This window comes from Tersicoccus solisilvae (assembly GCF_014643255.1).
GTDB lineage: Bacteria > Actinomycetota > Actinomycetes > Actinomycetales > Micrococcaceae > Tersicoccus > Tersicoccus solisilvae.
On record NZ_BMJI01000009.1, the window covers coordinates 1 to 54,627 of the forward strand.

Here is a 54,627-nt window from a genome sequence, read left to right on the forward strand (position 1 = left end):
CACCACCCCGTGAACGACGAAGCGGGGCCCTCCCCGGCCAGGAAGGGCCCCGCTTCACCCTGCCCCCTTGACAGGAACGACTACATATCAGTCGACGCCCACCTCGACCGGGTTCCCGCCGGCCGCCGGGGCCGTCTCGTCCTGCTGCAGGGCGGCGATGACGCTCTCCACGTGACGGCGGGCTGCCCGGTCGGCGGCGTCGGCGTCGCGCGCGACGACGGCGTCGATGATGGCCAGGTGTTCGGGGAGGGAGACCTGGGGCCGGCCCGGGCGCAGGGAGAGCTGGAACTGGTGCCGCACGATCTGGGAGCGCAGTCGGCTGATCAGGTCGGCGGCGACCGGCTGGGCTCCGATCTCGGAGACGGCCGCGTGCAGCCGCGAGTTCAGCCGCGAGTACGTCAGGACGTCCCCGGAGGCGACGGCGACCCGCATGGCGTCGCCGATCTCCTCCAGCTGCGCGGTCTGGTCCGCGTCGACGCGCATCGCGGCCCGCGCGGCGATCAGGCCCTCGAGCACACCGCGGCACTCGAGGATCGCCACGGCTTCGGCCACGGAGACCCGGCGGACCCGGACGCCGCGGTTGGGGATGCGCTCGACGAGGCCCTCCGCGGCCAGGTCGGCGAAGGCGGAGCGGACGCTGCCACGGGTCACGCCGAACGCCTCGGTGAGTTCGGCCTCGACGAGGCGCTGACCGGGCGACATCTCCCCGTTCAGGATGGCGGCGCGGACGCCGTCGACGACGACCTCCTTCGCCTCCGCGCCGCGTCGCACCTCGGTCTCCTCGGATCGCACGCGATGCCCCTTCCGCCCCAGATCGCCAGACATCATTGTTGACAATAGTATCGGCGGTCGACCGGTGCGGGTCCGGCGTCGCGCGACCGGGCGGGCGGTCAGTCCGTCGCGGCCGCCGGTGGCGTCGTGATCAGTCCGAACACCTCACCCTGGGGGCCGGTGACGACGGATCGGCGGCCGAAGCCACTGTCGCCGGGCTGGACCAGCACCGTGGCGCCGAGCGCGACGGCTCGCTCCGTGGTGGCGTCCACGTCGTCGGCGGCGAACCAGGTGAGCCAGTGGTCCGGGGCGGAGCCCGCACCGGCGGAGGCGGAGATCCCGCCGATCTCCCGCGCGTCCGGAGCCGGGTGGAACGTGCAGTAGACGAAGCCCGCACCGTCGCCGACGTCCCGGTAGTGGTAGCCGAAGACGGCGGCGTAGAAGGCACGGGCGTCGTCGTACGCGCGAGTGTGCAGTTCGTTCCACACGTCGGCGCCGTGCTCGCTGTAGCGCGTGATGCCGCTGCGCCGGCCCGCCTGCCAGACGCCGAACACCGCGCCCGTCGTGTCCGCGGCGACGGCCAGCCGGCCCTGAGTCATCACGTCGAACGGCGGCATCAGCAGCTGGCCGCCCGCCGCGGTGATCCGGCTTGCGGTGGCGTCGACGTCGTCCGCGGCCAGGTAGGTGGTCCAGGTCGCGGGGCCGTCGCGCATGTCGGCCGGTTTGGGGCCGAGCCCGCCGACGATCTCCCCGTCGAGCCGGGCCAGGTGGTAGTGGCCGGCGGCCTCTCCGGCGTCCTCGACCGTCCAGCCGAACAGGCCGCGGTAGTAGTCCGCCGCCGCCGACACGTCCTCCACCTGGGCGTCGATCCAGCAGGGCGTCCCCTCGGGCCACGGCTCGTGACGTACCGGCATGGTGATTCGGCCCTCTCCGTCGGATGGTGACGCAGCCCATACCTCTGGCTCGATCGTTCCAGATCACCCGGTCGGGGGCCAGTGCTCATCGTGCCTACCATGAGGCATGACTGTCCGCCTGCTGACGATCGCGACCCGGCTGCCCGAGACCGCGATCGACCAGGACGACGTGGCGGAGCTCTTCGCGACCCAGCCCGGGATGACCCGGCTGGGCTCCCGGCTGGTCCGGACGGCGTTCGCCGGCGCGGGGGTGCGCACCCGCCGCACCGTGCTCGCCGAGCTCGGCGCGCAGTCGCGGGAGGCGGCGGACGGTGATCCGGTCACCGCTCACTTCCTCGACCCCGCGACCGGTGCGCTCGGGTCGCCCGCCACCGGGGCTCGCAACGCCGTCTACACCGTCGAGGCGTCGCGGCTGTTCGTCGACGCTGCACGTGCGGCGCTCGACGATGTCGCGCCGGCACTCGCTCCGGCGGACGTCACTCACGTCATCACCGTCTCCTGCACCGGCTTCTTCGCCCCCGGCCCGGACGTCCGGGTGGCGAAGGACCTCGGCCTGCGCCCCGACGTCACCCGTCTGCACCTGGGCTTCATGGGCTGCAACGCGGCCTTCCCGGCGCTGCGGACGGCCGCCGCCTCCTGCATCGCCGACCCCGACGCCGTCGTGCTCGTCGTCTGCGTCGAGGTGTGCACCCTGCACCTGCACGTGCGCAACGACCCGAACACCGTGATGGGCAATGCCCTGTTCGCCGACGGGGCCGCGGCGGCGATCGTCACCGCCCGGCAGGTCCGCGGCGGAGCGCCGGGCTTTGACCTGGTCGACTTCGAGACGACGCTGGCGCCGACCGGGGAGGAGGCGCTGGCCTGGAGCATCGGTGACGAGGGCTTCGAGATGATCCTGGGCACCTACGTCCCCAGGATCATCGAGGACCACGTCACGGACGCGCTCGCGCCGTTGCTGGGGCGTGCCGGCGTCGACGCCGACACCGTCCCGCTGTGGGCGGTGCACCCGGGCGGCCGGAGCATCCTCGACAAGGTGGAGAGCCGGCTGGGCCTGACCGGGGAGCAGATGGCGCCGTCCCGCGGGGTGCTCGCCGACGCCGGCAACATGTCCAGCGCCACCATCCTCTTCGTCCTGGACCGGCTCCGCCGCTCCGGTGCCACCGGGACCGTCGCCGCGCTGGCGTTCGGGCCGGGGCTGAGCATCGAGAGCGCGCTGTTGACGCTGACCGCCGCGGACGCGGCGCCACCCGATGCCTGAGCCGCGTCGTCGCCGGCAAGACCCGCTGCTGCGGCGGCGCAGTGGGGGTGAACCGGAGCTGATGGACGACCCGGACTGCGACCCGGTGGCCCTGGCCACGACCTACCGTTTGTTCGGGGTGGTGAACCCGCTGGTCGCCGCCTGGGGGCCGGTGTACCGGCAGCGGCTGCGCCCGGTGCTGCGCACGGCGGCGGCAGCGGGCCGGCCGGCGACCGTCCTCGACGTCGGCGCCGGCGGCGGGGACGTGGCTCGGTCCCTCGCTCGCCGGGCCGCCCGGGACGGGATCGACGTCGCCGTCACCGCCATCGACCCCGATCCGCGGGCCCACGCCTGGGCGTCCGCGCACGACGGCGACGCCGGGTTGACCTACCGGGCCGCCGCGAGCGGGGAGCTGGTGGCGACGGGGGAGCGGTTCGACGTCGTCGTGTCCAACCACGTGCTGCACCACCTGGGCGCCGCCGAGCTGTCCGGTCTGCTCGCCGACACCGCGGCGCTGACCGCCGGGGTGGCCGTGCACAACGACCTGCGCCGCAGCCGTGCGGCGTGGCTGCTCTACTGGATCGGCACGCTGCCGGTCGCGCGGGTCCGCACGTTCCTGCGGTTCGACGGGCTGCTCTCGATCCGGCGCAGCTACCGGCCCGCCGAGCTGGCGGCGATGGTGCCGGCGGGCTGGCGGGTGGAGCGGCAGCGGTTCTTCCGGCTGCTCGCCGTGCACGAGACGCAGCGTTCCGGGACCGACCGCCCCGGCCCGGTCTGACCGGACGGGCCTGCCCTCGGGCGTCAGCGCGTCGGCGCGCCGGCCGACGACGGGGTGGTGACGCGGGCCGCGACCCGGGCGCGGGCGGCCGCCAGCGCGTGCTGCATCCGCCGCCGGCCCTGCCGCGAGGCGTCGAGGGCCTGGCGCGTCTGCCGGTAGAGACCGTAGGTCGCGGACCGGACGGGCAGGTCCCAGGTGCCGGTGTGGTCCACGTCGACGCCCCCGAAGGAGCGTTTGAAGGCGGTGAACCCCGCCCACGGGTGGTGCGGGTCGTCGGTGGGGGCGATGCCGAACAGGTCGGCGGTGTGCTGCCCACGCTCGCGGGCGTCCAGGATCGCCTGCACGATCAACGGCTGGTTCGGCCGCAGCCGTCGGTGCTCGGCGGGCACGGCGGCGTGGGCGAAGGTGCGCACCGTGGGCGAGTCGTAGACGAGCGCCGCGCACACCGGGGTGCCGTGCTGCCGGGTGACGTAGAGCCGGGCCGCGTCGCGGGGCATCAGCGTCTCGGCCACCTGCCGCAGGTACCGCTCGGGGTGGGTGCGGATGCCCTTGCGGTGGGCGGTGGCCTCGAGGAAGCCGAGCAGGATGGCGATGTCGGCGGGATCCTGGCTGGCCTCGACCGTCAGGCCCTTCTTGTGCCCGTTGCGGTGGATGGTGCGGATGCTGCCGGTCATGTCGGCCAGCAGGTCCTCGGCGGGGCGGCGCAGGTCGATCAGCCGGGTGCGTCGGGGCTGGACGTCGCTGGGGCTCTGCCGGCCGCCGGCTTGCGCCAGGCCCGCGCGCAGGGCGGCGACGGACGGGGCGCGGCCGACGTCGAGCCCGTCGCCGGCGGGCATGGGCTCGAGCCGGAGGAACCAGGCGCCGGCACGGCGGGCCTGCGCGGTCAGCGCGGCGATCGCCTCGGGCAACGCGGCAGGGTCCTCGACGACCGGGCCGTACGGGCAGTAGAGGAACGAGCCGATCCGGCGCCGCTGCAGCACGGCGCGGGCGTGCCACCCGGTTCCGTCCAGGTCCAGCACGTCGTGACCGAGGTCCCGCTGCACGGCAAGCCAGGCGGGTTCCTGGAGGATGGTGTCCATCGTCTCGTTTCTCGAAGGGCCTGGCGGGGCCGACTCGCGGACGTGCGTCGTCGCGGCCGTCTCACTCTAGTCGAGCGGCGGCCGCCCGAGAGGTGTTCGGAGCGCCCCGTGTGATCGGATGGGTCGGCGCCGTCGGTCCTCAGGCCGCGGACTCGAGCGTGAGCAGGGCCCGCTTCGCGTCGAGGCCGCCGATGTAACCGCCCAGGCTGCCGTCGGAGCGGAGTACCCGGTGGCAGGGGATGACGAGGGGCAGGGGGTTGGTCGCGCACGCGGTTCCCACCGCCCGCACCGCCGTCGGGTTGCCGACGGCCGTCGCCACCTGGGCGTAGGAGGCGGTGCCGCCGAACCCGATGGCCGGCAGGTACTCCTGCACGGCCCGGCGGAAGCCGGCGGAGAGGCGCAGGTCCAGCGGCAGATCGAACCTCCGGCGCCGCCCGGCGAAGTACTCGTCGATCTCGCGGGCGGCGGCGTCGAGCCGGTGTGGCGAGCGCAGGATCCGCGGCCCGATCCGGTCGGCCAGGCGCTGCAGCACGGCGTCGTGGTCCTCGACCGCGAAGGCCACGCGCACCAGGCCGGCGTCGGTGGTGGCGATCATCAGGGGACCGACGGGGCTGTCGACGGTGCGGTAGGCGACGTCGAGGTCGCCGGTGGCCGCGGCCTCGAGGCGGGCGTGCAGCCCGGCGAGTTCGGCGTCGGTCCCCGTGGTGACCGCCCGCAGGGCGGTGACGACGGGGTCGACGGTGTCGGGGGTGGGACTGGTGGTCATCGGGCTGCCCTTCGGGTGCGAGCGGAAGAGGGGCGGGCGGAGGCGTCGGCCTCGGGGTCGGCGAGCAGCCGGCGCAGCGCCGCGACGCCGTCGGCCGCGGCCCGGCGGGCGCGCGCCTCGGTGCCGCCGACCAGGGCGGCGACGTCGCGGTAGGGCAGCCCGCCCAGGTGATGGTGGACGACGCTGAGCCGCTGCTTCTCGGGCAGGGCCGCCAGGGCCGCCCACAGGTCGGGCCGGGCGGGATCGGGGTTGCCGTGCCGGGAGGGCCGCTCGGGCAACCGGTCCGCCGGCACGGCGTGCCGGCCCCGGGCCCGGATGACGTCGATCGCCTTGCGGTGCGCGATCGTGACCAGCCACGCCTGCACGTTGGCGCCCACCGGCAGTTCCGGCCACGCTCGCAGCGCGGCGAGGAACGTCTCCGCCCACGCGTCGTCGGCGTCGGCGTGCGGGCCCAGCACGGCCCGGCAGACCCGCAGCACGGTGGCGCCGTGCTCGGTCACGACCGTCTCGAAGGGGGCTCGGCCCGTCCCCGGGGAACTGTTCATCACCACGAAGACGCCGCAGCGGCGGGATTCGTGAGGTCCGCGCCGCCGCTCACCGGGACGCCGCTCACCGGGACGCCGCTCACCGGGACGCCGCTCACCGGCACGCCGTCAGGACGCGGCCGCGCCCGGGCGCACGTCGTCGTCCCAGCCCAGCTGCGGCGTCGCGCAGGTCTCGCGGAACACGAACTGGGAGGGTCGCTTGCGCTCGCTGCTGGACCAGTCGATGGCCGGCCGGTGCTTCTTCTCCGGCAGGTAACCGAGCCGGTAGACGGCCATCAACTCGAGGTCGTCCGGCACGGCGAGCATGTCGATGATCCGCTTCCAGTTCTCCGGCGCCTCCATCGGGAAGGAGACGAACTGGATGCCCATGCCGAGCTCCACCGTGGTCAGCCACAGGTTCTCCACGGCCGCGCCCATGCTGAACACGGAGTAGAACCCGGACAGCTCGCCGGGCCGGTACTCGCCGCGTTCGAGCATCACCCCGATCAGCAGGGGGGAGCCGGCCACGAGCTTCCGGTTCTCCTCGCCGAGGGTCTGCGGCACGTGCAGCTTGTTCATCAGGCTCTGCCCCGACGGGGTGAACGCCCGGGAGGTGAACGGGCGCAGCAGGGCCGGCATCTTGTCGAACAACATGCCGCTGCGGGTGGCGTCCATCTCCTTCTGGCTGAACCGGAAGTACTTCTTGTACCGGTCGAAGAAGGTGCCGGCGCTCATCACCGCGGTCATGCTCTCGCCGCTGATCGAGGCGACCGTCTCGATCGTGGCGCGGTCCTCGATCAGCACGAACCGCCAGGGCTGGCTGTTGAACTGCGACGGCGCGGAGGCGGCGGCCCGGATCAGCAGCTGCTGGTGCTCGGGGCTGACCGGGTCCGGCCGGAACGGGCCGTTGGTGGTGCGCCGGTTGAACACGGCGTCGAGGAACTCCACGGATTCACCTCCAGGCCAGCGCGAGGCCGGCCGCGTAGCAGGGGGCCGCGGCGAGGGCGTCACGGCGGTGACGGGGCAGCGGGCGGGCACCGTGCCGTTGCAACAGGACGAGCGGGACGACGGCGGGGGCGAGGGCGATCGCGGCGGGGGAGCGGGCGGCACCGGCGACGACGGCGGCCACCGCGGTGGTGACGCTGGTGACGATGTAGAGGCCGTGGTGCACCCAGCGCACGTTCGAGGTGTCGATCCAGCGGGCGGCGACCGAGGCGCCGAGCGCGCAGTTCGCGGCGTATGCGGCGGCCGCGACGGTCACCAGCGTGCGGGGAAGATCCACGGTTCTCCTCTCGAACGGCGCCTGACCTGCGCCGCCATCCGCACTGGCGGCGGGTCGATCTCATCGTGCCACACCGGTCGCGCCACGCAGCGAGGCCGGTGGCAGGAACGTCGACTGCGGCTCGCGGACCCACCAGTCGCCCGTGGCCCGCCGCTCGGCGCGGGTGGTGAACCGGTAGCGGAAGAGCCGCGCCCGCACGTACCGGGGTGGCTCGTCGGGGAACGGATTGTGTCGCAGCAGCTTCAGGGTGGCGCGGTCCCCGGCGAGCAGGCGGGCGACGAAGCCCGTGAACCACGGCTCGGCGTACCCGGGGGAGAGCGCCGCGAACCACATCAACCAGTCCAGCCGCAGGTGGTAGGGCGCGAACTGCGCCGGTCTGCGGTGCGGGTCACCGGGCTTGCCCTTGAACTCGTACTCCCGCCAGGCGCTGTCCGGCCCCGGGTGCGGGTCGGCGGTGCCCTCGACGACCACCTCCCACCGGATCTTCGTCACCGACCCGAACGCGCCGTAGGTGTTCACCAGGTGCAGCCGGTCGAACGAGGCGTTCATCGCCTGCCGCCGGGAGACGAGGTTCTTCGCCGGGGCCCACGAGAGGACGAGCACGAGGACCGTCACGGCGACCACCAGCACCGCCCACCAGAGCGGCGTCGTCGTCGGCGGCGGACTCCCGAACCCGAGCAGCGCCCGCCAGAACCCGTCGGGCAGCACCGCGAGCCCGAGGACGATGGCCATCCAGTTCAGCCACGAGAAGTTGCCGCTGATCACCAGCCACAGCTGGGTGAGGATCATGACGCCGGCGGCGATCCCGGCGACCGGCTGCGGGAGGAACAGGGCGAACGGCACGACCAGCTGCGTCACGTGGTTCCCGGCCACCTCCACCCGGTGCAGCGGGGCGGGCAGGTGGTGGAAGTACCAACTGAACGGGCCCGGCATCGGCTGCGTCTCGTGGTGGTAGTGCAGGCAGGTCAGGTCCCGCCAGCACGTGTCGCCGCGGATCTTGATCATGCCGGCGCCGAACTCGAGCCGGAACAGCACCCAGCGCAGCGCGATCAGCAGCAGGAACGGTGGGGCGGTGGCGGCGTTGCCGAGGAAGATCGCGAGGAACCCGACCTCCAGCAGCAGCGATTCCCAGCCGAACGCGTACCAGGTCTGGCCGACGTTCGCGATCGACTGGTACAGCGCCCACAGCACGAACCACACCGCCATCGTCGCCGGCAGGGACAGCGCCTCGGTGACCCCGACGAGGGTGAGGGCGGCGAGGACGACGCCGACGACGGCGGTGCCGGCGAAGAAGCGGTCCGAGTAGTGCCAGTGGAAGATGCTGGGCGCCCGCCGGAACGGGACCCGGGCGAGATAGCGGGGGATGGGCAGCATGCCGTCCGTCCCGAGCAGGGCCCGGAACTGGTTCAGGGCGACGGCGAACGCCACGAGGTACACGGCGGCCAGAGCCCGCAGGAACAGCAGCCGCGCGAACCAGTAGTCGTCCGCGGAGAACCACTCCACGGCACCAGCCTACGTCCGGGCCGCGCACGACGCCGTCAGCATCGTGCCGTCCCGATCCTTCCGCACACCGCGACATGTCACGGTCCGCCGGATCGCCGTCCCGGGAACGACAGGGATCGACGTCTGGACGGGCGCCGGGCGTCACGTCGGTGTGGTGGGATGGGGGCATGACCACGGCGATCGTCGTCGGCAGCGGCCCCAACGGGCTGGCCGCCGCGGTCACCCTCGCCCGGGCGGGCGTGCAGGTGACCGTGTTCGAAGCGGCCGACACCATCGGCGGCGGCACCCGCACGAGCGAGCTGACCGTGCCGGGCGTCCTGCACGACCACTGCTCGGCGTACCACCCGATGGGCCTGGCCGCACCGTTCTTCGCCGACGTGGAGCTGGACCGGCACGGTGTCACCTGGCGGTGGGCGCCGGTGGACCTGGCGCACCCGCTCGACGACGGCAGCGCCGCGGTGATGGAGCGGTCGATCGAGGCGACCTGCGCCGGTCTCGGTGTGGACGGACCGGCCTGGCGCCGGCTGTTCGGCCCGGTCTCGGAGCGACTCGACGACGTCCTCGCCGACATCATGCAGCCGATGCTGCGCGTGCCCCGGCACCCGCTGACGCTGGCCCGGTTCGGGGCGCTCGCGGCACAGCCGGCGGCGCTGCTGGCCCGCGCGCTGCGGACACCCCAGGCGCGTGCCCTGTTCCTCGGCGTGGCCGCGCACATGATCCACCCGCTCACGCGGCCGGGCACCGCCGCGGTCGGCGTCACCCTGGTCGCCGCCGGCCACCGGGTCGGCTGGCCGACGCCGGAGGGCGGCTCCGCGGCGGTCGTCACCGCCCTGGCGCGCATCCTGCTCGACCACGGCGGGCGGGTCGAGACCGGCCGGCCGGTCCGCTCCCTGGCCGAGCTGCCGCCGGCGGACGCCGTCCTGCTCGACGTCGCGCCCGACGTGGCCGCGCGGCTGGCGGGCGACGCGCTCCCGCCGCGGGTCCGCCGCGCCTACCAGCGGTTCCGCCGGGCGCCCGCGGCGTTCAAGCTCGACCTTGCCGTCGAGGGCGGTGTGCCCTGGACCAACCCGGACTGCGCGCGGGCCGGCACCGTCCACGTCGGCGGGCAGCCGCGCGAGATCATCGCGGCCGAGCAGGCCGCCTACGCCGGGCGGATGCCGGAGCGGCCGTTCATGCTGGTGGGCCAGCAGTACCTGGCCGACCCCACGCGCTCGGCCGGCGACGTCCATCCGGTCTGGGCCTACGCTCACGTCCCCCACGCCTGGACCGGTGACGCGACCGAGGCGATGCTGGGCCAGCTCGAGCGGTTCGCGCCGGGCACCCGGGATCGCATCGTCGGGATGGCGGTCACGACGCCGGCCGACTGGGAACGGTACAACCCCAACTACGCCGGCGGCGACGTGATCACCGGGGCCAACTCCCTGCTGCAGCTGCTCGCCCGCCCGCGGATCTCGGTCGACCCGTACGCGACCGGGATCGACGGGGTGTGGCTGTGCTCGGCCGCCACCCCGCCCGGCGGGGGCGTGCACGGCATGTGCGGGTACAACGCGGCCACCCGCGCGCTGGCGTCCCTGCGGCGCTGACGCCCGGCGCCGCCTCCCTGCGAGGATGAGCGCATGGCCCTCGAACTCGGACTGAACACCTTCGGCGACGTGCAGCCCGGACCGGACGGCGAGCCGTTGCCGCACGCCGTCGTGCTGCGGAACGTGCTCGCCGAGGCCGAGCTCGCCGACCGGCTCGGCCTCGACTACATCGCCGTCGGGGAACACCACCGCGCGGACTACGCCATCTCCGCCCCGGAGGTGGTGCTCGCCGCGATCGCGGGCCGCACCGAGCGGATCCGGCTCGGCTCCGCCGTCACCGTCCTCTCCAGCGACGACCCGGTGCGCGTGCATCAGCGGTTCGCCACCCTCGACGCCCTCTCGTCCGGCCGCGCCGAGATGGTGCTGGGCCGCGGGTCGTTCATCGAGTCGTTCCCGTTGTTCGGCTTCCAGCTGGAGGACTACGAGGACCTGTTCGAGGAGAAGCTGAACCTGCTGACGCGGATCCGGGCGGGTGGCGCGGTCAGCTGGTCCGGGCGCACTCGCGCGGCGCTGACCGGGCAGCACGTGTACCCGGAACCCGAGCACGGTCCGCTGCCCACCTGGGTCGGCGTCGGCGGCAGCCCGGAGTCCGTGATCCGGGCGGCCCGTTACGGCCTGCGGGTCGAGTTCGCCATCATCGGCGGCCGGCCCGCCGCCTTCGCGCCGCTGCGGGACCTGTACCGCCGCGCGCTCGCCGAGTTCGGGCACCCGGCGGACACCCCGGTCGCCGCGCACTGCCCGGGGTACGTCGCCGCGACCGACGAGCAGGCCCGCGACGAGTTCTGGCCGCACTGGAGCGCGCACCACGCGGTGATCGGGCGAGAGCGGGGGTGGCCCCCGCCGTCGCGGACGGCGTTCGACGCCCAGTGCGACGACGGCGGAGCCCTGTTCGTCGGCAGCCCGGAGACGGTCGCGCGCCGCGTCCGGCAGGCCGCCGCGGACCTCGACCTCACCCGGTTCGACCTGAAGTACAGCATGGGCACCCTGCCGCACGAGAACCTGATGCGCTGCATCGAGCTGTACGGCGCCGAGGTCGCTCCGCGAGTGCGGGCGGGCTGACGGCGTTCCCCCGCCGGTGGCTAGGCTGAAAGCCGATCGTTCACCACCGAGCACACCGGGAGACCACGTGACCTTCGCCTCCGCCTACCACCAGGGGTTCGCCCGGGTGGCCGCCTGCACGCTGCCGGTGACACTCGCCGACCCGGCCGCCAACGCGGCGGCCGTGCTCGCGGAGGCGGAGCGGTTCAGCGCGGACGGCGTCGCGGTGGCGATCTTCCCCGAACTGGGTCTGACCGGCTACTCCATCGACGATCTGTTCCTGCAGTCGACCGTGCTCGCCGACGCCGCGGCGGCGCTGCGCACGATCATCGACCGCAGCGCGGAGCTGCTGCCCGTGCTCGTCGTCGGCCTGCCGGTGCCCTGGCGCAATCGGGTCTACAACGCCGCGGCCGTCGTCCATCGGGGCCGGCTGCTCGGGGTGGCGCCCAAGTCGTACCTGCCGACCTACCGGGAGTTCTACGAGCGCCGGTGGTTCGCGCCGGGCGACGACGTGCGCGGGGAGATCACGATCGCCGGCCACACGGCACCCTTCGGCCCCGACCTGCTGTTCACCGCCGTCGACGTGCCGAACCTGACCCTGCACGTGGAGATCTGCGAGGACATGTGGGTTCCGGTGCCGCCGGCGGCCGAGGCCGCGCTCGCGGGCGCCACCGTCAACGCCAACCTCTCGGGTTCCCCGATCACCGTCGCCCGCGCTGAGGACCGCAAGCTGCTCGCCCGGTCCGCCTCCTTCCGGTACCTGTCCGCGTACCTGTTCGCCGCGGGGGGCGACGGCGAGTCCACCACCGACCTGTCCTGGGACGGCCAGACCTTCGTCTACGAGAACGGCGACCTGCTCGGGGAGACCGAACGGTTCCCCGACGGCCCCCGGGCCACCGTCGTCGACGTCGACCTCGACCGGCTCGTGGCCGAGCGCCACCGGCAGGGCACGTTCGACGACAACCGGCGCACGCTGGTCGAGCGCGGCACCACCCGCCGCGACGACATCGTCGGCACGCACCGCACCGTCGACTTCCGCCTCGACCCGCCGCGCACCGACATCGGCCTGAAGCGGCCGCTGGACCGATTCCCGTTCGTGCCCGACGACGAGACCCGGCTCGCGCAGGACTGCTACGAGGCCTACAGCATCCAGGTGGCCGGCCTGGAGCAGCGGCTCCGGGCCATCGGCCCGACGACGAAGCCGGTGATCGGCGTCTCCGGCGGGCTCGATTCGACCCACGCGCTGCTCGTGTGCGCCCGGGCCATGGACCGGCTGGGCCGCCCGCGCACCGACATCCTCGCGTTCACCATGCCCGGCTTCGGCACCAGCGCGGCCACCCGGTCCAACGCCGAGCTGCTGTCCGAGGCGCTCGGGGTGACGTTCGAGACCATCGACATCCGCCCGACCGCGCGGCAGATGCTGCAGGAGATGGGCCATCCCGCGGGCGAGGGCGAGGAGGTGTACGACGTCACCTTCGAGAACGTGCAGGCCGGCCTGCGCTACGACTACCTGTTCCGGCTGGCCAACCAGCGCGGCGGCATCGTCGTCGGCACCGGCGACCTCTCGGAGCTGGCGCTCGGCTGGTGCACCTACGGCGCCGGGGACCAGATGTCCCACTACGCCGTCAACACCGGGGTGCCCAAGACGCTGATGCAGCACCTGATCCGCTGGGTGGTCTCCTCGGGCCGGGTCGACGAGCACACCGGTGACGTGCTCACGTCCATCCTCGGCACCGAGATCAGCCCCGAGTTGATCCCGACGAAGGACGGGGAGAAGCCGCAGAGCACCGAGGCGTCGATCGGCCCGTACGCCCTGCACGACTTCGCCCTCTACTACCTGATGCGTCGCGGCTACGGGCCGGGCAAGATCGCCTACCTGGCGCACCACGCCTGGGCCGATCCCGACGCCGGGGACTGGCCCCCGAACTACCCCGAGGACGAGCGCCGCGGCTACGACCTGGCCGAGATCCGGCACTGGCTGGAGGTGTTCCTGCGCCGCTTCGCCACCTACCAGTTCAAGCGCTCCGCCCTGCCGAACGGCCCGAAGGTCGTCGCCGGGGGGTCGCTCTCCCCGCGCGGCGACTGGCGGATGCCGTCCGACGTGTCGGCGAAGGCGTGGCTCGCGGCGCTCGACCGCGAGGTGCCCAAGGCCTGACGGCGTCGGCGACGCCGGTCGAACATTGCCGAATGGTCGTTTCCCTGGCCTCCGGATGACACATCCGCGATTCTCGATGCCCCTTCCACGTCGAGTATTCGATTTCTGCGGGCGACGGCGGGGTGATGTCCGGGCCACACCGACGCCGTCAGCTCAGCCCGGTCTCCCGCAGGGTGATGTTGATGCGGCCGCGGTCGAGGCCGCAGTCGGCCGGGGCCGTGCCCGGGAAGACGCGCATGACGCCGTGGTAGGCCAGGCGGGCCGGGCCGCCGAAGACGAAGAGATCGCCCGAGCGCAGCTCCACGTCCTCGTAGGGACGGGTGCGGGTCTGCGTGTTGCCGAACCGGAACCGGCAGGTGTCGCCGAGGGAGAGGGAGACGACGGGCGCGCGCGAGCGTTCGTCCTTGTCCTGGTGCATGCCCATCGTCGCGTCGTCGTCGTAGAAGTTCGCCAGCGCCGTGTCCGGCGTGTAGGTCGTGCCGGCACCGGGCCCGCGGGCGGCATCGAGCGCCGACCGGCCGAGGCGCACCATCCAGTCCGGCACGTCCAGCACCCGGTTGCCGTTCACGTCGACGGCCTCCCGCGTGTACTGGTAGGGCCGCCAGTGCCAGCCCAGGCACACCGTGCGCACGCTCATCGGATGGCCGCGCACCACCGAGGAATGCAGCGGAACCGGCCCGGCCGTCCACTCCCGGAACCGGTCCACGAGCCACCGCTGCTGGTGCGCGGACAGCCAGCCGGGCACGTGCACGGCCCCCGGGGCCAGTTCCCGGGGCTCGCGCGGGACCAGGTCGTCACCGAAGAGTTCACCCACGACCGCCACGCTACCGCCGACGCGCGGCCGGGTGACGTGCGGCAGGATGGGGGCAGGACCGGTGGGAGGGAGCGAGCGATGACGGATCCGCACCGAGACCGTCCCCTGCGCGTGGCCCTGCTCGGCCACGGCGCGATCGGCTCCGTGCTCGCCGAGCGCCTCACCGCCGGCGCGGTCGAGGGCGCGGAACTGGTGGCCGTCATCACCCGGAGCGGCGGCCGCGGGGGCGCGACGGCCGCCGGCGTCCCGGTGGTCGGTCTCGACACGGGCATCGCCGCGGCGGACGTCGTCGTCGAATGCGCGTCCGTCGCGGCCGCTCGCGAGCTCGGGCCCGCCGTGATCGCGGCCGGCCGCACCCTGCTGCTCGCCTCGATCGGTGCGCTGAACGAGCCCGACGCCGCCCGCCGGCTCACCACCGGACCCGGCCGGCTGCTGCTGACCACCGGCGCGATCGGCGGTCTCGACGTCCTCACCGCGCATCGGCAGGCGGGCGGACTGCGTGACGTCGCCATCACCAGCACGAAGCGGGCCACGTCACTGCTGCAGCCGTGGATGGACCCCGCGCAGCGGGACGCGCTGGCGACGGCGGCCGCTCCCGTCGTCGCTTTCGAGGGAACCGCCGCCGACGTCATCGATCTGTTCCCGCGCTCGGCCAACGTCGCCGTCGCCGTCGGCCTGGCCGTGGGCGACCCCGGCGCGGTGACCGTGCGGATGGTGGCCGACCCGGACGCGACCCGCACCACCCACCGGATCAGCGCCGTGAGCGACGCGGGCCGCTTCCACTGCACCGTGGAGAACGACCCGAACCCGGACAACCCCGCCAGCAGCGCGCTCGTCCCGTACGCCATGCTCGCCGCCCTCGCCTCGCTCGCCCGCCCGTCCGGAAGGTTCGCCTGATGCCCGCGACCCCCACGCTCGGCGGAGTCCTCGCCGCCGTCATCACCGCGCAGACCGCCGCCCTGGTCGACCTCGAGCGGGGCGTGCGGGAGGACGCCCCGGACGCCGTGCACCAGTACCGGGTCACGCTGCGCCGCCTCCGGTCGGTGCTGGCGGCGTTCCGCACCGATCTGGAACCGGTGGCCGCGGCGGCGGCACTCGACCTGCCGGCCCTGACGACGCGGCTGCGGGACACGGCGCGCGCCTTCGGCCTCGCCCGGGACGCCGAGGTGAACGGTGAGCTGGTCGCCGAGCGTCTCGCCGGCGACGCGGACGCCGCCGGGCGGGGCGCCGTCGTCGAGGCCGGCCGCATCCTCGCCGAGACCGCCGCCGAGGACTACCAGCAGCATCGTGTCGCGGCGATCGCGCTCCTGGACGGCTACGGTCCCGGTTCCCTGACCGCGGTGCTCACCGCGCTCGCCACCGCCGCCGGGGAGGCCCCTCTTACGCACGCGGCGACCGGCTCGGGCGCGCGGGACGACGTCGACGCCGCGTTCGCCCGCACTATCGACGCGCAGGCCGCCCACGTCCTGCGGCTCGCGCGGAAGGCGAAGCGGGCGACACCGGCCGATGCCGCGACCGCCCTGCACGAGGTGCGGAAGAAGGCCAAGCGCCTGCGCTACACGATCGAGGAGCTCACCGCGCACGAGGTCGCGGTGCCGCCCGGACGGCAGGACGTCGTCGACGCCGCCCACCGCATCCAGAAGCACCTGGGCACCCACCACGACAGCGTGGGCCTGGCCGCCTTCATCCGTGCGGCGGTCGAGGCCCGGCCCGCGACCGGTCGCCGTGCCGTGAGCACCGCGGTCGCCTTCGCGGCCGGAGAACTCGCCGGCGCGGAGCGGGCGGTGCAGCAGACGGCGCTGCGGAAGTACCACCGGGCGCGCCGGGCGCTGCGCGACGCCCTCGCCTGACCGTCCACCCTCACGCACGGGACGCATGGCGCTCACGGTCCCGCCGCACGGGGCGACGCCGGGCGCGTGTCCGGCGCGTGCCCGGTCCCTGCCCAGCGCGGGCGTCTAGGGTGGCCGTATGGCCCAGAGCATCGACACCCTCGTCATCGTCGGCGTCACCGGCGACCTGTCCTCCCGGCTCCTGCTCCCGGCCCTCGGCCAACTGCTCACCCGGGAGAAGAAGCGGAAGCTGCGGTTGATCGGCGTCGGGACCGAGGACTGGGACGACGCGAAGCTCGCGCAGACGCTCAAGGCCTCCTTCGAGACGAGCTCCGCGAAGGGCGCCGCGGTCACGGACCTGATCAAGCACGCCACCTACGTGCGGGCGGACGTCACCGACCGCGACGACGTGCAGCGACTCGTCGACGGACTGACGGGCACCCCGGCGTTCTACTTCGCCCTGCCCCCGGCGATCACCGCGCAGTGCTGCGCCCTGTTCGAGCAGACCGGGCTGCCCGACGGCACGGTCCTCGCCCTGGAGAAGCCGTTCGGCACGGACGAGAAGAGCGCGCGCGCCCTGAACGAGCAACTGGCGCGGCTCGTCCCCGAGGAGCGCGTGTTCCGGGTGGACCACTTCCTCGGCAAGTCGACCGTGCTGAACCTGCTGGGTCTGCGCTTCGCCAACCGGGTGTTCGAACCCCTGTGGAACCGCGAGCACATCGAGAAGATCGACATCGTCTACGACGAGCAGCTCGGCCTCGAGGGCCGCGCCCGGTACTACGACACCGCCGGCGCGATGGTCGACATGATCCAGAGCCACCTGCTGCAGGTGCTCGCCGTCGTCACCATGGAGGCACCCGCGACCCTCGACCATGAGGACGTCCGGGCGGCGACGGCGACGGCGTTGCGCGCCACCCACGTGTTCGGCGGCGACCCGGTCGCCTCCTCCCGCCGGGCCCGCTACACCGCGGGCAAGATCGGCCGCCGTACGCTGCCCGCCTACAAGGACGAGAGCGGCGTGGACCCCGCGCACCACACCGAGACGCTCGCCGAGCTCACCGTCGAGGTGCAGAACTGGCGCTGGTCCGGTGTGCCGCTGACGATGCGGTCGGGCAAGGCGCTCGCGGCCAAGCGGTCCGAGATCGTCATCACCTTCCGCCCGGTGCCCGAGGTGCCCACCGGCTTCGGCGGTGACCGGCCGGCCAACGTGCTCCGCCTGAGCATGGGACCGGACCGGATGGAACTGAACGTGAACATCAACGGCCCGGGTGACCCGCTCGTCCTCGACCAGGCCGTGTTCACGGCGGAGTTCGGCGAGGGAGAACTGCTGGCCTACGGCGAGGTGCTCAGCGGGCTGCTCGACGCCGACCCGATGCTCTCCATCCGCGGTGACGCGGCGGAGGAGTGCTGGCGGATCGTCGACGCGGTGCGCGCCGCGTGGAAGGACGACGCGGTGCCGCTGCAGTCGTACCCGGCCGGCTCGAAGGGCCCGGCCACCTGGACGCCGCTGGGCTGACAGGCCGCCATCCGCCAGCTCGTCAATAGATGCTCTGACCGCGGTGGCGGAACGGCCCTTTCGAACATCTATTGACGACCTGGCGTCAGGGGGTGACGGCGGCCAGGTCCCGATCGAGTTCGGCGCGGGCCAGCCGCTCCGCCTCGGCGTCGGCGAACCGCACCGCGTCGAGAGCGGCCCGCGCGTCGGCCGCCACCTCCCGCACCTGCTCCGCCGAGAGCAGGCCGAGGCCGCGGGCGTGGACGGCGGCGCCGACGAACGTGTCGATGAGCGTGATGCCCAGCGCCGCCAGTCGGTCCCGCTCCGCCTCGGTCGCGGGCACGACGGCGTGGATGTAGACGGCGCGCACCGCGTCCGGCCACTGCGCGACGATCCGCTCGGCGACCTCGACGTCGCCCTGGCCGTTGTCGCCGACGAAGACGATGCCGTAGTCGGGGAACAGCCGGGTGTACTGCTGCACGTTGACGACCTTCTTCGCCGCCATGGACCCGTGCGTGAACAGGTTGAGCAGGCTGCCGGAGAGCACGGTGGCGGAGCCGATGCCGCGCGCCTTGACCAGGCGGTGCGTGCCCGACTCGAACAGTCCGAACGGATCGGACGGCCGGGCCGTCACGAAGGTGACGTCGCCCAGCGGGTTCTCGGTGCTCGCCGGCCCGCGGTCCAGGCCCGTGTAGAACGCGATGGCGCCGGGGTAGATGGTGCCGCGCGGGAAGATCCGGTCCTTCAGGTTCGCGAGCAGGGTGTCGTCCACGTCGGAGAGGATCTTCACTCCACCGTGGGTGCCCGCGTGGGCCGCGATGTGGTCGAGGATCCGGGTCCGGATGCGCGGGTCGTCGATGTCGCTGAACAGCAGCTTGGCGAGGTCCTGGTGGGTGCCGTCCCCGTCGCACAGGTTGCGCAGAATCCGCAGGTCCTCCTCGCCCGTGGTCGAGAGGAACACGCGTTCGACGGCGCGCTCGGCGATCGCGGTGGTGGCGCCGGTCTGCAGCGCGGCGACGACGCGGGCGCGCGCGGGCACGGACAGCTCATCGAGCCGGTCCTCGGTGAGGACGGCGAGGAGCCGGCGCTGGGCGGCCGTGCCCAGCACCGGGTGCCCGACGTCGCCGAGCAGGGCCTCGACGTCGGCCTCGCGCAGGTAGGCGTCCAGTGCGCCCGCCTCCAGGGTGGTGGCCTGCGGCAGGGCCGCCGTCGGGCGGGCCTGGGGGCGAGACCGGCGCAGCAGCGCCCGGATCCGGTTCAACATGAGGGCTCCTTCGATGCGCCGGTGCTCCGGCGGTCGGTGGCGTTCACAGCCACTTGTTGTGTTTGAAGACGAGCCACAGCACCACGCCCATGCCGACCATCAGGGTCAGCGCGAACGGGTACCCCAGCAGCCAGTGCAGTTCGGGCATGTGGTCGAAGTTCATGCCGTAGACGCTCGCGATCAGCGTGGGGGCGAACAGGATGGCCGCCCACGAGGAGATCTTCTTGACCTGTTCGTTCTGCCGGGCGGCCTGTTCGTTCTGCCGGTTGGTGGTCAGCGTGGAGTCCACCTGCAGGATCTCCTGCAGCAGCGTCCGGAAGCCGTCGACCTGGCCGTTCACCCGGGCGACGTGGTCGGCGACGTCACGCACGTTGCGGCGCAGCTCCTTGTGCACGGTGAACAGGTCGAAGCCCGAGCCGATCCGGTCGAGCATGTGCACGAGGGGGTGGACGGCCCGCTGGAACGCGATCACCTCGCGGGAGAGCTCGTAGATGCGCCGGGTGACGGCGGCGTCGCCGGCGAACACCTGGTCCTCGATCTGGTCGATGTCGGTCTGGAGGCCGTCGGCCACGGGGCCGTAGTCGTCGACCACCTGATCGATGATGGCGTACAGGACGGCCATCGGTCCCAGGGCCAGCAGCTCCCCGTCGGCCTCGAGCCGGCTGCGCACCGGCGCCATGGGGGAGGCCTCGGTGTGCCGGACGGTGATGACGAAGTCCTTGCCGGTGAACACGTGCAGCTCCCCGAACTCCACCCGTTCCTCGGCGTCCACGTACCGGGCCGGCCGCAGCACGGTGAACAGCACGTCGTCGTACAGCTCCACCTTCGGGCGCTGGTGGGCGTTGATCGTGTCCTCGACCGCGAGCGGGTGCAGCCCGAACTCGGCGGCGACGGTGCTCATCTCCTCCTCGGTGGGCCGGTACAGGCCGATCCAGCCCATCCCGCCGTAGGCGCGCATGGTCTCGAACGTCTGCTCGAGGTCCAGCGGCTCGGTGGTCCGCGCACCCATCACGTAGACCGCATTGTCGATGATCACCGGTCAATTATGCGGCGCGGATCACGATGGAGAATGGATACCGCGGCCGGGAGACCCGGACGCCCGGGTGAGGGAGGTCCCTGTGGTGCAGAGCAAGGCGCCGACCGTCGAGGCGTACCTGGCGGAACTGGAGCCGGAACGTCGCGGCCTGGTCGCCGCGCTGATCAAGGCGATCGAGGCGCGGATCGACCCCGGTTACGAGTTGACGATGGCGTGGGGGATGCCGACCTGGGTGGTTCCGCTCGACCGCTACCCGACCGGCTATCTCGGCAACCCGGCGCAGGGCGTGCCCTACCTCAGCGTCGCCAGCCAGAAGCAGTACCTCGCCTACTACCATCCGGGATTCGATGCCGATCCCGCCCTGGCCGAGTGGTTCCGCGGCGCCTGGGCGCAGACGGGCCTGCCCCTGTCGCTGGGCAGATCCTGCCTCCGGCTGCGCCCGACCGCGCCGATCCCGTACGCCCTGCTGGGCGAGCTCGCGGGCCGGGTCGGCTTGGAGGAGCACCTGGACCGCTACGAGCAGGCCCGCGCGGGGCGCTGACCGGCCGCGTCTCGTCGACCGCGGTCAGTAGGGTAGGGGCATGACCCAGACCCCCGGCCGGGACCCGGCCGCCTCCGATGCCGCCCCGGCACCTCCGGCGACCGTCGTCGGGATGGACATCGGCGGCTCCAAGACGCGCGGCCTGCTGATCCGGGGCGGCGCCGTCGTCGACGAGCGGCAGGCGGGCAGTGCCAACACCCAGTCGGTCAGCGAGCAGACGGCCGTCGCCAGCCTGCGCGACCTGTTCGCCGCGTTCGGTGACCCGCGGCCCGACCTGGTCATCGCCGGCTCCGGGGGCATCGACACGGCCGAGGACGCCCAGCGGCTGCGCGACCTGATCGCGCCCCACGCCCCGGGCGCCGAGGTGATCGTCGTCCACGACACCCGGCTCACCCTCGCCGCGGGCCGCACCAGCACCGGTGTCGCCGTCATCGCCGGCACCGGGTCCGTGGCCTGGGGGCGCAACGAGGCGGGCCGCACCGCCCGCGCCGGGGGCTGGGGCTACCTGCTCGGCGACGAGGGCAGCGGCTACTGGCTGGCACGCGAGGCCGCCCGCGCCGCGCTGCACCGGTTCAACCTGGACCAGCCGGTCAGCCCGCTCGGCGCGGGGCTGCTCGAGGCGTGCGGCCTCACCGACCCCGAGCAGCTGATCGCGCACTTCCACTTCGGCACCGACCGCCGTTACTGGGCCGCCCGGTCCCCGGTCGTGTACACCGCCGCCGACGAGGGCGACCGGGACGCGCTGCGCATCATCCAGGTCGGCGCCGAGCACCTGGCCGACCTCGCCACCCAGGTCGCCCGCCAGCTGGGCGTCGCCGGGCCGATCGTGCTCGGCAGCGGCATCGGCATGCACCAGCCCCGCACTCAGCGGGCCTTCGCCGCGCTGATGGCCGACCGCGGCTGCCCGGAGGTGCGGGTCCTGGACCAGGAGCCCGTGTACGGGGTGCTGCAGCTGCTCGCCGATCGCGCCGCCGGCATCGTCCTGGAGAGCTACACCGAGTCCTGACCCGCCGACCGGAGCGGGCCCGACGCGCGTCATCGTTGCGCCGCCCGGCCCGCTCGGCGACGATGGCACGAGGATGACACCACGAGCCCACCACGAGAAGGAGCCCACATGAGCCCCGACATCAGGATCGACAGCCTCATCGGCCGTACCGTGCTCGACGACGCCGGCGAGAAGGTCGGCAAGATCGGCCAGGTCTACCTCGACAACGAGAACGGCAAGCCGACCTGGGTCACCGTCAAGACCGGGCTGTTCGGGCGGCAGGCGTTCGTGCCCATCGGCCTGCTCGGCCACACCGACGACGGCGCCACCGTCCCCTTCAGCGCGGACGTGCTCAAGGACAGCCCCGAGATCGACGTGGCGAAGGACCTGGGCCGCAGCCGCGAGGAGGCCCTCTACCGGTACTACGGCGTCACCCGCGAGACGGCCGACCAGCGCGCCGCCGACGCGGGGCACCGGTACGTCCGGCCCGGCGCCGACGACGGCGACACCCTGCGCTGACCGGCACCCCCGCCTGTCAGGGGGAGAGCATCGGCCGGTGCTCGTAGAACGTCTGCAGCACCACGGTCGTGCGGGTGTTGACGGACGCCCGGTGCCGGATCTCGCTGACGAGGGCCTCGAGCTCCCGGGGGGACGCGACCCGCACGAAGAGCATGTACGCGGCGTCCCCGGCGACCGAGTGGCACGCCTCGATCGCGGTCAGCGGTTCGAGCAGCCGGGGCGCGTCGTCGGGCTGCCGTGGGTCGAGCGGCGTGATCTCGATGAAGGCGGAGAGCGGGCGACCCACGGCCTCCGGGTCGAGGATCGCCTGGTAGCCGACGATCACCCCGCTGTTCTCCAGCTTCCTCAGCCGGGCCTGCACCGCCGAGACCGACAGGCCGACCCGCTCCGACAGCTGGGCGAGGGTGGCCCGCGGGTCGTGGGAGACCTCCGCCGCCAGCCGCACGTCGACAGGGTCGTCCATGGCGGCAGGCTACCAGCCCGGGGCGGGCGCGGATTGACAGCCCGACGAATCGTGCCGAAGATATTCCTGTTGAGTAGTCGTTCTACCGGAAACATTCCGTCAGCGATCGCAGGAGGGTTGATCATGTCCACGTCTGTGCAGACGGCGCCGGCCATCATCGGCGAACCCGAGGTCGTCGAGGATGCCCGCAACGTCGAGTCGACCGGGGCATGGCGCCGGTTGAAGGCGGCCGCCACCCGCCTCCAGGGGCGGCAGGTCCGGGACGGGTCGATCCCCGCGCGAGGTGAGCACCCGGCCGCACGCGCGGACGTCGAGCAGCTCGTCGCCGCGATCGAGCAGCTCGCGCCGCTGTTTCCTCACGACGAGGCCTACCTGGCGGCCCTGCCCCTCGACTTCGCGCGCTGGGTCGACGGCGGCTTCGGTGTTCCGGACTTCCTCGATTCCCTGCTCGCGTTCCACCCCGAGCAGCACCGCGTCGACGGCCTGCGGCACCTCGTCGTGTTCCCGATGTCCACGCAGAACGGCTCCGCCGACCGGCACGTCGAGGCCCTGATCGTCGAGACCGTCTGGCCCGAGTTCATCGCGGCCCTGGAGGCCGGCGAGTACGGGAACCGGCTGTTCGTGTCCCTGCGGCTGATCGACTTCACCTCCGGCTACGACACGAACGCGGCCGTGCTGTTTCCCGAGACGGTGGCCGTGCGGGAGGTCCCGCCGTTCACCTGGGGCGCAATCTTCCAGGACCGCGAGGCCGCGCGGTACCGCCGGGTCGTCGCCGCCGCCACCGAGATCACCGGACTGGTGCTGCCCGACGACGCGGCGGCGCTGCTCGCCGACCAGGACCTGGCCGAGAAGACCTTCGTCATGTGGGACCTCATCCACGACCGCACCCACATGCGCGGGGACCTGCCGTTCGACCCCTTCATGATCAAGCAGCGGATGCCGTACTTCCTCTACTCGCTCGAGGAGCTGCGCTGCGACCTGACGGCGTACCGCGAGTCGGTGGCGATCCAGCGCACGCTCGACGCCCGGTCCGCGGCGGGGGAGGAGCTCACGGCGCTCGAGGAGCAGACCCGGCGGCACGCCGGACTCGTCCAGCACGCGGTGCTCCTCGACCGGATCTTCCGCTTCGCCATCACCGGGTCCCGGGTGCGCAACTACGACGGGCTCGGCGGTCAGCTGCTGTTCGCGTGGCTGCACCGCAGGCACGTCCTCCAGTGGCGCGACGTCGAACTGAGCATCGACGAGGACCGGGTCGCCGACGCGGTGGTCGAGCTCGGCGACGCCATCGACGCTCTTTACTGGGAGTCGATCGACCGACCCAAGACGGTGCACTGGCTCAAGGCGTACGAACTCGTCGCATCGGTCGTCACCCCGAATCCCGCGTCCGTGTGGGCGGCCGGGCTTCCCCGCGAGGTGCTGGCGGGACCGCCGCGCGGCTACACGGACCTGGTGATGGACGACGAGTTCCCGCTGTCGATGTTCTTCGAGGCGCTGGAGAGGAAGATGAGGGACGTCATCGCGTCGACGGCCGGTATCCGCGCCACCGACGGCTGACACACCCGCGGACGACCCCACCGACGACCGAGGAGGCGACCGGGCGATGGCGGACCTGACCGGCCGGACCATGCTGATCGTGGGGGCCACGAGTGCCTCCGGGCGGGCGGCCACGGGCGTCCTGGCCGCGGCCGGCGCCCGGGTCGTCGCGACCGGACGCAGCGCGCCGCGCCTGCGTCCGCTCGCCGAGCTGGGCGCCCGCGTGGAGACCCTGGACCCGACCGACGAGGCCGACGTCGGCGAGCTCGCCACCCGGTTGCGCCGGGACGGGGTGAGCGTCGACGGCCTGCTCCCCCTCGTGGGCGGCTGGCGCGGCGGTGGGGGCCTCGCCGGGCAGACGGAGGCCGACTACCGCGCGCTGGAGCCCTCCCTGACCGCGCTGCGCCACGTCAGCCGCGCCTTCGACGGCGACCTGCGGGCCTCGGCCGCGGGCCGGCTCGCCGTCGTCTCCTCGACGGCCGTCGCGTGCCCGCTCGCGGGCGGCGCGAACTACGCCGCGGTCAAGGCCGCGAGCGAGGCCTGGACCCGGGCGGTCGCCCACGGGTACGCGAAGGCCGCCCGCGACGCCGGCGCCCCGCTGCGCGCGGCGGCCGTGATCTTCCGGGTGAGGGCCCTGGACGGCCTGCAGGACCGCCTCGCGGCCTCCGTGGCACGGCTGTGGGACGCCCACCCGGAGGCCCTGAACGGCACCATCATCGAGCTCACCGACGACGACCCTGCAGGAGGAACCCCATGACGTCCGCGACGTCCCAGCCCGGCGATCGACTCGCCTACCGCTCCGTCAACCCCGCCACCGGCGAGGTCCTGGCCGAGTTCCCCACCGCCACCGAGGCGGAGGTCGACCAGGCCGTGGCCGCGGCCGACGCCGCCTTCGCGGTGTGGCGCCGACGCCCCATCGAGGAGCGTGCGGCGGTCGTCGCCCGGGTCGGAGCGCTGTTCGAGGAGCGGATCGACGAGCTCGCCGCGATCATCACCGAGGAGATGGGCAAGCCGATCGCGGAGGCCCGCGACGAGGTCTCCTTCTGCGCGGAGATCTTCGGCTACTTCGCCGACCAGGGTCCGGGGCTGGCCGCCGATCAGCCGATCGCCTCCCCGGGCGGCGGTCGCGCGGTGATCCAGCGGCGTCCCGTGGGCGTGCTGCTGGGCATCATGCCGTGGAACTACCCCTACTACCAGGTGGCCCGCTTCGTCGCGCCCAACCTGGTCACCGGCAACACCATCGTGCTCAAGCACGCCGAGAGCTGCCCGCGCTCCGCCCTGGCGCTGCAGCGGCTGATGGCCGACGCCGGGCTGCCGGACGGCGCCTACGTCAATCTCTTCGCCTCCCACGACCAGGTGGCCGAGATCATCGCCGATCCCCGGGTGCAGGGTGTCTCCCTCACCGGATCGGAGCGGGCCGGGGCGAAGGTGGCGGAGATCGCCGGGCGCAACCTCAAGAAGGTGGTCCTGGAACTCGGTGGGTCGGACCCGTACATCGTGCTCGACTCCGACGACGTGGCCGCCTCCGCGCAGGCCGCCTTCGCCACCCGGATGGGCAACACCGGTCAGGCCTGCAACTCCAACAAGCGGATGATCGTCACCGCGGGCATCTACGACGCGTTCGTGGCCGAGCTGACCCGGCAGGCGCAGGCCCTCACCCCGGGGAACCCGGCCGCCGGGGCGCCGGACACCTACGCCCCGCTCTCCACACGGGCCGCCGCGGAGGGCGTCGCGGCGCAGATCCGCGACGCCGTGGCGGCGGGCGCCACCCTGCACGCGGGGGGCACCCTGGCCGAGGGGCCCGGCGCGTATCTGGCGCCGGCCGTGCTCACCGGGGTGACCCCCGAGATGGCCGCGTACCGGGAGGAGCTGTTCGGGCCCGTCGCCGTCGTGTACCGGGTGGACGACGACGAGCAGGCCCTCGCCCTGGCCAACGACACCCCGTACGGTCTGGGCGGCGCCGTGTTCAGCACCGACCCGGAGCGGGCCCGCAGGGTGGCGGAGGAGCTGGAGGCCGGCATGGCCAACGTCAACGCGGCGGAGGCCGAGGGCGCCGGGATGCCGTTCGGCGGGGTCAAGCGCTCCGGCTTCGGCCGCGAACTCGGGCCGCTGGGCATGGACGAGTTCGTCAACAAGCGCCTGCTCTACGTGAGCGACTGACCGGGTGCACGGCGGTGTCGCCGCATGACGCCGGAGGGCGTCTGACCTGCGGCACTCTCTCGATTTCCGGCACCACCGGCTACGCTTGGTCGAAATTCGCACCACCTCCATCCACCCGAGGGAAGGGCAGCGGCGATGACCACTGCGGTCGGCGAACCCATGATCCGGTTCCGTGCGGTCACCAAGACCTACGGCGGCGGCCAGCGCGCCGTGGACGACCTGACGATGGACATCGATCGGGGCCGGATCACCGTCTTCGTCGGGCCGTCGGGCTGCGGGAAGACCACGTCGCTGCGGATGATCAACCGCATGGTCGAGCAGACCAGCGGCACCATCACCGTCGACGGGCAGGACGTCGCCGCCCAGCCGGCCGCCCAGCTGCGCCGGTCCATGGGCTACGTCATGCAGTCCGCCGGCCTGATGCCGCACCGCACGGTGCTGGACAACATCGCCACGGTGCCGCGCCTGAACGGCGTGGACCGGCGCGCGGCCCGCAGCCGGGCGTCGGAGCTGCTCGAGACCGTCGGGCTGGACCCGGCCCTGGCGAAGCGCTACCCGGCCCAGCTCTCGGGCGGCCAGCAGCAGCGGGTCGGCGTCGCCCGGGCGCTCGCCGCGGACCCGCCCGTCCTGCTCATGGACGAGCCGTTCAGCGCCGTCGACCCCGTGGTGCGCGACGAACTGCAGGCCGAGCTGCTGCGGCTGCAGCGCGAACTCGCCAAGACCATCGTGTTCGTCACCCACGACATCGACGAGGCCACCATCCTCGGGGACAAGGTCGCCGTCTTCGCCGTCGGCGGCAGGCTCGCCCAGTTCGCCACCCCGGAGGAGATCCTGCGGGCCCCGGCCAACGACTTCGTCGCCTCCTTCGTCGGCCGCGACCGCGGCTTCCGGCACCTCTCGTTCACCGAGCCGTCGGGCCTGACCGTCCATCCGGTCGACCCGACCGTGCTCTCGGCGGCGACCGGCGACGTCGCGCCGGGCTGGCGGCTCGTGGTCGACGACGACGGGCGGCCGATCGGGTGGCTGGGACCCGACCAGCGGCCGACCGGCGACCGGTTCACCCGGGCCGACCTGATCCCCGGCGGCTCCCTGTACCGCAAGGGTCACTCGCTGCGGGCCGCGCTGGACGCGTCGCTCAGTTCGCCCTCGGGCATCGGCGTGGCCGTGGACGAATCCGGGGTCGTGCGCGGCATCCTCCGTCCGGCGGAGGTGGTCGAGGTGATCGAACGCGACCGGGCGGGACTGCAGGCGCGCGTCGCCTCCGGGGAGCCGGCGGTGCGGGGATGACGTGGGTCGCGGAGAACGCGTCCTTCATCGCCCAGCTGACCGGGATCCACCTGGTCCAGTCGATCCTGCCGCTGCTGTTCGGGCTGGTCATCGCGATCCCCATCGCCCAGCTCGCGCGGCAGAGCCGGCCGGTCTCGACCGTGATCCTCTCGGCCAGTTCGATCCTCTACACCATCCCGTCCCTGGCGCTGTTCATCATCCTGCCGGTCGTGCTCGGCACCGGGGTGCTGGATCTGACCAACGTCATCGTCGCGCTGACGATCTACGCGGTGGCGCTGCTGGTGCGCTCCTGCGTGGACGCGTTCGGTTCCGTGGACGACACGGTGCGCCAGGCCGCCGTCGCGGTCGGGTACACGCCGGTCCGGCGCTTCTTCACGGTCGATCTCCCCCTGTCCGTCCCCGTGCTGATCGCGGGGCTGCGCGTGGTCTCCGTCAGCAACATCTCCCTGGTCAGCGTCGGCGCGGTGATCGGCATCCCGAGCCTGGGCGTGCTGTTCACCGACGGGCTGCAGCGCAACTTCATGACACCGCTGATCGTCGGCATCGTCATCACCCTGCTGCTGGCGCTGGTGATGGACGCCCTGCTGGTGCTGATCGAACGGCTGCTCACCCCGTGGACCCGGGCGCGGAAGGCGGTGCGCGCATGACCACCTACACGTCCGACAGCATCGTCGGCCAGACGTGGGAGTTCCTCACCGACCCGACGAACTGGACGGGCCTGACCACCGCGATCCCGCACCGGATCGTCGAGCACCTCGGCTACTCGGCGCTGACCCTCGTCATCGCCGCCGTCATCGCCGTGCCGCTGGGCCTGTACGTCGGGCACACCGGGCGCGGCCGGCAGGTCGTCGTCGGCGTCGCGGGCGCCCTGCGCGCCCTGCCCACCCTGGGCCTGTTGATCCTGTTCGTGCTGCTGCTCAGCGGCGACCTGCTGCCCCCCATCCTGGCGCTGGTCATCCTCACGATCCCGCCGCTGCTGGCCGGCACGTACAGCGGGATCGCCGCGGTCGGCGCCGAGTCGAAGGACGCCGCGCGCGCGATGGGGATGACCGAGCTGCAGGTGCTGTTCACCGTGGAGGTGCCCAACGCCCTGCCGGTGATCATCGGCGGATTCCGGGCGGCGATCCTGCAGATCATCGCCACGGTCGCGGTGCTGGCGTACGTCAACCTCGGTGGTCTCGGCCGCTTCCTCATCGACGGGCTCGCCGTCCAGGACTACCCGCGGATGCTCGGCGGGTCCGTGCTGATCGCCGTGCTCGCCATCGTCGTCGACCTGATCCTGGCCCTGCTGGCCCGGGTCGTCGTCTCGCCCGGCCTGCGGGCGACGCCGGCCGGCCGCCGGCGGCGGTCCGCGCGGCAGCCGGCCACCGCGTGACCGTGCGACACTTCACCCAGACGCGGCGCAGGCCGTCGCCGCCGTTCCATTCGACCCCCAGCGCCGATCGGCGCGGACACCACGAGGAGAAACCATGAAAGCGCTGTTCACCAGGGGCCGGGCCGCCCGGGCCGCGGCGGTCGCCGGTGCCCTGTCCCTGACGCTGTCCGTCGCCGCCTGCGGTGCCGGATCCGGCTCCAACCCGCTGCAGAACGGGGGGAGCTCCGCCTCCGCGGCACCCGCCGACACCGTCGTGGTCGGGTCGGCCAACTTCCCCGAGAGCCAGGTCATCGCGGAGATCTACGCCGGTGCGATCAACGCGTCCGGCGGCAAGGCGTCGACCAAGCCCAACATCGGCTCACGCGAGGTCTACATCAAGGCCCTGACCGAGGGCTCGATCGACGTCGTGCCGGACTACTCGGGCAACCTGCTGCAGTACTTCGACAAGTCCTCGACGGCGGTCAGCGCGAGCGACATCACCGCCGCGCTGCCGGGCAAGCTGCCGGGCGGCCTCAAGGTGCTCGAGTCCTCCAAGGCCGAGGACAAGGACGCCATGGTCGTCACCAAGCCGACCGCCGAGAAGTACAGCCTCAAGAGCATCGAGGACATGGCCAAGGTCTGCGACCAGCTGACGGTCGCCGGCCCGCCGGAGTTCGCGGAGCGGGCCTACGGGGTGCCCGGCCTGAAGTCGAAGTACGACTGCACCCCGAAGTCCTTCGAACCGTTCAATGGCGGCGCGGTCATCCTCAAGGCGCTCCTCGACGACCGGGTGCAGGTCGCCGACATCTTCACCACGGACCCCGCGATCAAGGACAACGACCTCGTGGTGCTGGACGACCCGAAGAACAACTTCATCGCCCAGCAGGTGCTGCCCGTGATCAAGGACGGCAAGCTGTCCAGTCAGGCCAGCGAGGCGCTGAACAAGGTGTCGGCGCAGCTCACCACCGACGACCTGATCAACCTCAACCGGACGGTCTCCGGGGAGTCGAAGACCAGCCCGAAGGACGCCGCCGCCCAGTGGCTCAAGCAGAAGGGCATCGCCCAGTAGGCAACGCCCACCGGGTCGATCCACCGTTCGAGGACGCCCGGGCCGGCCGCGGGGCGAGTAGCCACCGACCGCGGATTGGCCCGGGCGTCCTCGCGTCCGCGACCGGCCGGGGCGGCCCCGGGCGGGGGGACGCGTGGCAGGCTGAACAGATGCGCACCTTCACCCAGTCCACGAAACTCGCCGACGTGCGGTACGACGTCCGGGGACCGATCCTGACCGAGGCCCAGCGACTGGAGGCGGAAGGGCACCGGATCCTCAAGCTGAACATCGGCAACCCGGCGCCGTTCGGGTTCGAGGCGCCCGACGCGATCCTCGTCGACATGATCCGCAACCTGCCCACCGCGCAGGGCTACAGCGACTCCCGTGGCATCTTCTCCGCCCGCACCGCCGTCTCGCAGTACTACCAGTCGCACGGGATCATGGACATCGGCGTCGACGACGTGTTCATCGGCAACGGCGTCTCCGAGATGATCTCCCTCGTGCTGCAGGCCATGGTGGACAACGGCGACGAGATCCTCGTCCCGGCTCCCGACTACCCGCTGTGGACCGGCGCGGTGTCGCTGACCGGCGGCCGGCCCGTGCACTACGTGTGCGACGAGGAGAACGACTGGAATCCCGACCTGGACCACATCCGGTCCCTGATCACGGATCGCACCACGGCGCTGGTGCTGATCAACCCCAACAACCCCACCGGCGCGGTCTACTCGCGGGAGATCGTCGAGGGCATCGTGCAGATCGCGCGGGAGCACGACCTGATCCTGCTCTCCGACGAGATCTACGAGAAGATCCTGTTCGACGGGGCCGTCCACCACCACACCGCGACCTTCGCGGGCGACGACGTGCTGACCTTCACGTTCTCCGGCCTGTCCAAGGCGTACCGGGTGTGCGGGTTCCGCAGCGGCTGGGTGGCCGTGTCCGGGCCGAAGCGGCGGGCCGAGAACCTGATCGAGGGGCTGACCCTGCTGGCCAACATGCGCATGTGCGCCAACGTCCCGGCCCAGCACGCGATCCAGACCGCGCTCGGCGGCTACCAGTCCATCACCGACCTGATCCTGCCCGGGGGGCGGCTGAAGGAGCAGCGGGACCTGGCGTACCGGATGCTCAACGACATGCCCGGCGTCAGCTGCCGGCAGGCCAGGGGCGCGCTCTACCTGTTCCCGCGCCTCGACCCCGAGGTGTACCGGATCGACGACGACGAGAGGTTCGTGATCGAACTGCTGCGGGAGAAGAAGATCCTCGTCACGCACGGCACGGGCTTCAACTGGATCGCCCCGGACCACTTCCGGCTCGTCACCCTGCCGGGGGTCGACCTGCTCGAGGAGGCCCTGACCCGCATCGGCGACTTCCTGGAGGACTGGCGGGAGCGCTGAGGCGCTGAGCGCCACGTCGGTCGTCCTCGCACCCGCCCCGTCCCGACGTCCTCGTCACCGCGAGATGTCGATCCGTGCCGTCCTCGACCGCAGGTGGCGACGCAGATCGACATCTCGGCGCCCCACCTCCGCGTGGGGGCCGCACCCATCGTCGGACGGTCTCCGGAGAGGGCCTGACTAGGCTGGTCGCCATCCGGCGCGACGACGAAGGAGCACCATGGCGAAGAAGAAGAGCGAACCGAAGGCCAAGAAGCCGACGACGGACGCGAAGCGGGCCGACGCGAAGGGCTCGGCGACGGAGCCGCTGCTCGGCAGCGACGCGTCCGACCTGCTCCGGGTGAAGCTCGGGTTCGACCTGGCCGCGGTGGACCCCCGGTCGACGCCGGGATTCGCCGGCGGCAAGACGGAGGGGCAGGAGCAGCTCGACGCCGGCACGGAGGAACTGGCCGACCTGCAGGAGCGGCTGTTCGCGGCCTCGAAGGGCGGTGCCCCCGAGTCGGTGCTGCTCGTGCTGCAGGCGATGGACACGGCAGGCAAGGGCGGGATCGTCCGCCACGTCGTCGGCGCCGTCGACCCGCAGGGCGTGGCGCTGACGGCGTTCAAGGCCCCCACGGCGGAGGAACTGCGGCACAGCTTCCTGTGGCGGGTGCGGCGCAAGCTGCCCACGCCCGGCCTGATCGGCGTCTTCGACCGGTCCCACTACGAGGACGTGCTGGTGCACCGGGTGCGCAGGCTGACCCCGCTGGAGACCATCGAGAAGCGGTACGAGCAGATCAACGCGTTCGAGCGGCAGACCGCTGCCGCCGGCACCCGCATCGTCAAGGTGATGCTGCACATCAGCCCCGAGGAGCAGAAGGCGCGGCTCGCCGAACGGCTGGAGCGGCCGGACAAGCACTGGAAGTACCGGCCCGGCGACCTGGACGACCGCGCCCTGTGGCCCGACTTCCAGCAGGCGTACCAGATCGCCCTCGACCGGACGTCCACGGAGCTGGCGCCCTGGCACGTCGTGCCCGCGGACCGCAAGTGGTACGCACGGCTCGCGGTGCAGCACCTGCTGCTGCAGACGCTACGCGGCATCGACCCGCAGTGGCCCGCCGCCGACTTCGACGTCGAGAAGGAGAAGAAGCGCCTCGCGGGCCTGTGAGAACCGCCGGTCAGTGCCGGTCGCGGTCCGTGGTGGCGTCGTCCTCCCGGGGGCGGGCCGCCTCGAGGCGCTGCTGCGCGCCGTGCAGCCATTCCTCGCAGCGGTTGGCGAGGGCCTCGCCGCGCTCCCACAGGGCGAGGGACTCCTCCAGGCTCGCGCCACCGGCCTCGAGCCGGTTCACGACGGAGACCAGCTCCTCCCGGGCCTGTTCGTAACTGAGGTGACCGACATCGCTGCGGTGGTCGGCGTCCGGCCGATCGGCACCGCTTGCCTGCTCGGCATCGCTCGTCGTGGTCGGGGTGGCGTCACTCATCGGATTCTCCTGGGGTGCGGGGAACGTCGTCGGGTTCCTTGATCGCGAACACGCGGGCGCCGATCTCCCCGGCGGCGACGCGGATGCGGACCCGGTCGTCGGGCCGGGTCTGGGTCGAGGCGCGGACCACCGAACCGTCGGCCAGCTGGACGACGGCGTACCCGCGGTCCAGCGTGTTCTGCGGGGAGAGGGAACGCATCTGGGCGCGCAGGTGCGCGATCCGGTCGGTCGCCCGGCCCACGGCGGTCTCCGCGGATCGCCGGGCGCGGTGACGCATCCGTTCGACGTCCTCCGCGCGCGCCGTCAGCATCACCTCGGGCCGGAGCATCACCGGCCGGCTCCGCAGCGCCGCGAGCCGGTCGGTCTCCCGGTGCAGCAGCGCGCGCACGGACCGGTCGAGCACCTGCCGGGCCTGCCGGATGCGTTGCAGCTCCTCGGCGACGTCGGGCACGATCCGCTTGGCGGCGTCCGTCGGGGTGGAGGCCCGCAGATCCGCCACGTCGTCGAGGATCGGCCGGTCCGCCTCGTGCCCGATGGCGCTCACCACCGGGGTCCGGGCAGCGGAGACCGCGCGGACCAGGTCCTCGTTGCTGAACGGCAGCAGGTCCTCCAGTGAGCCGCCACCGCGGGCGATCACGATGACGTCGACCTCGGGATGCTCGTCGAGCTCCCGGAGCGCGGCGCCGATCTGCGCCACCGCCGTGACCCCCTGCACGGCGACCTCGCGGATCTCGAACTGCACCGCGGGCCAGCGCAGCGCCGCGTTGCGCAGTACGTCCTTCTCGGCGTCGGAGTTCCGGCCGGTGATCAGGCCGATGCGGTGGGGGAGCCGGGGCAGCGGCCGTTTCCGTTCGGGGGCGAACAGCCCCTCCGCGGCCAGCGCGTGGCGGAGCCGCTCGATCCGGGCGAGCAGGTCGCCGAGGCCCACGGGCCGGATGTCCCGGGTCTGCATGGACAGCCGGCCCGTCTTCATCCAGAAGTCCGCCTTGAGCTGGGCCACCACGCGGGCGCCGCGTTCCAGCGGCACGGGCATCTGGTCCAGCACCCGGCCGAGCACCGCCACGGAGAAGGACACCTCGGCGTCCGTGTCCCGCAACGTCAGGTAGGTGACGTTGGCGCGCCGGTTCAGCTCGATGACCTGGCCCTCGACCCACGCGAACGGCGCCCGGTCGATGTAGGTCTTCAGCTTCTGGGAGAGCACCCGCAGTGGCCACGGCGACTCGGCCGTCGTCTCCGCGGCGGTGGCCGGCAGGGTCCCGGGGCCGCCGGGCCGGTCGGAGGGCGGCTCCACGGAGGGGGCGTTCCCGCTCGGGTCCGCCGGCTCGATGCCGGTCACGGTGACGCCGTCTACCACCGCCACCGCGCCCGGACCACCGGTCCGTGGCGGCCCGGCGGCCGCCTCGGGTTCGCTCCAGCGGGATTGACTCATGTTCTACACTTACCACCCACCGTCGACAGAACCGCGGCCGGGTGCACGCCTGCGCCGAACCTGTGGACAACGCCCGGGCGTTCGAGCCCCGTCCGATCGAGTCGTCAGTGAGGTGGTCCGCCCGTGCGCACGGTGCTCTCGGCCCTGCTCGGCCTCGCCGCGGTGCTGCTGCTCCTGGGCGGCGTCACCGCCACCGCCGTCCAGCGCACCGTCGTCGACCCGGACGGATTCGTCGCCCTCACCGCACCTCTCGCCTCGGACGACGGCATGCGCGACCGGCTGGCCGGCACGGTGGCCACGGAGGCGACCAACCGGTTCGACCTGCAGGGCCCGGCGGCGGACGCCGTGGGCGAGGCGATCGACAAGGTCTCCACCGCGCTGACCGAGGACCCGGCCTTCCCGGGCGCCTGGGAGACGTCGATGCGCCGCAGCCACGACCGGACGATGGCCACCCTGACCGACGCGGCGCGCACCGACGTACTCCAGGTCGACATCCAGCCGCTCGTCTCTCTGCTCGTCGACAAGGCCGCCGGATCCCTCGGCATCACGGCGATGGCGTCACCCGTCGGGGACGACCCGATCGTGCTCGACGTCGGTCAGTCGGCCCAGGCGCGCGCCGCGGCCATCGTGGTGCAGGCCGCGGGGTACGCGCCGGCCGCCCTCGCGGGGGCCGCCGTCGCCGCCGTCCTCGCCCTGCTCCTCGCCCGCCGCCGCACCACGACGCTGGCCTGGCTGGGGATCGGGGTGCTGGCCGGGACCGGCCTGCTCGCGCTCGCCGGTGTCCTGCTGCGGGCCGCGGTCGCCGGTGGCCAGCGGGCGCCCGGCCTGACCGAGTACCTGCGCTATCGCGTGGTCGACGCCGCCTCCGCCGCCGGGGTTCCCTGGGTGGTGGGGCTGGCCATCTGGGGTGCCGTGCTGCTGGCGGCGGGAGCGGTCGGCCGCCTCGTCGTCGGCCGGCCCGGGGCCGGTTCAGCCCAGCGCTGACGCGCGGCCCGCGGGCCCGGGTGCCGCCGAACCCGCCCGTACGATGGACCCATGACCACCGTTTCCGTTCCCACCCCGGTCGTGCCCCGCCGCCGTCGAACGCCCGAGCAGATCGCGGCGGTCCCGGTGGACGGCGACCGGAGGGTGCTGCTGGCGGCACCCCGCGGCTACTGCGCGGGGGTGGACCGGGCCGTCGTCGCCGTCGAGAAGGCGCTCGAGCACTACGGGGCGCCGGTGTACGTGCGCAAGGAGATCGTGCACAACAAGCACGTCGTCAGCACGCTGCAGGACAAGGGCGCCGTGTTCGTCGAGGAGACGGACCAGGTGCCCGAGGGGGCGCTCGTCGTCTTCTCCGCGCACGGCGTGTCCCCGGCCGTGAAGCAGTCCGCCGAGGATCGCGCGCTGCGCACGATCGACGCCACCTGCCCGCTGGTCACCAAGGTCCACCGCGAGGCCGTCCGCTTCGCCCGCGCCCAGAACCACATCCTGCTGATCGGGCACGAGGGGCACGAGGAGGTCGAGGGCACGTACGGGGAGGCGCCCGAGAGCACCACCGTGGTGAACAACCCGGAGGAGGCCCGCACCGTCCAGGTCGAGGACCCGGACCGGCTGATCTGGCTCTCCCAGACCACCCTCTCGGTGGACGAGACGATGGAGATCGTCGCCATCCTGCGCGAACGGTTCCCGAACCTGCAGGACCCGCCCAGCGACGACATCTGCTACGCCACCTCCAACCGGCAGGCGGCGATCAAGAAGATCGCACCCGACGCCGACCTCGTCATCGTCGTCGGGTCCGCCAACTCGTCCAACTCGGTGCGCCTCGTCGAGGTCGCCCTGGAGTACGGGGCGCGGGCCGCGTACCGGGTGGACTTCGCCGAGCAGATCGACGAGTCCTGGTTCGAGGGTGTCGCCACCGTCGGTGTCACCTCCGGGGCCTCCGTGCCCGAGGTGCTCGTCCAGCGGGTGCTCAGCCTGCTCGCCGAGTACGGGTACGGCGACGTCGAGGAGGTCGTCACCGCGGAGGAGGACATCCTGTTCTCCCTCCCCAAGGAACTGCGCACCACGCTCAAGGCCGCCGGCGATTCCTCCCGCGGCCTCGGCGGCCACGGCGGCCGGCCCGCGTCGTAGCCCGCTGCTGTCGTCCGCGTCAGTCGGTGACGACGGAACTCATCCGCCCGTGGGCACCGGCCTGACCCTGTCTGATTCCGGCCGGCTGCCTCAGGAGACGGCCGGCTCGACGCCGTCCAGGGTCCGTCGGCACACCTCGGCCCACGGGGTCGGCGCCAGACCGAGCCGGTGCTCCGCGGCGCTGCTGTCCACCACGTACGGCCGCGACTGGATGTAGCTCATGGTCGCCATCTCCCGCAGGTCCGCGTCGACCAGACCGGCTGCTCGCAGGGCGACGCGCGGGATCGCGTGCATCGCCACCATGGGGCGTCCGGCGGCGGCCAGCAGGTCCGCCAGCGCCTGCCGGTGCGTGCGCGGGGCGTTGGTCGGGGCGATCCAGACCCGGCCCCATGCGTCGGGCCGCTGAGCGACGGCCACCAGCGTGCGGGCCACGTCCAGCACGTCCGTCCACGAGTGGGGAGCATCCGGGTCGCCGACCACCCAGGCGCGCTTCCCGCTCAGCGCCGCGGGCAGGTCTCGGGTCAGGTGCCCGTTGGCACCCACGCCGGTCCCGGCATAGTCCGAAGCCCGCACCTCCACCACGGTCACGCGCCCGGCCTCGTGCGCCTGCCTCGCCTCGGCCCACATCCGGGCGCGGATGCGACCGTTCTTCTCCGTTGCCGCGTCCGGGAGATCCTCGGTCATCGGCACGTCGACCGGCCCGTAGGCGTACAGGCTCGACGCGGTGACCAGGGTGGCGCCGGTGCGTTCGGCGGCCGTGAGCAGGCCGCGGGACAGAGCGGGCCACACCCGGTCCCAGGTTCCGTAGTGCGGGGGATTGGCGCAGTTGTAGAGGGCCACGGCACCGCCGGCGATCTCCGTCAGGTGGTCGGCGTCCGCGGCGTCGGCGGCCACCCGCCGGGTGCCCGGCACCGTCGCTCCCCGTTCACTGCGGGTCACCACGACCACGTCCTCGCCCCGGTCGGCGAGCAGGCCGCCGGTGTGCCGGCCCACCGGGCCGGCTCCCACGATCACGTGCTGTCCCATGACGGTCTCCCTTGAGCGGATCAACGATCTGAAATAAGAGCGGTGCTCTCGAAACCACAGTAGGCCCGTCGGTGACGCGAAACAAGAGCAGTGCTCTGTTTCGTTGCCTGCGCTCTCGCAGCGTGGGAGAGTGGCGGCATGGCCGACGTCTCCGTTCACCGCACCGCTCGCGACATCGCCCGGGAGGAGATCACCCGGGCGATCGTCGCGGAGGGCCGTCGTCAGCTGACTGAGGTGGGACCGTCGGAGCTGTCGCTGCGTGCCGTGGCACGCGAACTGGGAATGGTGTCCTCGGCCGTCTACCGGTACGTGCGCAGCCGGGACGACCTGCTGACCGCGCTGATCATCGAGATCTACACCGAACTGGGCGAGGCGCTGGCGGAGGCCGACCGTTCGGTCACGGACTGGACTCGGTTCTCGGCGCGCTGGATGGCCATCGCCGAGCGGTTGCACCGCTGGGCGGTGGAGCACCCCTTCGACTACGCGCTGGTGTACGGCTCCCCGGTCCACGGGTACCGGGCGCCGCGGGACACGGTCGCTCCGGCGGGCCGGGTGACCGGGGTGCTGCTCGGCCTGCTCGCCGAGGTCCAGGCGGCCGGGCGGTCGCCGGAGCCGCGGGTGGTACCTCGCCCGGTGCACCGGGCGATCGCGGGCTTGCGGGACGTGACGGACCACAGCATCGACGACGACCTGTTGCTGCGGGGGGTGCAGGCCTGGGCGGGCCTGCTCGGCGCCATCAACCTTCAGCTCTTCGGACACCTGCACCGCGGCGTCGACGACTACGACGCCTGGTTCCGGGACACCGCGGCCCGGCTCTGCCCGGTCTGACCGGGACGGACCGGGATCGGGCGCGGGGCGTCCACGACCGCCGGTCACCCGGCCGTGCCGGACGTGAGAACGCCCCGGACCGTCGTGACGATCCGGGGCGTTCGATGATGTCGGCCCGCTCCCGTGGCGGCGACGGCCGTCACGGGCGGGTCATCCTCAGGAGGTCACCGCTCGGTGCCGGCCACCCCGTCGGTGTCGGTCTCGATCACTTCCTTGCGGACCTGCTCGGTGACCGTGGTGTCGTCCTGGACGACCTGCTTGCCCAGGCGGACTCGCTCGACGGCCTCCACGTCCTTCTCCACCACGGGCCGCTCGGCGTGCAGGACGACCTCGTGCTCCTCCTCGGACAGCTCCGGGCCGTCCTGCGCGGCCGCCCGGTTGGCGTCGGTGATCGGTTCGCGCTCGATGGTGACCTCCTCGTGGGAGACGGGCACCTGGACGGTCTGCTGCTCCGTGACGATGTACTTGCGCAGTCGGGCGCGGCCGGTCTCCACCGACTCCTTGCCCACCCGCAGGCGCTCCTCGGAGCGGGTCATCGCCTCGTCCGTGGTCGGCCCGGAGGTGTCGTGCCCGACCGTACCGGCAGCGTCCCCGTCCCCGGCGACACCGCCGGCGAGGTGGCGGTCGTCGTCCCGGTCGTGATCCCGACCGGCCGCGTCGCCCCGGTCCACGGAGCCGTCCTCGACACCGTAGTAACGGAACAACTCGGTCTCCTCCTCCGGGGAGAGGTGACCCTGCTCGGCATCCACGCGGGGTGCGCCGGTGACGACGTCCTTCTCCCACGGCACGCGCAGGACCCGGTCGTCCAGGTCGGCGTTGCGGATCGGCACGAAGGTCTCCTTGGTGCCGAACAGACCGGTGCGGACGGTGACCCACTCGGGGGCGCCGCTCTGATCGTCGAGGTACACCTGCTCGACGCTGCCCAGGCGGCTGTCGTCCGCGGTGCGGACGTCCGCCCCGAACAGGGAGGCGACGGCAGTCTTGTCGATGGCCATGGAATTGCTCTCCTTCGTCTTGGTCGTTCTGGTTCTCACTGCCCGGACCGCGGGCACACGCCCCCTCGGTCCGGGGTCCTGGGGTGCCGGCCGGACGCCGACCCGGTCAGCGGGTCCGCTGGCCGTCGCGGGTGGCGCCGTCCCGGCCGGTGCCGGACTGCTGGACGCGCTGGGCGGCAGACTTCGCCTGCCGCTCGACGCTGGGCGCTGCCTCGGCATGGGCGCGCACGCGCGGGGCCTCGGCCTCCACGGTGGTCAGGTAGGACTCCCAGCGGGCCTGCATGGGCTTGATCAGTCCGCCGCCGACGCCCACGACGATCACGCCGCCGAGCGTGGCCAACACGGCGATCAGCACGGGCGTGGTCACCGTGGTGGCGATCCCCACCTGGTTCAAGGCCGCGATGATGCCGAATCCGAGGATGAAGACGGCGGCGATGTTCGCCAGCACCTTGCCGTAGGAGAGACCGCCCAGGGTGTTCTGGACCAGGCTCTTGACGGCGGCGGCGATGGCCGCGGTGACGATGACGATGACGATGGCCACGAAGGCGGCCGGCAGGAAGGCGATGATCGCCGTCAGGATGTCACTGATCGGGTTCGGCCCGAACGCGCTGAACGCCAGCTGCAGGGTGAACAGCATGACGGCGTAGTAGACGATCTTGGCCAGGATGTCGCTGACGTCGTACTTCGATCGCGCCAGCGCACGCCCGATGCCGCCGCGCTCGACGGCGCGATCCAGTCCGACGCGCTGGAGGACCTTGCCGACGGCGCGCGAGAGGACCTTCGCGACGATCCAGCCGATGACGAGGATGACGAGGAACAGCAGCAGGGCGGGCACGAACGTGGCGATGGCGGTCCACGCGGCGCTCAACCCGTTGGTCAGTGATTCGGTCATGAGGGCACCTTCGCGTTGGTCTCGACCGGCTGGGGCCGGCTGTCAGGGAAGCGCACGGCCGTGACGGCATGGTTTACACCGTAAGACCGGGCGCTGTGCCGACGAGCTTACAAGGTAAGCCGGGCAATGCAAAGCACACGGGGTAGTCGGTGGGTAGTGCATCGTCCGAGGTCGCGGGCTATCGTCGAACGCAGGCAGTCGAACGCAGGCAGTCGAACGCAGGCACCGGACGTGATCGGACGGAGAGGCGGCATCGTGGCGCGACGAGGCGAACCCACCGCGACCGGCAAGGACGGCGGCCGCAAGCCGCTCAGTCGGCAGTTGATCGTGGGTGAGGCCATCGACTTCATCGACGAGTCCAGCGTCAATCACCTGACCATGCGTTCGCTCGGGGCCCGGCTCGGAGTGGAGGCGATGTCGCTGTACCGCTACGTCAACGGCCGGGAGGACCTGCTCGAGGCCATCGTCGCCTCCCTGGTGGACCAGCTGGAGGCGACGCCCCCGGCCGGACACGAGTTGACCACGGACTGGCACGGCTACCTGCAGTGGATGGCCCACTCCGTGCGGGACATCGCCCTCGAGCACCCCGCCATCTTCCCGCTGGTCGCGACCCGACATCCCGCGGCGGCCTGGCTGCGGCCGCCGCTGCGCAGCCTGCGTGTCGTCGAGGAGTTCCTGGCCGCGCTGGTCGAGCGCGGGTTCACGGAGGAGCGTGCGGTCGAGGTGTACCGGGTGTTCACCAGTTTCCTGCTGGGGCAGATCCTGCTCGAGGTCGCCCAGCGGGGCGAGTCGACGGCGCCGGTGGAGGAGCCGCTCGACGAGGGCGACGCCGACATCCCGAACCGGGACGAGGAGCTGGACCTCTCCCAGTTCCCGCTGGTGGCGAAGCTGCGGCCACTCCTGTCCGAGGACCACGCGGACGAGGAGTTCGAACGCTCCCTCGAGGCGCTGCTGGACCGGTTGGACCTGACGGTCACCCAGTGACGCCGGTGCCCCGGCGTCGTCAGGCGCTGCGGCCGAGCTCCTGCCTCTCCCCGCCGTCGGTCATCGGCTGGTCGGCGGAGTCACGGAGGAACTCCACGGCGGTGAGCGTGCGCGGCGTCGTCTCGAGGCCTTCGGGACTCAACTGGCCGGACCGGACGACGGTGGGGTCGAGGTCGGCGATGCGCCGCGCGGTGACGAACACCCGGCTCTCCAGTGACCCGATCATCGTGTTGTAGCTCTCGACCGTCCGGCGCAGCGACGAACCCATGGCCGCGAGGCTCCTGCCGGTCGACCCGAGCCGGTCGTAGAGCTGCTGGGAGAGGGCGAACAACTCCCGCGCATTCGCCGTGAGCGAGTCCTGCCGCCACGAGAAGGACACCGCCTTGAGGGCGGCCAGCAGGGACACGGGGGAGACGAGCGCCACCTGACGGGACGCCGCGTGATCGAGCAGCCCCGCGTCGGCGGTCAGCGCGGCGGCCAGGGCCGACTCGGCCGGCAGGAAGCACAGCACCAGTTCGGGGCTCTCGGCGCGGCCCTCCCAGTACTTCTTGCCGGCCAGGGCGTCGACGTGGGCCCGCACCGCCTTGGCGTGCTTCGCCAGCCAGGCGGCCCGCTCGGCGTCGTCGTCGGCCTCCTGTGCCTCGAGGTAGGAGGACAGGGGTGCCTTGGCGTCGAGGACGAGTTCCTTGCCACCGGGCAGGGCGACGACCATGTCCGGGCGCTGGATCACCCGCACGCCGTCGGCGTCGACCTTCTCCGCGTGCACCTGCTCGGCGAAATCGACGTGGGCCAGCATGCCGGCGGCCTCGACCACCCGGCGCAGCTGCGCCTCGCCCCAGGTGCCGCGCGCGGACGTGGAGCGCAGTGCACCGGCGAGCGACTGCGTCGCCAGCTGTAGCTCGCCGCTCGTGGTGCGGGCGTCCCGCAGCGCCTCGTGGATGCCGCCGTACTGCTCGGCGCGCTGCCGTTCCATCACGCGGACGTGCTCCTCGACCGCGGTGAGCTTGGCCTGCACCGGGGCGAGCGCCTGCAGCACGTCCAACTGCTCACGGCTGCGCTCGTCGGCGGCGACGGCGCGTTGTTCGAGTTGGTGGCAGGCCTCCCGGGCGCGCGCGAGGTCCGCGGTCAGCTGCGCGACGCGGGGGCCGCCGTCGTCGGCCAGGAACCATCGACGGGCGGCGCCGATGCCGGCCGCCAGGCCGACGAGCAGCGCGAGCAGGGCCAGGAGAAGAGCGGCGAGAACGTCCATGTCTCCACGGTCTCACCGCGCTCCGACAGAACTCGTCAGGCTGGTCGGGGCATCGTCACGTATCGGCGCTCCGCGGCCCGGCCCGGCCCGAGCACGCCGGCCGAACACCCTGGCCCGAACAACACCGTGGCTGCTCGGGCTCCAGCACCCCAGCCCGGCCACCCGGTGCCTCGTTCGGGCCGGCGTGCGCCGTCGTCGTCCGCCGACCGAGGCGCTCACGGTCCGCCCGTAGAATGGACTCCCGTGGCTCTCACTATCGGTATCGTCGGTCTGCCCAATGTCGGCAAGTCCACCCTCTTCAATGCCCTGACGCGCAACCAGGTGCTCGCGGCGAACTACCCGTTCGCGACCATCGAGCCGAACATCGGGGTGGTGAACCTGCCGGACCCGCGGCTGGACAAGCTGGCCGAGATCTTCGGTTCCGCCCGCATCCTGCCCGCGACCGTCTCCTTCGTGGACATCGCCGGCATCGTCAAGGGTGCCAGCGAGGGAGAGGGCCTCGGCAACCAGTTCCTCGCCAACATCCGCGAGGCGCAGGCGATCGCGCAGGTGGTGCGCGTGTTCGACGATCCCGACGTCGTCCACGTCGACGGTCGGATCGACGCCGCCTCCGACATGGAGACCATCAACACCGAGCTGATCCTCGCCGACCTGCAGACCATCGAGAAGGCGCTGCCCCGGGTCGAGAAGGAAGTGAAGATCAAGAAGCGGGACGCCGCCGAACTCGCCGAGCTCCAGAAGGCGCAGGCCGTGCTCGAGCGCGGGGACACGATCTTCTCCTCGATCGACTCCGACAAGCTCGAGATGGGGCACCTGCGGGAGCTGAGCCTGCTCACCGCCAAGCCGTTCATCTACGTGTTCAACGCCGACGCCGACGTGCTCGCCGACGAGGCCAAGCGGAAGCAGCTGGCCGACCTCGTGGCCCCGGCCGACACGGTATTCCTCGACGCGAAGCTCGAGTCCGAGCTGGTGGAGCTCTCCGAGGAGGAGGCCCGCGAGATGCTCGAGATGGAGGGCCAGACCGAGTCGGGCCTCGACCAGCTCGCCCGCGTCGGCTTCCACACCCTCGGGCTGCAGACCTACCTGACGGCGGGGCCGAAGGAGGCGCGCGCCTGGACCATCAATCGCGGCGACACCGCGCCCCAGGCTGCCGGGGTCATCCACACCGACTTCCAGCGCGGCTTCATCAAGGCCGAGATCGTCTCCTTCGAGGACCTGGTGGATGCCGGGTCGATGGCGGAGGCGAAGTCCCGCGGCAAGGTCCGCATGGAGGGCAAGGACTACGTCATGCACGACGGCGACGTAGTGGAGTTCCGCTTCAACGTGTAGCCGGCCTGTCGAGCAGGGCGAAAATAGCGACTGGCGCTCGACGGTGTCCTCCGCAGCATGCAATGCAACATTCTTGGACAGGGACTCTGTAGAGTGAGAGAATCCGACGTCGCAACGCTGGGAGTGAGATGTACATCTCTCGTATTCGCCTCAAGAATTGGCGAAATTTTCGCCATCTAGATTTTGCCCTCGACGAGCAGATGTACATCATCGGACCGAATGCTTCTGGTAAGTCCAACCTGCTCGACGCGTTAATCTTTCTTCGCGATATTGCGCGGCCCTCGGGTGGTGGACTTCAAGCGGCCGTTACGGCGCGTGGGGGATTGCAGAAAATTCGATGTCTCCATGCACGGAATGACCCCGAAGTACGAATAGAAGTTTTCGTTTCAGAAGTTCCGGGAAGCGCCTCTCCGGTGTGGCGATATGCGCTTGGTCTAAATCAAGAAAGACGCGGCCGCAGGCGATCGGTCGTTTCTCACGAGGAGGTCGAGCACGAAGGCGCCCGTATCGTCTCTCGACCTTCGAAAGCTGATGCGGGCGATTCGGAGTTGCTAACGCAGACCGCCCTTGAGCAAATCGCTGAAAACTCCAAGTTTCGAGAATTGGCCCGCTTCTTGTCGGAGATTGCGTTCGTGCACCTTGTCCCGCAATTGCTGAAGTACCCGGACCTCACTGGGGGAATCGCGGTACAAGATGATCCGTACGGTCAAGGGTTTCTGGAACGTATCGCGCGGGCGGCCCCTAGGGTGCGAGACGCCCGTCTGCGACGCATTCAGCAGGCATTAGAGACAGCAGTACCTCAATTCAAGGAGATCCGCTTCGTTCGCGACGACGTTTCTGGCAAGCCGCACCTGGAAGCACGGTACGCGCATCATCGGCCTAATGCCGGGTGGCAACGGGAAGACTCATTCTCCGACGGTACGCTGCGTCTAATCGCGCTTCTTTGGATGCTCCAAGAAGGATCATCGGTCTTGCAACTCGAAGAGCCGGAACTTTCACTAAATGACGCTGTAGTTCGCGAGATTCCCGCACTCTTCAAGGCTGTTCGTGCAGCTGCAAAGCGTAGTCGTCAGGTAATTGCGACAACCCATAGTGATGCCCTTCTAAGTAATCCCGGTATCTCGAGTAACCAAGTTCTAATACTCGAAGTTGGGGCCGAGGGCACAACAGGTCGTCTTGCGAACGAGGGCGAGCAGATGCTGCTGGATGCCGGGCTTTCCCCGGCGGAAGTGCTCCTTCCGAAGACGCGAGCCGCCGGTTTGACCGAATTTTCCCAATGGCAGTGATTAAGTAGGATGCGAAGCGTAACGATCGCGATTGAGGATCAACTTTCAGAGGTGTTGCTCAGCCGAGTCATTGCTGAGTTTTCCCCGCAGCTCGTTGTTGGTCTTTCAATCGGGCGTAAGGGCAACGGTCACCTTCGAAACCGCCTACCGAATCTAGTGTCCGCTGCGCAGGCCGGCATGCCGGTAATTATGTTGACCGACTCTGACGGACCTGAGGCGCCCGACGTTGTCCGTTCGCAATGGATGAAGGGTCTAACTTACGAAAGTTCTCGATTTCACCTTGCGGTCGCGGTGCAGGAAGTCGAGGCCTGGCTTCTAGCTGACGAACTGGCGGTAGCTCACATGTTGGGCAAGAAATGTCGGGCAATTCCTGTCCCCACCGACACGATCGAAAGTCCAAAGGAATGGCTGCTGACTCAGGCATTGAAATCAGCTCGACGAATAAAGGAGCAGCTGGTCCGCGAGGAACATGGTCGTCTAAAGATAGGTGAAGGCTACAATGCGTTGGCAGCGCGGGCAGTGTCAGAAGTCTGGTCCCCCGCGCGTGCGAGAGCGAATTCCTTCAGTCTGGATCAGTTCATGAGAGAAATGCTCACTTGGTGAACACCCCGGTTACTTCCCGTGGGCCTCGACCGAGACCGGCTGCCACTCGTTCCACGTCGCCAGGCGCGATTCGTAGTCCTTCGTCGCGATGCCCAGCGGCGCCGTGCCGAAGAAGACCCGCAGCGGCGGGTTCTCCGCGTCGACGACCTTGAGGATCGCGGCCCGGGTGGCCTCGGGGTCGCCCGGGTTGTTCGCCGACGGACGCTTCGCCGCGGCCTCACGCACCGAGGCGTACTCCTCCATCTCCTCGCTGTGCGTGGCGGACGGGCCGGACCAGTCGGTGGAGAACCCGCCGGGCTCGATCAGCGTCACCTTGATGTTGAAGCCGGCCACCTCCTGGGAGAGCGACTGGGAGAAGCCCTCCAGGGCCCACTTCGACGCGTGGTAGGCGCCGACGGTCGGGAAAGCGCTGATCCCGCCGATGCTCGACACCTGGATGATGTGCCCCGACCCCTGCTCGCGCATGATCGGAAGGGCCGCCTGGGTGACCCACAGGGCACCGAACAGGTTGGTCTCCAGCTGCGCCCGGACCTCCGCCTCGGACAACTCCTCGATCATGCCGAAGTGCCCGTAACCGGCGTTGTTGACGACGACGTCGAGTCGGCCGAAGTGCTCCGCGGCCTGCTGGACGGCCGCGAAATCGGCGTCACGGTCGGTGACGTCGAGCTGGATCGGCAGGAACGTGTCGGGATACGTGTCGGCGAGGTCGCGGATCGTGTCGAGCCTGCGCGCGGTGCCGGCGACGTGGTCCCCGCGCCCCAGGGCCGCCTCGGCCCACTCCCGCCCGAAGCCCTTGGATGCCCCCGTGATGAACCAGGTCCTGGTCATGGTGCTGTCCTCTCGATCGTGTACACGCTGTCTCTCTGGCGCAAACGCGCGACCACGGCGAAGACTTCCCCGTGACCCGATCTTGTCCGTGACAGGATTGGGCCGTGGCCTCGATCCAGACGCTCAGCGACGCGGACCGGCGCACCATCGCCCGCTGGGCGGCGGCCTGCGCCGAGCGGGTGCTCCCGCTGGTCGACGTCGAGCCCGCCGCCCTGGATCAGGTGCACGACGCTGTCACGCGCACCCGGGCCTACAGTGCGGGGGAGAGCACGGCCGCCGAGGAGATCGCCCAGCGGATGATCGCGGTCAAGGCCGCGAGCAGGGCGAGCACGCCCGCCGGTGCGGCCGCCGCCCGCTCGGCCGCGCAGGCCTCGGGCGTCGCCCACCTCGCCGCGCACGCGCTCGGTGCCGCCGCCTACGCCGTCAAGGCCGTCTCCCTCGCCCACCCGGGGTCCCCGGAGGCGGAACAGGCGGAGATCCGCTGGCAGCTCGAGCACCTCACGGCCGACGAGCGCGCCGTACTCCGACGCCTCCCGGCCCTGGGCGCCGACTCGTCCGGCCCACTCGGACCGGGGCTGCTCGCCCGCGGCATCCTGGGGGACGTCATCCGCCGGATCCAGGCGGAGGTCGGCAGCGGCGACGCGGTGGTCGAATGAGACGGGAGTCGACCGAGAGGATCGGCCTGCGTGCTCTCCGCCTCGAGGACGCATCAGTGATGGCCGAGGTGCTGGCGGACCCGTCCCTCTACGCATTCACCGGCGGCGAGCCGCCGACGGTCGAGCAGTTGCACGATCGGTATGCCGCACAGCTGCGCGGAGGACCCGTCGGTGGCGGCGAACGGTGGGTGAACCTGATCGTGCTGCTCGGCGCGCAGCCGGTCGGATACGTGCAGGCCACCGTCCCGGACGACGGCGGGCCGGCGACGATCGCCTGGGTGATCGGCCGCCCGTGGCAGGAGCGCGGACTCGCCTCTCGGGCGGCGTCCCTGCTCCTGGCCGAGCTGGCGGATCTCGGGGTGACCCGGGTGATCGCCCACATCGACCCGGCGCACGAGGCGTCCCGTCGCGTCGCCGCGCGGCTCGGGCTGGAACCGACGTCCGTGGCCGTCGACGGGGAGACCCGGTGGGTGGGCAGCACCGGCGCTCCCTGAGCGGCCACTGCTGGGCAGAGACGCGTGAGACGACGCAGGTCACTCCGCGCGCGGCCGCCGGCGGGCTTGCTTGACCTCGGCCCGCTGCCGTTTCGCCTCGAGCCTACGCCGTCGGGAGCCGCGGGTCGGCCTGGTCGGCCGGCGGGGGATCGGCGGTGCCGCCGCCTCCCGCAGGAGCGCCGCGAGACGCTCGCGGGCCGCGGTGCGGTTGCGGAATTGGGAGCGTTGCTCGGAGGACTCGACGGTGAGGACGGAGCCGGCGAGCCGGTTCGCCAGCGCCCGGAGCAGACGTGCACGCAGCACGTCGTCCAGCGCCGTGGTGGCGGCCAGATCCAGGCTCAGCTGCACCCGCGAGTCGGCCGTGTTCACGCCCTGCCCACCCGGGCCGGACGCATGGGAGAAGCGCTCGACCAGGTCCGAGCCGGGCACCACGAGCCCGTGCGGCACGCCGGGCCCGGGCGGCACCTGCAGATCGTCCATCGTCCCAGTGTGACCGCTCCTGAGCGCGGACGAGGCAGCAGGGACCGATCGTCCAACAGAACAAGTACTTGCCGAAGTGGAAACTACTTGTCACACTGAGTGCATGAAACGTCGAGACCTCGAGGAGAGCACCATGACCACCACGGCGACCAACGACAGGCTTCGCTACACCCGGATCGGTCTCGCCGTGGCCGCCGTGGTGATCTCGGTGGTCGGCATCACCCTGATCGTCGCCGGCATCGTCACCGGTCAACCCGGCCTCAGCGTGGTGGCGTCCTCCAGCATGGCGGCCGGGGGAGCCTCCCTCGCCGCTGGCTACAGCACGTACCGGACGTCCCGCCGGCGAGCGATCCGATGACGGACGAGACGACGGGTCCGGTGCGGCGCGCCGGGGACCCGGCGCAGGAGGCGAGCATGCGGGATGAGGCGGCGATCGCCGCGGTGACGGCCCGCCGGGCGACGATGCTGACCCGCGCTCGTCGTCACCTGGGCTGGTTCTCGACGATTCTGGCCCTGCTGATCGGTGCCGCCCATACCGTGCCCGTGGTGTTCCCGCCGCAGGTGTCCCTGCCCGCGTTCCTGGTGGCCATGGGCCGCTGGGTGGTGGCGGTGCTGCTGCTGACCTACGCGTACCTGCGCACGCGTTCCGCCACCCCGCGCGGTGGCGGGCGACGCTACACGGTCGGCCTTCTCGTCACGATGGCGCTCTACCTCGCTGGCCTGGCCCTGACGCCGTGGGAGACGTGGCCCGTCGCCATCCTGATCGGGCTGCTGATTGCCGCGCCCCTCACGATTGCCGGCTGGTGGCGACGCTCGTGAGCACCCATTCCCGCCATCGCCTCAACGACCACTTCACGAACCCCATCCGGCTCGCCCTGATGGCCACCCTCGCCGGTGTCGACGAGGTCGACTTCAAGACGCTCAAGGAGACCGTCGACCTCACCGACTCCGCTCTGTCCAAGCACGCCGGGGCCCTCGAGCAGGCCGGATACGTCGCCATGCGCAAGGGCTTCATCGGCAAGCGGCCTCGCACCTGGCTGTCCCTCACTCCCGACGGGCAGAAGGCGCTCACCGAGCACGTGGCAGCGCTGCGGGAGATGACGACGGGGCTCTGACCAGCAGCGGTCTGGAACCGCGGCCGCGGTGGCCGGCGCATCCTCACCGCCGGATCGCGTCCTCCTCGCGCTGGTGCGGGGTCCGCTCGTCCCGCTCGGGGGCCACGGCGTCCTCGCGGCGCGGGTCGTCCGTCATGCTGGACAGCTCGTTGGACGGCGTCGCCTCGTCCCGCCACCGCAGCAGCGCGCCGACCCCTTCGGGAACGGAGGCCACCCCGTCCTCCAGGGCCGAGACGCCGGCGTCGGTGGCGATGGCCTGCCGGATCAGCTCCTCGATGTTCTCCGGCTCCTGCCCGACCACGAACAGCAGTTCGTCCACCTGCCCGCGGCCGAGTGCCTCCGTGACCTCGGCGACGCCGGCGAGCGAGTCGGTGCCGCGGCGCTGGTTCTCGTGGAAGGTGTCGGCCAGGTCACGCTGGCGCTTCTCGATGAACTCGGCGGTGACGCGCTCCAGCTCCTCCCGGAAGGAGGCGCGATCCATGCTCACGCCGCGGGTGCCGCCGGAGACCACCCGCAGCCGGGCGCGTGCCTCCGCGCCGAGCGCGTCCTTCAGCAGGGCCGTCGCCCGCACGTCCCCGGTGAGCAGCACCATGTCCGGCTTGTGCTTCATCACGATGGTGTCGACCTTCTTCGCGACCGCCTCGGCGTTGCGCTCCCACGAGTCCTCGACGCGGGCGTCGAAGTTCCGGGCCCGCCACCCGTGCTGTGCGCCGCCGCCGACACTGGCCTTGTGCAGCTCGTCGTGCCCGCCGTCGACGCTCGACTCGCCCTCGATGTCGTTCCGGGACCGGGCGATCACGGGGTTCTCCGGCGCCCGGAGGTGCAGGTCGGCTCCGGCCCGGTCCACCTCGATGAGCAGCTGGCTGACCGCGTAGGGGGTGAGCTGGACCAGCGGCAGCAGCACGGGTGCGTCGCCGAACGCGGACCCGTCCTTGCGGGGTGGGACCGGCAGCACCCGGTCGAGCAGGATCGCGCGCGGCGAGGCGATGATCGCCCGGCCGTGCCGTCCGCCGATGGACGACGGCGCGAGCACGGTGTCGCCGATCTCCTCGAGCAGGTCGTCCGCGACGCCGGCCGAGGAGAGGCGCGAGCGGCACTGGTTCCAGCGGGTGGCCAGCTCGGTGGCGGCGCTGGGATCGGTTCGGGTGGTGTCGAGGTGGACCGAGATGAACGGTCCAGCGTCCTCGAGGGCGGGCTTCAACCACGGCAGTTTCACGGTGACCTCCTGGTTGCTCGTCCTGCGGCGACGGAGCCCATGCCCGGCAGCGTCGCCGCTGGGGGTTGTCTCACCCTTCCACTCGGCAGGGACGGGTTCAAGGGCGGGATCGGGCGCACCGTCTGAGACCCTGAGACCACGAACGCGAGGGGAGAGGCGACCATGACCACCGAAGCTCCGACCGGCCACGGCCTGACGTCCGCGTCCTGGGAGACCGAGGACATCGACGTCGACGCGTATCTGCGCCGGCTCGGCGTCGAGCGGGACGCCCCCACGCTCGAGCTGCTGGCGCGGATCCACGCCGCCCACGTGCGGGTGTTCCCGTTCAGCAACGTCGACGTCCTGCTCCGGCAGCATCCCGGGGTGGCGCCCGCCGCGATCATGGACAAGCTCGTGCGCCGCGGGCGTGGCGGGTACTGCTTCGAGCACGCCCAGCTGATGGCGGCGGCGCTGCAGGGCCTCGGCTACCCGGTCACCCGCCGGCTCGGCCGGGTGCACGCGCCGGAGAACGGCCGTACCCATCTCACGCTGCACGTGGACGTCGACGGGACGACGTACCTGGCCGATCCGGGATTCGGACTGAGCATCACGGGGCCGCTCGAGGTGGCCGACGGGGCGGAGCGGCGCGAGTGGACCGGCGTCTTCGACCTGCGCCGACACCTGATCGACGGGGTGGAACACTGGGAGCTGCGGCGCAACGGCGAGCTCCAGCACCTCACCGACGTGCTGCGGGTGGTGCCCAAGGACGTCCGGTCCGCGCACCTGACCACCTCCACCGACCCCGACGGGAGCACGTTCCTGCGCCGGCTCGTCGTCAGCCGGTTCACCGGCGAGGGTCACGTGACCGTGATCGACGGGGCGAGGACCCTCCGCCGGCCCGGCCGGGACACCGTCCGCGAGGAGCTCTCGCCGCGGGAGACGATCCAGGCCGTGCGGGACCTCGACGTGGAGCTGTCCGGTGAGGACGCCGCACGCCTGGAGGTGATCCTGGCCCACTGGCAGGTGGCGGACCTGCGCACGGAGCGGCGCACCTCCGCCCACCTCATCGCCACGAACTGAGCTCCTGCCCGACCGGGGTTCGATCCGCGACGGGCCCGGTCGAGAGGGGTACCGGCAGGGCATCCCGCGCCGGGCGATGAACCGTACCGTCGATGGCATGAGCGCCAAGGACGAGATCCGCGAGTTCCTCACCACACGCCGCGCCCGGATCACCCCCGACCGGGCCGGGCTGCCCGTCTACGGGGTCAACTGGCGCGTCGCCGGGCTGCGCCGCGAGGAGGTCGCGCTGCTCGCCGGCATCAGCGTCGAGTACTACACGCGGCTCGCACGCGGGGGCGCCGGCAGCGTCTCGGACGGCGTCCTGGACGGCATCGCCACGCCCTGCAGCTCGACGAGGCCGAGCGAGACCACCTGTGCCACCTGGTCCGCACCGCGAGCTCGTCGCCGAGCCGGCGGGCGCTGCGGCGCAACCCCGCGAAGAAGCGCGTGCGTCCGGCCCTGCAGCGGATCCTCGACCAGCTCCCGATGCCGGCCTACCTGCGCAACGGCACCTTCGACGTGCTCGCCGCCAACGCTCGGCCGCGCCCTCTACCAGCCCCTCTACGACCAGGCCGACCGGGGGGAGTGCCCCAACAGCGCCCGGTTCCTGTTCCTCGACCCGGCGTCGGCGGACTTGAAGTACCCCGGCCACGTGCCGTGCGTCCGGTTGATCCAGGCGGTGCGCAGGCCGGCCGCGTGCGCCCCGTGCACGTCCCACGGGTGCACGGCGACCAGCAGCATGCGGTCGGGCGGGGTACCGCAGGCCTGCACGGCATGAGCGTACGACGACGGGTGCGGCTTCCACGCCGGGGCGTCCTCGGAGTCGGCCACGCCGTGACCGGCCAGCAGGTCCGCCGCGCTGGTGCGGGCGATCTCGGCGAACCCGGCGTTGTCACCGGCGAGGCCCGCGGCGAAGCCATCGCGGAGGATGCCGGCGAACCACGTGGCCGCCAGGCCCTCGTCGGCCCCGGCGGCGGCGAACGACCGCCCGAGCGGACCCATGTCCGACAGGGTCTCGTTGACGTCGAAGACGATGACGTCGATCGCGGCGGACCGCACGGCGCCGGCGCTCTCGCTCACGCTGTCGGTTCCGCGCTGGGCAGGGCCGCGAGGTGCTCCGGCCGGACTGCGACCACGCCGGTCTGCTCCGGGTGCTTGCTCAGCCACGTCTTGACGTAGGGGCAGACCGGGACGATGCCGATGGCGGAGCGAGCGGTGTCCGCCAGCGCCTGCCGCACGAGCGTGGACGCCAGTCCCTGGCCGGCGCGGTCCTCGTCGACGGTCGTGTGGAAGAAGATCCGCTCGGGCCCGGCGGGGCCGTCGAAGGCGGCCCAGTACGCCCGGCCGACGACGGCGCCGTCGTCGAGCAGTTCGTAGCGGCCGCGGCCGGTGTTGTTGCGGACCGTGATGTCGGCGTCCACGGGGGCCTCCTGAGGGGTCGGTGCGAGTCGGTCGGTCGGCATCGGGGCGGGATCTCAGCCGCGCGGGCGCAGCCGGACGGTGGGCAGCGCGGGCGCCGGCAGGGGGGCCGGGTGCCCGGCCGGGTACGGGCCGAACCGCTCCGCCGGCCCGTCGCCGGTGTCCGGCGACGGCGCCGGGTCGGGCGGCTCGGCGCCGATCTCTGCCTGCCAGGCACTCCGGTAGGCGACGACCTCCTCGTGGGTGCGCCCGACGAAGTTCCACCACATCACGATCTGCTCGCCGAGCGGCACACCGCCGATCAGCAGGGCCCGCACGAGCCCGTCCGGGCCGCCGTCGCCGGCGGCCAGGCGCAGCGTGCTGCGGCCCGGGGGCAGATACGCCAGGTGGTCGCCCGGCAGGGCGGTCCCGTCGACGTCCAGGTCGCCGGCGTCCAGCAGCACCCCGTGTTCGAACGCCGCCTCGACCTCCAGGTCGAGCCGCGTGCCCGGCCGCAGGAGGATCTCGGCGGCGAGCAGCGGGGGCGTGTGCGTCTGCACGGGCGAGACGGCGCCGGCGAGGGAGCCGAGGTAGACCCGCAGTTCGGCGCCGTGCTGCGGGTGCACGGGCGCGGGCGCGTGGTGTGCGAACGACGGCGGCCGGTGGCGGGTCGCGTCCGGCAGGGCGTACCAGAGCTGCACCCCGTGCAAGGTCGTGGTGTCGGGCGTGGAGAACTCCTGGTGGGAGATCCCGCGGCCGGCGATCATCAGGTTCACCTCGCCCGGACTGACCCGTGCGGCGTTGCCCGCCGAGTCGAGGTGGTCGATGCCGCCGGTGAACAGCAGGCTCACCGTGGCCAGGCCGGTGTGGGGGTGCCGGGCCACGCGCATGCCGCCGGACGCGGACACCGGGTCGGGGCCGTAGTGGTCGGCGAAGCACCAGGACCCGATCAGCGACCGGCGGCGCTGCGGCAGAGTGCGCCGCACGGTCATCGCCCGCGGCCCGCCGAGCGGCACGTCCCGGGGCTCGAGCACCTGCGCGCCGGGCGCGGTCTCCGGGCTGGTGCAGAGGATCTCCTGCGGGTCGATCTCGAGATTCGTCATCGCGCTCGTCTCCTCACGTCAGCGTCCTGCGCATGATCAGCCGGGGCAGCCCGTTGGCCTGCGCGTCCGTGGTGCCGACGACGTCGAACCCGGCTCGGTCGAACATGGAGCGGGTGCCGACGAAGAGCCGGGCGGTGTCCATCCGGGACCCGTTCTTCCCGCCCGGCGGCTCCACCGGGTAGGCCTCGACGGCGGGCGCCCCCTCGGACCGCGCCCACGCGACGGCGCCGTCGATGAGATGTCCGGTGACGCCCTGACGCCGATGCCCGGCCCGGACCACCAGGCAGACGATGCTCCACACCGGCACCGCGTCCACGGGGCGGATCAGTCGGGCTTCCGCGAGTCGGGGGATGTCGGCGCGCGGGCCGAGGTGGCACCAGCCCACCGGGTCGCCGTCCCGATAGGTCACGACGCCGGGCGGATGCCGGGCGCAGAGGGCGCGCATGGCCCGTTCGCGGTCGCCGCCGCCCAGGTCCCGCACGTCGGCCGCCCGCAGCCGCGGGGCGACGCACCAGCACGCCCGCGCGCGCCGGCGCGGGTTGACGATGTCGGCGAAGTCGTCGAACCGGTCCGGGGTGACGGGGTGGGTGGTCCAGGTCATCGGGCGCCTCCGGGTCGTCGGTCCTGCGGGGTCGTGGTGACGCAACGGCGGTGGGTCCGACTGTAGCGCGGCGCCGCCCCGGAGCGCGGGAAACCTGCGGTCAGCCCGACATCGGAATAGGCCGGCAGCCGCCGGCCGTTGCCCGAGGTATGCGAGCCA

At 72.1% G+C, this 54,627-nt stretch carries 59 protein-coding genes (1 of these 59 only partly in view); 34 read left to right on the top strand and 25 right to left on the bottom strand.

What is annotated here, in order from left to right; genetic code table 11:
- Positions 1–87: 87 nt before the first annotated feature.
- Together IEX22_RS08715 and IEX22_RS08720 are read right to left on the bottom strand one after the other, a co-directional pair.
- On the bottom strand, positions 88–792 hold the full coding sequence (locus tag IEX22_RS08715; RefSeq protein WP_229659895.1) for a GntR family transcriptional regulator: 705 nt from the start codon (positions 790–792) through the stop codon (positions 88–90).
- A 98-nt stretch (positions 793–890) separates the two neighbouring features.
- Positions 891–1,685, bottom strand: a complete 795-nt coding sequence (locus tag IEX22_RS08720; protein ID WP_188667958.1) for a VOC family protein — start codon at positions 1,683–1,685, stop codon at positions 891–893.
- A 106-nt stretch (positions 1,686–1,791) separates the two neighbouring features.
- Between IEX22_RS08720 and IEX22_RS08725 the strand changes: the two genes are divergently transcribed.
- Positions 1,792–2,943 carry a type III polyketide synthase gene (locus IEX22_RS08725; protein WP_188667959.1) on the top strand — a complete coding sequence of 384 codons (1,152 nt, stop codon included), beginning with the start codon at positions 1,792–1,794 and terminating at the stop codon, positions 2,941–2,943.
- A complete protein-coding gene (locus IEX22_RS08730; RefSeq protein ID WP_188667960.1) occupies positions 2,936–3,700 on the top strand; it encodes a methyltransferase domain-containing protein in 765 nt (254 codons plus the stop codon). Before IEX22_RS08725 ends, IEX22_RS08730 begins: the two co-directional genes overlap by 8 nt.
- 23 nt (positions 3,701–3,723) lie before the next feature.
- On the opposite strand, the gene IEX22_RS08735 is transcribed toward IEX22_RS08730, so the two are convergent.
- From IEX22_RS08735 to IEX22_RS08760, 6 genes are all read right to left on the bottom strand, one after another.
- Positions 3,724–4,779 carry a lipid II:glycine glycyltransferase FemX gene (locus IEX22_RS08735; RefSeq protein WP_188667961.1) on the bottom strand — a complete coding sequence of 352 codons (1,056 nt, stop codon included), beginning with the start codon at positions 4,777–4,779 and terminating at the stop codon, positions 3,724–3,726.
- A 139-nt stretch (positions 4,780–4,918) separates the two neighbouring features.
- Positions 4,919–5,545: a methylated-DNA--[protein]-cysteine S-methyltransferase gene (locus IEX22_RS08740; protein WP_188667962.1), complete on the bottom strand. Its 627-nt coding sequence runs from the start codon at positions 5,543–5,545 to the stop codon at positions 4,919–4,921.
- Positions 5,542–6,090 carry an RNA polymerase sigma factor gene (locus IEX22_RS08745; RefSeq protein WP_188667963.1) on the bottom strand — a complete coding sequence of 183 codons (549 nt, stop codon included), beginning with the start codon at positions 6,088–6,090 and terminating at the stop codon, positions 5,542–5,544. The genes IEX22_RS08740 and IEX22_RS08745 overlap by 4 nt, the downstream gene beginning before the upstream one ends.
- A 108-nt stretch (positions 6,091–6,198) precedes the next feature.
- On the bottom strand, positions 6,199–7,017 hold the full coding sequence (locus tag IEX22_RS08750; RefSeq protein WP_188667964.1) for a nitroreductase family protein: 819 nt from the start codon (positions 7,015–7,017) through the stop codon (positions 6,199–6,201).
- A 4-nt stretch (positions 7,018–7,021) separates the two neighbouring features.
- The gene (locus IEX22_RS08755) at positions 7,022–7,351 is read right to left on the bottom strand and encodes a hypothetical protein (protein ID WP_188667965.1); all 330 of its coding nucleotides are present in this window, start codon (positions 7,349–7,351) and stop codon (positions 7,022–7,024) included.
- A gap of 60 nt (positions 7,352–7,411) precedes the next feature.
- Positions 7,412–8,854, bottom strand: coding sequence for a lipase maturation factor family protein (locus IEX22_RS08760; RefSeq protein ID WP_188667966.1), 1,443 nt, complete (start codon positions 8,852–8,854; stop codon positions 7,412–7,414).
- A 167-nt stretch (positions 8,855–9,021) separates the two neighbouring features.
- Here IEX22_RS08760 and IEX22_RS08765 point away from each other — a divergent pair, with 167 nt between their 5' ends.
- From IEX22_RS08765 to IEX22_RS08775, 3 genes are all read left to right on the top strand, one after another.
- A complete protein-coding gene (locus IEX22_RS08765; RefSeq protein WP_188667967.1) occupies positions 9,022–10,437 on the top strand; it encodes a phytoene desaturase family protein in 1,416 nt (471 codons plus the stop codon).
- 33 nt (positions 10,438–10,470) lie between these two features.
- Positions 10,471–11,496 (top strand): LLM class flavin-dependent oxidoreductase, encoded by a 1,026-nt coding sequence (locus IEX22_RS08770; RefSeq protein ID WP_188667968.1) that lies wholly within the window; start codon positions 10,471–10,473, stop codon positions 11,494–11,496.
- Positions 11,497–11,563: 67 nt separating this feature from the next.
- The gene (locus IEX22_RS08775) at positions 11,564–13,630 is read left to right on the top strand and encodes an NAD(+) synthase (protein ID WP_188667969.1); all 2,067 of its coding nucleotides are present in this window, start codon (positions 11,564–11,566) and stop codon (positions 13,628–13,630) included.
- A gap of 148 nt (positions 13,631–13,778) precedes the next feature.
- Here IEX22_RS08775 and IEX22_RS08780 read toward each other — a convergent pair whose 3' ends face one another.
- Positions 13,779–14,444: an alpha-ketoglutarate-dependent dioxygenase AlkB family protein gene (locus IEX22_RS08780; protein WP_188667970.1), complete on the bottom strand. Its 666-nt coding sequence runs from the start codon at positions 14,442–14,444 to the stop codon at positions 13,779–13,781.
- 78 nt (positions 14,445–14,522) lie between these two features.
- Here IEX22_RS08780 and IEX22_RS08785 point away from each other — a divergent pair, with 78 nt between their 5' ends.
- The 3 genes from IEX22_RS08785 to IEX22_RS08795 all read left to right on the top strand — a co-directional run bounded on the left by IEX22_RS08785 (position 14,523) and on the right by IEX22_RS08795 (position 17,789).
- Complete coding sequence (locus tag IEX22_RS08785; RefSeq protein WP_188667971.1) at positions 14,523–15,341, top strand: aspartate dehydrogenase domain-containing protein; 819 nt, start codon at positions 14,523–14,525, stop codon at positions 15,339–15,341.
- Positions 15,341–16,294 (top strand): CHAD domain-containing protein, encoded by a 954-nt coding sequence (locus tag IEX22_RS08790; protein ID WP_188667972.1) that lies wholly within the window; start codon positions 15,341–15,343, stop codon positions 16,292–16,294. The genes IEX22_RS08785 and IEX22_RS08790 overlap by 1 nt, the downstream gene beginning before the upstream one ends.
- Positions 16,295–16,412: 118 nt before the next feature.
- Positions 16,413–17,789, top strand: coding sequence for a glucose-6-phosphate dehydrogenase (locus IEX22_RS08795; RefSeq protein ID WP_188667973.1), 1,377 nt, complete (start codon positions 16,413–16,415; stop codon positions 17,787–17,789).
- An 85-nt stretch (positions 17,790–17,874) separates the two neighbouring features.
- On the opposite strand, the gene IEX22_RS08800 is transcribed toward IEX22_RS08795, so the two are convergent.
- Positions 17,875–19,032: a phosphatase domain-containing protein gene (locus tag IEX22_RS08800; RefSeq protein ID WP_188667974.1), complete on the bottom strand. Its 1,158-nt coding sequence runs from the start codon at positions 19,030–19,032 to the stop codon at positions 17,875–17,877.
- A 43-nt stretch (positions 19,033–19,075) separates the two neighbouring features.
- Entirely contained in the window at positions 19,076–20,041 is a 966-nt protein-coding gene (locus IEX22_RS08805; RefSeq protein WP_188668042.1) for a magnesium and cobalt transport protein CorA, read from the bottom strand.
- A gap of 109 nt (positions 20,042–20,150) precedes the next feature.
- Between IEX22_RS08805 and IEX22_RS08810 the strand changes: the two genes are divergently transcribed.
- The 3 genes from IEX22_RS08810 to IEX22_RS08820 all read left to right on the top strand — a co-directional run bounded on the left by IEX22_RS08810 (position 20,151) and on the right by IEX22_RS08820 (position 22,113).
- Entirely contained in the window at positions 20,151–20,609 is a 459-nt protein-coding gene (locus IEX22_RS08810; protein ID WP_188667975.1) for a DUF1801 domain-containing protein, read from the top strand.
- 40 nt (positions 20,610–20,649) lie between these two features.
- A complete protein-coding gene (locus IEX22_RS08815; protein WP_188667976.1) occupies positions 20,650–21,615 on the top strand; it encodes an N-acetylglucosamine kinase in 966 nt (321 codons plus the stop codon).
- Between the two features lie 108 nt (positions 21,616–21,723).
- On the top strand, positions 21,724–22,113 hold the full coding sequence (locus tag IEX22_RS08820) for a PRC-barrel domain-containing protein (protein ID WP_188667977.1): 390 nt from the start codon (positions 21,724–21,726) through the stop codon (positions 22,111–22,113).
- Positions 22,114–22,129: 16 nt separating this feature from the next.
- Here the strand turns inward: IEX22_RS08820 and IEX22_RS08825 are convergent, their stop codons facing one another.
- The gene (locus IEX22_RS08825) at positions 22,130–22,576 is read right to left on the bottom strand and encodes an Lrp/AsnC family transcriptional regulator (RefSeq protein ID WP_188667978.1); all 447 of its coding nucleotides are present in this window, start codon (positions 22,574–22,576) and stop codon (positions 22,130–22,132) included.
- Positions 22,577–22,699: 123 nt separating this feature from the next.
- Between IEX22_RS08825 and IEX22_RS08830 the strand changes: the two genes are divergently transcribed.
- The 9 genes from IEX22_RS08830 to IEX22_RS08870 all read left to right on the top strand — a co-directional run bounded on the left by IEX22_RS08830 (position 22,700) and on the right by IEX22_RS08870 (position 32,493).
- Complete coding sequence (locus IEX22_RS08830; RefSeq protein WP_188667979.1) at positions 22,700–24,130, top strand: DUF6421 family protein; 1,431 nt, start codon at positions 22,700–22,702, stop codon at positions 24,128–24,130.
- 46 nt (positions 24,131–24,176) lie between these two features.
- Positions 24,177–24,866 (top strand): SDR family NAD(P)-dependent oxidoreductase, encoded by a 690-nt coding sequence (locus IEX22_RS08835; protein ID WP_188667980.1) that lies wholly within the window; start codon positions 24,177–24,179, stop codon positions 24,864–24,866.
- Entirely contained in the window at positions 24,863–26,269 is a 1,407-nt protein-coding gene (locus tag IEX22_RS08840; protein WP_188667981.1) for an NAD-dependent succinate-semialdehyde dehydrogenase, read from the top strand. Before IEX22_RS08835 ends, IEX22_RS08840 begins: the two co-directional genes overlap by 4 nt.
- A 135-nt stretch (positions 26,270–26,404) precedes the next feature.
- A complete protein-coding gene (locus tag IEX22_RS08845; RefSeq protein ID WP_438816613.1) occupies positions 26,405–27,556 on the top strand; it encodes an ABC transporter ATP-binding protein in 1,152 nt (383 codons plus the stop codon).
- Complete coding sequence (locus IEX22_RS08850) at positions 27,553–28,203, top strand: ABC transporter permease (protein WP_188667982.1); 651 nt, start codon at positions 27,553–27,555, stop codon at positions 28,201–28,203. Before IEX22_RS08845 ends, IEX22_RS08850 begins: the two co-directional genes overlap by 4 nt.
- Positions 28,200–28,931, top strand: a complete 732-nt coding sequence (locus IEX22_RS08855) for an ABC transporter permease (RefSeq protein WP_188667983.1) — start codon at positions 28,200–28,202, stop codon at positions 28,929–28,931. The genes IEX22_RS08850 and IEX22_RS08855 overlap by 4 nt, the downstream gene beginning before the upstream one ends.
- A 94-nt stretch (positions 28,932–29,025) precedes the next feature.
- Positions 29,026–29,979, top strand: coding sequence for an ABC transporter substrate-binding protein (locus tag IEX22_RS08860; RefSeq protein WP_188667984.1), 954 nt, complete (start codon positions 29,026–29,028; stop codon positions 29,977–29,979).
- 149 nt (positions 29,980–30,128) lie between these two features.
- Positions 30,129–31,349 carry a pyridoxal phosphate-dependent aminotransferase gene (locus tag IEX22_RS08865; RefSeq protein WP_188667985.1) on the top strand — a complete coding sequence of 407 codons (1,221 nt, stop codon included), beginning with the start codon at positions 30,129–30,131 and terminating at the stop codon, positions 31,347–31,349.
- Between the two features lie 217 nt (positions 31,350–31,566).
- A complete protein-coding gene (locus tag IEX22_RS08870) occupies positions 31,567–32,493 on the top strand; it encodes a PPK2 family polyphosphate kinase (protein ID WP_188667986.1) in 927 nt (308 codons plus the stop codon).
- Between the two features lie 10 nt (positions 32,494–32,503).
- Here the strand turns inward: IEX22_RS08870 and IEX22_RS08875 are convergent, their stop codons facing one another.
- Both IEX22_RS08875 and xseA read right to left on the bottom strand, forming a co-directional pair.
- The gene (locus IEX22_RS08875; protein ID WP_188667987.1) at positions 32,504–32,806 is read right to left on the bottom strand and encodes an exodeoxyribonuclease VII small subunit; all 303 of its coding nucleotides are present in this window, start codon (positions 32,804–32,806) and stop codon (positions 32,504–32,506) included.
- A complete protein-coding gene (gene xseA, locus IEX22_RS08880) occupies positions 32,799–34,097 on the bottom strand; it encodes an exodeoxyribonuclease VII large subunit (protein ID WP_438816614.1) in 1,299 nt (432 codons plus the stop codon). The genes IEX22_RS08875 and xseA overlap by 8 nt, the downstream gene beginning before the upstream one ends.
- Before the next feature lie 261 nt (positions 34,098–34,358).
- On the opposite strand from xseA, the gene IEX22_RS08885 reads away from it, so the two are divergent.
- Positions 34,359–35,219, top strand: coding sequence for a hypothetical protein (locus tag IEX22_RS08885; RefSeq protein WP_188667989.1), 861 nt, complete (start codon positions 34,359–34,361; stop codon positions 35,217–35,219).
- Positions 35,220–35,270: 51 nt separating this feature from the next.
- Positions 35,271–36,347 (top strand): 4-hydroxy-3-methylbut-2-enyl diphosphate reductase, encoded by a 1,077-nt coding sequence (locus IEX22_RS08890; protein ID WP_188667990.1) that lies wholly within the window; start codon positions 35,271–35,273, stop codon positions 36,345–36,347.
- 90 nt (positions 36,348–36,437) lie between these two features.
- Here IEX22_RS08890 and IEX22_RS08895 read toward each other — a convergent pair whose 3' ends face one another.
- Positions 36,438–37,373 (bottom strand): NAD-dependent epimerase/dehydratase family protein, encoded by a 936-nt coding sequence (locus tag IEX22_RS08895; protein WP_188667991.1) that lies wholly within the window; start codon positions 37,371–37,373, stop codon positions 36,438–36,440.
- Between the two features lie 138 nt (positions 37,374–37,511).
- Between IEX22_RS08895 and IEX22_RS08900 the strand changes: the two genes are divergently transcribed.
- Positions 37,512–38,201, top strand: coding sequence for a TetR/AcrR family transcriptional regulator (locus IEX22_RS08900; protein WP_188667992.1), 690 nt, complete (start codon positions 37,512–37,514; stop codon positions 38,199–38,201).
- Between the two features lie 164 nt (positions 38,202–38,365).
- Here the strand turns inward: IEX22_RS08900 and IEX22_RS08905 are convergent, their stop codons facing one another.
- Complete coding sequence (locus IEX22_RS08905) at positions 38,366–39,196, bottom strand: DUF2382 domain-containing protein (protein WP_188667993.1); 831 nt, start codon at positions 39,194–39,196, stop codon at positions 38,366–38,368.
- A gap of 106 nt (positions 39,197–39,302) precedes the next feature.
- Complete coding sequence (locus IEX22_RS08910; protein ID WP_188667994.1) at positions 39,303–40,088, bottom strand: mechanosensitive ion channel family protein; 786 nt, start codon at positions 40,086–40,088, stop codon at positions 39,303–39,305.
- A gap of 231 nt (positions 40,089–40,319) precedes the next feature.
- Here IEX22_RS08910 and IEX22_RS08915 point away from each other — a divergent pair, with 231 nt between their 5' ends.
- On the top strand, positions 40,320–41,072 hold the full coding sequence (locus IEX22_RS08915; protein WP_229659896.1) for a TetR/AcrR family transcriptional regulator: 753 nt from the start codon (positions 40,320–40,322) through the stop codon (positions 41,070–41,072).
- A gap of 19 nt (positions 41,073–41,091) precedes the next feature.
- On the opposite strand, the gene IEX22_RS08920 is transcribed toward IEX22_RS08915, so the two are convergent.
- On the bottom strand, positions 41,092–42,321 hold the full coding sequence (locus tag IEX22_RS08920) for a DNA recombination protein RmuC (protein WP_188667996.1): 1,230 nt from the start codon (positions 42,319–42,321) through the stop codon (positions 41,092–41,094).
- 243 nt (positions 42,322–42,564) lie between these two features.
- On the opposite strand from IEX22_RS08920, the gene ychF reads away from it, so the two are divergent.
- The 3 genes from ychF (at position 42,565) to IEX22_RS08935 (ending at position 45,539) form a co-directional block, all read left to right on the top strand.
- Positions 42,565–43,650: a redox-regulated ATPase YchF gene (gene ychF, locus IEX22_RS08925; RefSeq protein WP_188667997.1), complete on the top strand. Its 1,086-nt coding sequence runs from the start codon at positions 42,565–42,567 to the stop codon at positions 43,648–43,650.
- A 128-nt stretch (positions 43,651–43,778) separates the two neighbouring features.
- Positions 43,779–44,936: an AAA family ATPase gene (locus tag IEX22_RS08930; protein ID WP_188667998.1), complete on the top strand. Its 1,158-nt coding sequence runs from the start codon at positions 43,779–43,781 to the stop codon at positions 44,934–44,936.
- Positions 44,937–44,945: 9 nt separating this feature from the next.
- Positions 44,946–45,539 (top strand): DUF4276 family protein, encoded by a 594-nt coding sequence (locus IEX22_RS08935; protein WP_188667999.1) that lies wholly within the window; start codon positions 44,946–44,948, stop codon positions 45,537–45,539.
- 9 nt (positions 45,540–45,548) lie between these two features.
- On the opposite strand, the gene IEX22_RS08940 is transcribed toward IEX22_RS08935, so the two are convergent.
- On the bottom strand, positions 45,549–46,367 hold the full coding sequence (locus IEX22_RS08940; protein ID WP_188668000.1) for an SDR family oxidoreductase: 819 nt from the start codon (positions 46,365–46,367) through the stop codon (positions 45,549–45,551).
- A 104-nt stretch (positions 46,368–46,471) separates the two neighbouring features.
- Between IEX22_RS08940 and IEX22_RS08945 the strand changes: the two genes are divergently transcribed.
- Both IEX22_RS08945 and IEX22_RS08950 read left to right on the top strand, forming a co-directional pair.
- On the top strand, positions 46,472–47,023 hold the full coding sequence (locus tag IEX22_RS08945) for a putative immunity protein (protein ID WP_188668001.1): 552 nt from the start codon (positions 46,472–46,474) through the stop codon (positions 47,021–47,023).
- Complete coding sequence (locus IEX22_RS08950) at positions 47,020–47,517, top strand: GNAT family N-acetyltransferase (protein WP_188668002.1); 498 nt, start codon at positions 47,020–47,022, stop codon at positions 47,515–47,517. Before IEX22_RS08945 ends, IEX22_RS08950 begins: the two co-directional genes overlap by 4 nt.
- Before the next feature lie 39 nt (positions 47,518–47,556).
- Here IEX22_RS08950 and arfB read toward each other — a convergent pair whose 3' ends face one another.
- Positions 47,557–47,997: an alternative ribosome rescue aminoacyl-tRNA hydrolase ArfB gene (arfB, locus tag IEX22_RS08955; RefSeq protein WP_188668003.1), complete on the bottom strand. Its 441-nt coding sequence runs from the start codon at positions 47,995–47,997 to the stop codon at positions 47,557–47,559.
- 103 nt (positions 47,998–48,100) lie between these two features.
- Here arfB and IEX22_RS08960 point away from each other — a divergent pair, with 103 nt between their 5' ends.
- From IEX22_RS08960 to IEX22_RS08970, 3 genes are read left to right on the top strand one after another with little or no spacing between them, the layout of a single operon-like run.
- Positions 48,101–48,355 (top strand): hypothetical protein, encoded by a 255-nt coding sequence (locus tag IEX22_RS08960; RefSeq protein ID WP_188668004.1) that lies wholly within the window; start codon positions 48,101–48,103, stop codon positions 48,353–48,355.
- Positions 48,352–48,816 (top strand): hypothetical protein, encoded by a 465-nt coding sequence (locus tag IEX22_RS08965; protein ID WP_188668005.1) that lies wholly within the window; start codon positions 48,352–48,354, stop codon positions 48,814–48,816. The genes IEX22_RS08960 and IEX22_RS08965 overlap by 4 nt, the downstream gene beginning before the upstream one ends.
- Positions 48,813–49,112 carry a winged helix-turn-helix domain-containing protein gene (locus IEX22_RS08970; RefSeq protein WP_188668006.1) on the top strand — a complete coding sequence of 100 codons (300 nt, stop codon included), beginning with the start codon at positions 48,813–48,815 and terminating at the stop codon, positions 49,110–49,112. The genes IEX22_RS08965 and IEX22_RS08970 overlap by 4 nt, the downstream gene beginning before the upstream one ends.
- Positions 49,113–49,155: 43 nt before the next feature.
- On the opposite strand, the gene IEX22_RS08975 is transcribed toward IEX22_RS08970, so the two are convergent.
- A complete protein-coding gene (locus tag IEX22_RS08975; protein WP_188668007.1) occupies positions 49,156–50,328 on the bottom strand; it encodes a baeRF2 domain-containing protein in 1,173 nt (390 codons plus the stop codon).
- Positions 50,329–50,490: 162 nt separating this feature from the next.
- Here IEX22_RS08975 and IEX22_RS08980 point away from each other — a divergent pair, with 162 nt between their 5' ends.
- Positions 50,491–51,387: an arylamine N-acetyltransferase family protein gene (locus IEX22_RS08980; RefSeq protein ID WP_188668008.1), complete on the top strand. Its 897-nt coding sequence runs from the start codon at positions 50,491–50,493 to the stop codon at positions 51,385–51,387.
- A 540-nt stretch (positions 51,388–51,927) separates the two neighbouring features.
- On the opposite strand, the gene IEX22_RS08990 is transcribed toward IEX22_RS08980, so the two are convergent.
- Genes IEX22_RS08990 through IEX22_RS09005 form a run of 4 tightly spaced genes read right to left on the bottom strand, consistent with a single transcriptional unit; the run spans position 51,928 to position 54,468 of the window.
- Entirely contained in the window at positions 51,928–52,446 is a 519-nt protein-coding gene (locus IEX22_RS08990) for an HAD family hydrolase (RefSeq protein WP_188668049.1), read from the bottom strand.
- Positions 52,443–52,787, bottom strand: coding sequence for a GNAT family N-acetyltransferase (locus IEX22_RS08995; RefSeq protein WP_229659898.1), 345 nt, complete (start codon positions 52,785–52,787; stop codon positions 52,443–52,445). Before IEX22_RS08995 ends, IEX22_RS08990 begins: the two co-directional genes overlap by 4 nt.
- A gap of 54 nt (positions 52,788–52,841) precedes the next feature.
- On the bottom strand, positions 52,842–53,867 hold the full coding sequence (locus IEX22_RS09000) for a pirin family protein (protein WP_188668010.1): 1,026 nt from the start codon (positions 53,865–53,867) through the stop codon (positions 52,842–52,844).
- Between the two features lie 13 nt (positions 53,868–53,880).
- The gene (locus IEX22_RS09005; protein WP_188668011.1) at positions 53,881–54,468 is read right to left on the bottom strand and encodes a GNAT family N-acetyltransferase; all 588 of its coding nucleotides are present in this window, start codon (positions 54,466–54,468) and stop codon (positions 53,881–53,883) included.
- A gap of 149 nt (positions 54,469–54,617) precedes the next feature.
- Between IEX22_RS09005 and IEX22_RS09010 the strand changes: the two genes are divergently transcribed.
- Positions 54,618–54,627: the beginning of an NADP-dependent oxidoreductase gene (locus IEX22_RS09010; protein ID WP_188668012.1), read on the top strand. The gene runs 914 nt beyond the window's last position; the window shows 10 of its 924 coding nt (coding positions 1–10); it begins with the start codon at positions 54,618–54,620; its stop codon lies off the right edge, out of view.

What these genes read in the sequence shown, in the direction of transcription:
- IEX22_RS08720 (WP_188667958.1), bottom strand. Translation starts at nt 1,685, where the DNA reads ATGCCGGTACGTCACGAGCCGTGGCCCGAGGGGACGCCCTGCTGGATC.
- IEX22_RS08725 (WP_188667959.1), top strand. Translation starts at nt 1,792, where the DNA reads ATGACTGTCCGCCTGCTGACGATCGCGACCCGGCTGCCCGAGACCGCG.
- IEX22_RS08730 (WP_188667960.1), top strand. Translation starts at nt 2,936, where the DNA reads ATGCCTGAGCCGCGTCGTCGCCGGCAAGACCCGCTGCTGCGGCGGCGC.
- IEX22_RS08735 (WP_188667961.1), bottom strand. Translation starts at nt 4,779, where the DNA reads ATGGACACCATCCTCCAGGAACCCGCCTGGCTTGCCGTGCAGCGGGAC.
- IEX22_RS08740 (WP_188667962.1), bottom strand. Translation starts at nt 5,545, where the DNA reads ATGACCACCAGTCCCACCCCCGACACCGTCGACCCCGTCGTCACCGCC.
- IEX22_RS08745 (WP_188667963.1), bottom strand. Translation starts at nt 6,090, where the DNA reads ATGAACAGTTCCCCGGGGACGGGCCGAGCCCCCTTCGAGACGGTCGTG.
- IEX22_RS08765 (WP_188667967.1), top strand. Translation starts at nt 9,022, where the DNA reads ATGACCACGGCGATCGTCGTCGGCAGCGGCCCCAACGGGCTGGCCGCC.
- IEX22_RS08770 (WP_188667968.1), top strand. Translation starts at nt 10,471, where the DNA reads ATGGCCCTCGAACTCGGACTGAACACCTTCGGCGACGTGCAGCCCGGA.
- IEX22_RS08785 (WP_188667971.1), top strand. Translation starts at nt 14,523, where the DNA reads ATGACGGATCCGCACCGAGACCGTCCCCTGCGCGTGGCCCTGCTCGGC.
- IEX22_RS08790 (WP_188667972.1), top strand. Translation starts at nt 15,341, where the DNA reads ATGCCCGCGACCCCCACGCTCGGCGGAGTCCTCGCCGCCGTCATCACC.
- IEX22_RS08795 (WP_188667973.1), top strand. Translation starts at nt 16,413, where the DNA reads ATGGCCCAGAGCATCGACACCCTCGTCATCGTCGGCGTCACCGGCGAC.
- IEX22_RS08800 (WP_188667974.1), bottom strand. Translation starts at nt 19,032, where the DNA reads ATGTTGAACCGGATCCGGGCGCTGCTGCGCCGGTCTCGCCCCCAGGCC.
- IEX22_RS08805 (WP_188668042.1), bottom strand. Translation starts at nt 20,041, where the DNA reads ATGGGTGCGCGGACCACCGAGCCGCTGGACCTCGAGCAGACGTTCGAG.
- IEX22_RS08815 (WP_188667976.1), top strand. Translation starts at nt 20,650, where the DNA reads ATGACCCAGACCCCCGGCCGGGACCCGGCCGCCTCCGATGCCGCCCCG.
- IEX22_RS08820 (WP_188667977.1), top strand. Translation starts at nt 21,724, where the DNA reads ATGAGCCCCGACATCAGGATCGACAGCCTCATCGGCCGTACCGTGCTC.
- IEX22_RS08825 (WP_188667978.1), bottom strand. Translation starts at nt 22,576, where the DNA reads ATGGACGACCCTGTCGACGTGCGGCTGGCGGCGGAGGTCTCCCACGAC.
- IEX22_RS08830 (WP_188667979.1), top strand. Translation starts at nt 22,700, where the DNA reads ATGTCCACGTCTGTGCAGACGGCGCCGGCCATCATCGGCGAACCCGAG.
- IEX22_RS08835 (WP_188667980.1), top strand. Translation starts at nt 24,177, where the DNA reads ATGGCGGACCTGACCGGCCGGACCATGCTGATCGTGGGGGCCACGAGT.
- IEX22_RS08840 (WP_188667981.1), top strand. Translation starts at nt 24,863, where the DNA reads ATGACGTCCGCGACGTCCCAGCCCGGCGATCGACTCGCCTACCGCTCC.
- IEX22_RS08845 (WP_438816613.1), top strand. Translation starts at nt 26,405, where the DNA reads ATGACCACTGCGGTCGGCGAACCCATGATCCGGTTCCGTGCGGTCACC.
- IEX22_RS08850 (WP_188667982.1), top strand. Translation starts at nt 27,553, where the DNA reads ATGACGTGGGTCGCGGAGAACGCGTCCTTCATCGCCCAGCTGACCGGG.
- IEX22_RS08855 (WP_188667983.1), top strand. Translation starts at nt 28,200, where the DNA reads ATGACCACCTACACGTCCGACAGCATCGTCGGCCAGACGTGGGAGTTC.
- IEX22_RS08860 (WP_188667984.1), top strand. Translation starts at nt 29,026, where the DNA reads ATGAAAGCGCTGTTCACCAGGGGCCGGGCCGCCCGGGCCGCGGCGGTC.
- IEX22_RS08865 (WP_188667985.1), top strand. Translation starts at nt 30,129, where the DNA reads ATGCGCACCTTCACCCAGTCCACGAAACTCGCCGACGTGCGGTACGAC.
- IEX22_RS08870 (WP_188667986.1), top strand. Translation starts at nt 31,567, where the DNA reads ATGGCGAAGAAGAAGAGCGAACCGAAGGCCAAGAAGCCGACGACGGAC.
- IEX22_RS08875 (WP_188667987.1), bottom strand. Translation starts at nt 32,806, where the DNA reads ATGAGTGACGCCACCCCGACCACGACGAGCGATGCCGAGCAGGCAAGC.
- IEX22_RS08890 (WP_188667990.1), top strand. Translation starts at nt 35,271, where the DNA reads ATGACCACCGTTTCCGTTCCCACCCCGGTCGTGCCCCGCCGCCGTCGA.
- IEX22_RS08895 (WP_188667991.1), bottom strand. Translation starts at nt 37,373, where the DNA reads ATGGGACAGCACGTGATCGTGGGAGCCGGCCCGGTGGGCCGGCACACC.
- IEX22_RS08900 (WP_188667992.1), top strand. Translation starts at nt 37,512, where the DNA reads ATGGCCGACGTCTCCGTTCACCGCACCGCTCGCGACATCGCCCGGGAG.
- IEX22_RS08905 (WP_188667993.1), bottom strand. Translation starts at nt 39,196, where the DNA reads ATGGCCATCGACAAGACTGCCGTCGCCTCCCTGTTCGGGGCGGACGTC.
- IEX22_RS08910 (WP_188667994.1), bottom strand. Translation starts at nt 40,088, where the DNA reads ATGACCGAATCACTGACCAACGGGTTGAGCGCCGCGTGGACCGCCATC.
- IEX22_RS08920 (WP_188667996.1), bottom strand. Translation starts at nt 42,321, where the DNA reads ATGGACGTTCTCGCCGCTCTTCTCCTGGCCCTGCTCGCGCTGCTCGTC.
- IEX22_RS08930 (WP_188667998.1), top strand. Translation starts at nt 43,779, where the DNA reads ATGTACATCTCTCGTATTCGCCTCAAGAATTGGCGAAATTTTCGCCAT.
- IEX22_RS08935 (WP_188667999.1), top strand. Translation starts at nt 44,946, where the DNA reads ATGCGAAGCGTAACGATCGCGATTGAGGATCAACTTTCAGAGGTGTTG.
- IEX22_RS08940 (WP_188668000.1), bottom strand. Translation starts at nt 46,367, where the DNA reads ATGACCAGGACCTGGTTCATCACGGGGGCATCCAAGGGCTTCGGGCGG.
- IEX22_RS08950 (WP_188668002.1), top strand. Translation starts at nt 47,020, where the DNA reads ATGAGACGGGAGTCGACCGAGAGGATCGGCCTGCGTGCTCTCCGCCTC.
- arfB (WP_188668003.1), bottom strand. Translation starts at nt 47,997, where the DNA reads ATGGACGATCTGCAGGTGCCGCCCGGGCCCGGCGTGCCGCACGGGCTC.
- IEX22_RS08960 (WP_188668004.1), top strand. Translation starts at nt 48,101, where the DNA reads ATGAAACGTCGAGACCTCGAGGAGAGCACCATGACCACCACGGCGACC.
- IEX22_RS08965 (WP_188668005.1), top strand. Translation starts at nt 48,352, where the DNA reads ATGACGGACGAGACGACGGGTCCGGTGCGGCGCGCCGGGGACCCGGCG.
- IEX22_RS08980 (WP_188668008.1), top strand. Translation starts at nt 50,491, where the DNA reads ATGACCACCGAAGCTCCGACCGGCCACGGCCTGACGTCCGCGTCCTGG.
- IEX22_RS09000 (WP_188668010.1), bottom strand. Translation starts at nt 53,867, where the DNA reads ATGACGAATCTCGAGATCGACCCGCAGGAGATCCTCTGCACCAGCCCG.
- IEX22_RS09005 (WP_188668011.1), bottom strand. Translation starts at nt 54,468, where the DNA reads ATGACCTGGACCACCCACCCCGTCACCCCGGACCGGTTCGACGACTTC.